Source organism: Chloroflexota bacterium, assembly GCA_018648225.1.
Lineage (GTDB): Bacteria > Chloroflexota > Anaerolineae > Anaerolineales > UBA11858 > NIOZ-UU35.
Map to the genome: position 1 here is coordinate 1 of JABGRQ010000128.1, position 46,143 is coordinate 46,143.

Annotated in this window: 40 protein-coding genes and 1 pseudogene; 25 read left to right on the top strand and 16 right to left on the bottom strand. The window is 51.8% G+C overall.

Features of this window, described 5'->3' with window-relative positions; genetic code table 11:
• Positions 1 to 133 precede the first annotated feature (133 nt).
• Both HN413_12795 and HN413_12800 read right to left on the bottom strand, forming a co-directional pair.
• Positions 134 to 616: a YbaK/EbsC family protein gene (locus tag HN413_12795; GenBank protein MBT3391275.1), complete on the bottom strand. Its 483-nt coding sequence runs from the start codon at positions 614 to 616 to the stop codon at positions 134 to 136.
• Positions 600 to 956, bottom strand: coding sequence for a hypothetical protein (locus HN413_12800; GenBank protein MBT3391276.1), 357 nt, complete (start codon positions 954 to 956; stop codon positions 600 to 602). Before HN413_12800 ends, HN413_12795 begins: the two co-directional genes overlap by 17 nt.
• A gap of 167 nt (positions 957 to 1,123) precedes the next feature.
• Between HN413_12800 and HN413_12805 the strand changes: the two genes are divergently transcribed.
• The gene (locus HN413_12805) at positions 1,124 to 1,657 is read left to right on the top strand and encodes a hypothetical protein (protein MBT3391277.1); all 534 of its coding nucleotides are present in this window, start codon (positions 1,124 to 1,126) and stop codon (positions 1,655 to 1,657) included.
• A gap of 4 nt (positions 1,658 to 1,661) precedes the next feature.
• Positions 1,662 to 2,660 (top strand): DNA polymerase III subunit delta, encoded by a 999-nt coding sequence (holA, locus tag HN413_12810; GenBank protein ID MBT3391278.1) that lies wholly within the window; start codon positions 1,662 to 1,664, stop codon positions 2,658 to 2,660.
• A 144-nt stretch (positions 2,661 to 2,804) separates the two neighbouring features.
• On the opposite strand, the gene HN413_12815 is transcribed toward holA, so the two are convergent.
• From HN413_12815 to holB, 11 genes and pseudogenes are all read right to left on the bottom strand, one after another.
• A complete protein-coding gene (locus tag HN413_12815; protein MBT3391279.1) occupies positions 2,805 to 3,038 on the bottom strand; it encodes a hypothetical protein in 234 nt (77 codons plus the stop codon).
• A gap of 183 nt (positions 3,039 to 3,221) precedes the next feature.
• Positions 3,222 to 4,466 (bottom strand): class I SAM-dependent RNA methyltransferase, encoded by a 1,245-nt coding sequence (locus HN413_12820; protein ID MBT3391280.1) that lies wholly within the window; start codon positions 4,464 to 4,466, stop codon positions 3,222 to 3,224.
• Positions 4,467 to 4,547: 81 nt separating this feature from the next.
• Positions 4,548 to 6,350, bottom strand: a complete 1,803-nt coding sequence (locus tag HN413_12825) for a GAF domain-containing protein (protein ID MBT3391281.1) — start codon at positions 6,348 to 6,350, stop codon at positions 4,548 to 4,550.
• A gap of 98 nt (positions 6,351 to 6,448) precedes the next feature.
• The gene (locus HN413_12830; GenBank protein ID MBT3391282.1) at positions 6,449 to 6,862 is read right to left on the bottom strand and encodes a hypothetical protein; all 414 of its coding nucleotides are present in this window, start codon (positions 6,860 to 6,862) and stop codon (positions 6,449 to 6,451) included.
• Positions 6,863 to 6,892: 30 nt separating this feature from the next.
• On the bottom strand, positions 6,893 to 8,404 hold the full coding sequence (locus HN413_12835; GenBank protein MBT3391283.1) for a hypothetical protein: 1,512 nt from the start codon (positions 8,402 to 8,404) through the stop codon (positions 6,893 to 6,895).
• Positions 8,401 to 9,057 (bottom strand): endonuclease III, encoded by a 657-nt coding sequence (locus HN413_12840; protein ID MBT3391284.1) that lies wholly within the window; start codon positions 9,055 to 9,057, stop codon positions 8,401 to 8,403. Before HN413_12840 ends, HN413_12835 begins: the two co-directional genes overlap by 4 nt.
• Positions 9,058 to 9,201: 144 nt before the next feature.
• On the bottom strand, positions 9,202 to 10,254 hold the full coding sequence (locus HN413_12845) for an asparaginase (GenBank protein MBT3391285.1): 1,053 nt from the start codon (positions 10,252 to 10,254) through the stop codon (positions 9,202 to 9,204).
• A gap of 7 nt (positions 10,255 to 10,261) precedes the next feature.
• A complete protein-coding gene (locus tag HN413_12850; protein MBT3391286.1) occupies positions 10,262 to 11,125 on the bottom strand; it encodes a hypothetical protein in 864 nt (287 codons plus the stop codon).
• Positions 11,126 to 11,134: 9 nt separating this feature from the next.
• Positions 11,135 to 13,225, bottom strand: a complete 2,091-nt coding sequence (locus HN413_12855) for a GAF domain-containing protein (protein MBT3391287.1) — start codon at positions 13,223 to 13,225, stop codon at positions 11,135 to 11,137.
• Positions 13,226 to 13,809: 584 nt separating this feature from the next.
• Positions 13,810 to 13,965: pseudogene (locus HN413_12860) on the bottom strand (galactose ABC transporter substrate-binding protein).
• Between the two features lie 222 nt (positions 13,966 to 14,187).
• Complete coding sequence (gene holB, locus HN413_12865; GenBank protein MBT3391288.1) at positions 14,188 to 15,255, bottom strand: DNA polymerase III subunit delta'; 1,068 nt, start codon at positions 15,253 to 15,255, stop codon at positions 14,188 to 14,190.
• Here holB and HN413_12870 point away from each other — a divergent pair.
• The 23 genes from HN413_12870 (at position 15,254) to HN413_12980 (ending at position 40,981) form a co-directional block, all read left to right on the top strand.
• Positions 15,254 to 17,413, top strand: a complete 2,160-nt coding sequence (locus HN413_12870; protein ID MBT3391289.1) for a UvrD-helicase domain-containing protein — start codon at positions 15,254 to 15,256, stop codon at positions 17,411 to 17,413. The two genes, holB and HN413_12870, sit on opposite strands and share 2 nt — an antisense overlap.
• Positions 17,414 to 17,487: 74 nt before the next feature.
• Positions 17,488 to 17,988: a tRNA (adenosine(37)-N6)-threonylcarbamoyltransferase complex ATPase subunit type 1 TsaE gene (gene tsaE / locus HN413_12875; protein ID MBT3391290.1), complete on the top strand. Its 501-nt coding sequence runs from the start codon at positions 17,488 to 17,490 to the stop codon at positions 17,986 to 17,988.
• A complete protein-coding gene (tsaB, locus tag HN413_12880; GenBank protein MBT3391291.1) occupies positions 17,988 to 18,656 on the top strand; it encodes a tRNA (adenosine(37)-N6)-threonylcarbamoyltransferase complex dimerization subunit type 1 TsaB in 669 nt (222 codons plus the stop codon). The genes tsaE and tsaB overlap by 1 nt, the downstream gene beginning before the upstream one ends.
• Positions 18,657 to 18,793: 137 nt before the next feature.
• The gene (locus HN413_12885; protein ID MBT3391292.1) at positions 18,794 to 20,110 is read left to right on the top strand and encodes a nucleotide sugar dehydrogenase; all 1,317 of its coding nucleotides are present in this window, start codon (positions 18,794 to 18,796) and stop codon (positions 20,108 to 20,110) included.
• 105 nt (positions 20,111 to 20,215) lie between these two features.
• Positions 20,216 to 21,199, top strand: a complete 984-nt coding sequence (locus HN413_12890) for an NAD-dependent epimerase/dehydratase family protein (GenBank protein MBT3391293.1) — start codon at positions 20,216 to 20,218, stop codon at positions 21,197 to 21,199.
• A 66-nt stretch (positions 21,200 to 21,265) separates the two neighbouring features.
• The gene (locus tag HN413_12895; GenBank protein ID MBT3391294.1) at positions 21,266 to 22,612 is read left to right on the top strand and encodes an oligosaccharide flippase family protein; all 1,347 of its coding nucleotides are present in this window, start codon (positions 21,266 to 21,268) and stop codon (positions 22,610 to 22,612) included.
• Positions 22,613 to 22,733: 121 nt separating this feature from the next.
• On the top strand, positions 22,734 to 23,861 hold the full coding sequence (locus tag HN413_12900; protein ID MBT3391295.1) for a glycosyltransferase: 1,128 nt from the start codon (positions 22,734 to 22,736) through the stop codon (positions 23,859 to 23,861).
• A gap of 22 nt (positions 23,862 to 23,883) precedes the next feature.
• Positions 23,884 to 25,293 carry a hypothetical protein gene (locus tag HN413_12905; protein ID MBT3391296.1) on the top strand — a complete coding sequence of 470 codons (1,410 nt, stop codon included), beginning with the start codon at positions 23,884 to 23,886 and terminating at the stop codon, positions 25,291 to 25,293.
• 109 nt (positions 25,294 to 25,402) lie between these two features.
• On the top strand, positions 25,403 to 26,371 hold the full coding sequence (gmd, locus tag HN413_12910) for a GDP-mannose 4,6-dehydratase (GenBank protein MBT3391297.1): 969 nt from the start codon (positions 25,403 to 25,405) through the stop codon (positions 26,369 to 26,371).
• Between the two features lies 1 nt (position 26,372).
• Entirely contained in the window at positions 26,373 to 28,271 is a 1,899-nt protein-coding gene (locus tag HN413_12915; protein MBT3391298.1) for a hypothetical protein, read from the top strand.
• Between the two features lie 121 nt (positions 28,272 to 28,392).
• Positions 28,393 to 28,917, top strand: coding sequence for a translation initiation factor IF-3 (locus HN413_12920; GenBank protein MBT3391299.1), 525 nt, complete (start codon positions 28,393 to 28,395; stop codon positions 28,915 to 28,917).
• Between the two features lie 114 nt (positions 28,918 to 29,031).
• Entirely contained in the window at positions 29,032 to 29,304 is a 273-nt protein-coding gene (locus HN413_12925; protein ID MBT3391300.1) for a 50S ribosomal protein L35, read from the top strand.
• A gap of 80 nt (positions 29,305 to 29,384) precedes the next feature.
• Positions 29,385 to 29,738 (top strand): 50S ribosomal protein L20, encoded by a 354-nt coding sequence (gene rplT / locus HN413_12930; protein MBT3391301.1) that lies wholly within the window; start codon positions 29,385 to 29,387, stop codon positions 29,736 to 29,738.
• Positions 29,739 to 29,826: 88 nt separating this feature from the next.
• Positions 29,827 to 30,600 (top strand): RNA methyltransferase, encoded by a 774-nt coding sequence (locus tag HN413_12935; GenBank protein ID MBT3391302.1) that lies wholly within the window; start codon positions 29,827 to 29,829, stop codon positions 30,598 to 30,600.
• Between the two features lie 15 nt (positions 30,601 to 30,615).
• Positions 30,616 to 31,851 carry a DUF711 family protein gene (locus HN413_12940; protein ID MBT3391303.1) on the top strand — a complete coding sequence of 412 codons (1,236 nt, stop codon included), beginning with the start codon at positions 30,616 to 30,618 and terminating at the stop codon, positions 31,849 to 31,851.
• 169 nt (positions 31,852 to 32,020) lie between these two features.
• Positions 32,021 to 33,448 (top strand): MFS transporter, encoded by a 1,428-nt coding sequence (locus tag HN413_12945; GenBank protein MBT3391304.1) that lies wholly within the window; start codon positions 32,021 to 32,023, stop codon positions 33,446 to 33,448.
• Between the two features lie 105 nt (positions 33,449 to 33,553).
• Positions 33,554 to 34,072, top strand: a complete 519-nt coding sequence (locus HN413_12950) for a helix-turn-helix transcriptional regulator (GenBank protein MBT3391305.1) — start codon at positions 33,554 to 33,556, stop codon at positions 34,070 to 34,072.
• A 4-nt stretch (positions 34,073 to 34,076) separates the two neighbouring features.
• Positions 34,077 to 34,817, top strand: coding sequence for an ABC transporter ATP-binding protein (locus HN413_12955; protein ID MBT3391306.1), 741 nt, complete (start codon positions 34,077 to 34,079; stop codon positions 34,815 to 34,817).
• 2 nt (positions 34,818 to 34,819) lie between these two features.
• On the top strand, positions 34,820 to 37,150 hold the full coding sequence (locus HN413_12960) for an FtsX-like permease family protein (GenBank protein ID MBT3391307.1): 2,331 nt from the start codon (positions 34,820 to 34,822) through the stop codon (positions 37,148 to 37,150).
• A gap of 191 nt (positions 37,151 to 37,341) precedes the next feature.
• Positions 37,342 to 38,151, top strand: a complete 810-nt coding sequence (locus HN413_12965; protein ID MBT3391308.1) for a mechanosensitive ion channel — start codon at positions 37,342 to 37,344, stop codon at positions 38,149 to 38,151.
• A 5-nt stretch (positions 38,152 to 38,156) separates the two neighbouring features.
• The gene (locus HN413_12970) at positions 38,157 to 39,149 is read left to right on the top strand and encodes a M23 family metallopeptidase (protein ID MBT3391309.1); all 993 of its coding nucleotides are present in this window, start codon (positions 38,157 to 38,159) and stop codon (positions 39,147 to 39,149) included.
• An 82-nt stretch (positions 39,150 to 39,231) separates the two neighbouring features.
• Positions 39,232 to 40,116 carry a DUF488 domain-containing protein gene (locus HN413_12975; GenBank protein MBT3391310.1) on the top strand — a complete coding sequence of 295 codons (885 nt, stop codon included), beginning with the start codon at positions 39,232 to 39,234 and terminating at the stop codon, positions 40,114 to 40,116.
• A gap of 22 nt (positions 40,117 to 40,138) precedes the next feature.
• Positions 40,139 to 40,981 carry a hypothetical protein gene (locus HN413_12980; GenBank protein ID MBT3391311.1) on the top strand — a complete coding sequence of 281 codons (843 nt, stop codon included), beginning with the start codon at positions 40,139 to 40,141 and terminating at the stop codon, positions 40,979 to 40,981.
• Positions 40,982 to 41,029: 48 nt separating this feature from the next.
• Here HN413_12980 and uvrA read toward each other — a convergent pair whose 3' ends face one another.
• From uvrA to HN413_12995, 3 genes are all read right to left on the bottom strand, one after another.
• Positions 41,030 to 43,966: an excinuclease ABC subunit UvrA gene (gene uvrA / locus HN413_12985; GenBank protein MBT3391312.1), complete on the bottom strand. Its 2,937-nt coding sequence runs from the start codon at positions 43,964 to 43,966 to the stop codon at positions 41,030 to 41,032.
• A 167-nt stretch (positions 43,967 to 44,133) separates the two neighbouring features.
• Positions 44,134 to 44,751: a helix-turn-helix domain-containing protein gene (locus HN413_12990; protein ID MBT3391313.1), complete on the bottom strand. Its 618-nt coding sequence runs from the start codon at positions 44,749 to 44,751 to the stop codon at positions 44,134 to 44,136.
• 23 nt (positions 44,752 to 44,774) lie between these two features.
• Positions 44,775 to 46,076, bottom strand: coding sequence for a BCD family MFS transporter (locus HN413_12995; protein MBT3391314.1), 1,302 nt, complete (start codon positions 46,074 to 46,076; stop codon positions 44,775 to 44,777).
• Positions 46,077 to 46,143 lie beyond the last annotated feature (67 nt).

Below are 46,143 nucleotides of genomic sequence, written 5' to 3' on the forward strand. Positions count from 1 at the left end.
GCCATTCTACTTCACCCCCACATCTGGGTATACCCCCTCAGTTCCCATAGAACCATAATTGTTATAACAAATCGCAGATAAACACAGATGCACGCGGATGAAGAAAAAAATCAGCGTTTATCTGTGTTTATTTTTATGCAGGGATGTCGTGCAGATTCAGAATTTCTGCACCGCTGACGCGTACAATGTCCTGTGAATTTTCCAGGCGCAGCATGGCGTTGTGTTCGCCGCCCCCGGCGTAGATTTGTGCGTGTTCCAGCACGCGCGGGTCGATGATTGTTCTGAGAGATTGGGGATGCCCAAATGGGGGTACTGTCCCAACGGGGTAGCCTGTCATTTGTAGCACCGTCTCCGGGTCAGCCAATTTTACTTTTTTGCGTCCCACCCCAAAAGTTGACGCGAGCGCCCGTTGCTCAATCAACAGAGTCCCACAGGTGATGGCTAAAACAACCCTATCTGGAAGAATGAACAGCACAGATTTTGCAATCTGGCCGGGTTCTGTGTTTAATGCCATCGCCGCAGCCTCCACTGTAGGGGTAGGTGCATCCAGGAAGAGAATCTCCCCGGCGATCGCGTTTTGCTCCATAAACTGAAGCAGGTCATTCGGTGTTAACATGAGAAGTATCCTTGCGGTAGCTGCGTAAATTTTCGATACTATCTTCTTTATGCTCGGCAATGAGCAGATTCATCTGCCCGTGAGTGATCTTTTGCAGCGTTTCCCCGGCGGCCTGGCCGTAGGGTGAAGCCAGCGCATGGTGTAGCGCTTCTGGAGTCTCAAAAAATAACTCGTGGATCATGGTAATCTCTGAATCGCCATATAGTGGAGTTTGAATTCGTACCGTGGCTTCGCGAAGCAATCCTGGCATGGATTCAACATTGTGCAAGAATTGAGGCCATTCATCACCGAAAGTGGGCGAGTTGGCTACCGGACCGATGAGAATAATCAGTTTGTACATAGGCTACCTCTGGCCTGCTATTATACCCGTTCGCCGCGTCAGGCGCGATTATGTTACTATTGCATGAGTGAATATCTAAAAACAAATTGGTTCAATCTGAAGATACTTTAAGCAGCAACTTTATTTAGAGAAGATTGAACCAATTTTGGAACGAAACGGAGCCAAAAATGTCTTTTCTTGAATCACCACTCGTTCAATCTATGCTTGAAACCCCCATGCTTTCGCGCATTCGCCGCAATCACGGCCTGGAGCACGCTACCCTGCACGTGCTGGCGAAAAAATATCCCCAGAAAGCAATGGGTGGGCACTCCAACCCCGCCGGATTTGTGTTAATAGGCGACTTATCCCTTGAAGATATTCACGCAGCTGCCGAAGAAGCCCTGGCGCGCATGAAAGCCGGTGAGCATCATTTGGCGGTGCATCCGGGGTGCGGCACCAATTTTGCCACGGCTGGCGTTATGGCTGGCCTGGCGGGGATGCTGGGGATGTGGGGCGCTGGCCCGCGCAAGCGCGATAAATTTGAACGCTTGCCATTTGTAGCGACCTTGGCAACACTGGCTCTTATGCTCGCCCAACCGCTGGGCATGCGCTTGCAAAAATATGTCACGACATCGGGCGTTCCTGATAATCTGGAAATTGTTGCCATCGATTGTGTCAACCGCGGGCGACTGACGGCGCACCGCATCACTACCCGGGGATAAAGGCATGGCTGAAAAACCGGTGATTTATCTTCTACACGGCGATGATGAATTTGCCATTGCCCAATTTGTCGCCGAAATGGAGCGCAAGCTGGGCGACCCAGCCACTGTGCAGATGAATACCATCCGGCTGGAGAAAGGTAAACTGGCGCTGGACGAACTGATTATGGCTGTTCAGTCAATGCCTTTTCTGGCTGAGCGCCGCCTGGTGATCGTGTATGACCCCCTGGGCAATTTGAAGAGTGCGCTCATGCGCGAGCGTTTCCAGCAAATTCTGACAAATATTCCCCCAACAACAGCTTTGGCGTTGGTGATTTCCAGGCCATTGCAATCTTATCAGGATAAAAAGAAAAATAAGCTGCACTGGTTACAAAAGTGGGCTGCCGATCAAGAAGAGGGGCGTGTGTACGAAAAAGTATTTCTGACGGCACGCGGCCCGGAGTTGGTGCGTTGGCTACAAAAATATACCAAATCCGAGGGGGGGGAACTTACTCCCGAGGGAGCTGCGGTACTCGCCAGCCTGGTTGGCGAAGACCCGCGTATTGCTGTTCAGGAGCTCAACAAGCTGTTGGCCTATGTCAATTACAACCGCCCTATCGAACCCGACGATGTGGAGTATTTGGTGGCTTCGGTGGGCAGTAGCGATGTTTTTGCCATGGTGGATGCACTTGGCAATCGTCAGGGGCGGCAAGCTCTGCGGATGCTGCATCAGTTGTTGGAGGAAGATGATCCCTTACGCTTGATGGGCATGGTCGTGCGCCAGTTTCGGCTGCTCCTTCAAACGCGCGAATTACTTGATGCAGGTTATCGGCAAGATGATATTGCCCGCGAGTTAAAAACTCACCGTTTTGTAATTGGCAAAATTATCAATCAGGTACGTAATTTTTCCCAGTCAACGTTGGAGACGATTTATCGGGAATTGCTGGAAATTGATCAGACGATAAAAACCGGCCAGATGGATGGCGATATTGCCCTGGATACATTTATTGTCCGGTTATCTGTTTAGTGTTGGTTGGTATTACAAAACAGGGTATATGGAAATGTTGTTTCCATATACCCTGTTTTTGTTAATCAAAAACCCTGCCGGATATGAGAGCCTGTGAGGAGGAAACCCGGCTGGGCTTTTGTCAAAATGGTGGGCTTGGGCAAATTATTGTGAGTAGATACCCAGCCAAAAATGATTCGGCAGCAGCGATTGGGATGTGCGCAATTCGATTGCAGCGGCTTTGCGCTGTTTTTCGCTGACCGAAATCATCGAGGGGTGTACAAAACAAATATTGGGAGATTGCCCGTATTTTCTTTGATAATACGCGGCTGCCCGCTCTACTTTTGTATTCAGTTCAGAATTCTTGTCGTTATCAAACCAGAGCATTCCAATGTCCATTTCAGCCTCCATTAGATAAGTTCTTTAGTTCAACCCTGAGGGGTATACCATCCCGATTTTTATGAGAATTGTTTTCGTATGTCGAGGCGATACGCCGTAATTACGATTGGGGGCAACCCTCAGGGTTATTGAACTTATGTTCTAATTATAGCTCGAATGTTCTGGTTTTGCAAGAGCAGTTTCTTAAATTTTTCCCCAGAAACTGATGCTTTCGATATGGTAGGTCTGTGGAGAGCGGTCAAAGGGAGTGATTTGTTGAAGCTGGTATCCCCCGGTAGTGAGACGTTTGGCGTCACGCGCCAGTGTGGCCGGGTCGGATGAGATATAGGCCAGCACATCTGGCCCCAGGGCCAGGATCGCATCCAGGGTTTGGCGCGCCAACCCCGAGCGGGGCGGGTCTACCACGATAATCTCCGGGTTTGGATCAAGCTCCGGGAGTACGTCCTCCACCGGGGCTTCGTATAATGCCACGTGGTCGTATTCATCCAGATTAATTTCGAAATCTTCACAGGCGCTGGAAGAACTATCGATGCCGATTAGCCTGCCAACGTGCGGAGCGAGAAAGGCGCTAAACAGGCCAGTGCCGCAGTAGGCATCGATGAGCGTGGTTTGGGGCGTGAGCGGTAAATTCTCGATCAGGTGTACGGCCATTTTTTCAGTTATGTGGGTATTGGTATGGCAGTATGACTCCGCAGAAACGCGAAACAGGCGCTGTTGAACTTCGATGATAATATGATCGTCTCCAGCCAGCACTAGCAGGCCCCCTGGCCCGATGTGTACCACGGAGAGTGGCAAGTCGAGTTCGAGCTCAACAGGTTGCGGATCGCTGCTTTGAAGGATCAACAGGTCGTCGTTGAGCCCGCTGCGCAAGGTGATGCGATCCAGCCCGGGGATGGATTCCATATCGAGCAAAGGCCAGATTTCGTTGATGGTCTCTGTGGGCAGGTGGCACTCATGGATGGGGAACACAGCGCTTGATCCGCTGACCAGATAGCCGGGTTGCCCCTCGGGGGAGAGATGAAACTGAACCTGGTTGCGGTAATTCCAGGGCGGTGAAGCTACAATGGGGTGGATTGGCGGGTCGCTGAGTTTTCCGATGCGCTCGAGTTGGTCGCGCAAAACATCGGTTTTGATCTGCAATTGGGTTTGGTAGGGAATATGCTGGTAATGGCAGCCACCACAGACCCCATCTTTCGTTTCGGTAGGTGAGTGCGCATGTGGGCAGCGCGGTTGGATGCGCTCCGGCGCTGAATGGATGACTTTGATAAGTTCGCCGCGGGCATAACGGGGTTTGTCTTCTGTCAGACGGATGTTGACGGTTTCGCCGGGTAAAGTATAGGGTACGAAGACGGCGCGCTTATCCGATAAGCGCCCCAAACATTCGCCGCCGTAGATGTGTTTTTCGAGCGTAACAGTTTCAGTGGGCATGTTTTATGTTGATGAGACCTCGAAAAAAATAAGGGTGGCTGAGGTACAAAGCACCTCAGCCACCCTTATTTTTTCGTTATTCTATGCCTGAGTGGGGAGCGTAAACCAGAAGGTGCTGCCTGCCCCAAGTTGACTATAAAAGCCAATTTTCCCGTGCATAATTTCCACCAGACGTTGGGTTACACTTAGCCCCAACCCCCAGCCGATTTGTTCGCGCACTTCTGGCGATTCTGAGCGAAAGAATTGCGTAAAAAGTTTTTCCTGATCTTCTTCGCTGATACCTAAACCCGTATCGTGAATTTCTACGCGTACCCGTTCGTCCTGCGCTTTTGCGTTGATGGTGATTTCCCCGCCCTCGGGCGTGTATTTCCAGGCGTTGCTGACTAAATTGGTAAGAATCTGTATCACGCGGCTGGGGTCGGCGTAAACCTGTGGCAGATCGTCGGGAATATGGGTGTGTAGTTTGTGTCTCTTTTCGGCCAGTTTATGGCTCAGGCTGGTCAACGTTTCTGCCATGCGCTCGCGCAGTTCAAATTGTGAGAAATCCAGATGAATTTTGCCGCGCTCAATGCGCGAAATATCGGAAAGATCCGAAATCAGCGTAGACATGCGCTCAACGTTATTGCTGATGATATTCAAAAAACTTAATTGCTGCTCATTGATTTCGCCCACAACACCCTGCCGCACCAGATCGTTATAGCCTTTGATCGAAGTCAGCGGAATGCGCAGTTCGTGCGTCACAATGGAGATAAATTGCGATTTGGCTTCGTTGGCATATTCCACAGCCTGATACAGGCGCGCATTTTCCACGGCAACAGCCGCGCGGCCCGCCAGACGCTGGATAAATTCCTGTGAAGATTGGCTAAATCCCTGGGGATGGAGGACGGCTAGCGCGCCGATGATTTTTTCGGCGTGGATTAGCGGGACGATATATTGAGCGGGTTGCCCGTCTTGGGGGGAAATCTGTATGGGGGCAGGATTCTCCCTCAGTGTGGCTAACAACTGCTGGTCTTTTGTGATGTGCGTCTCCCCTGGAGGGGCAGAAATCAGGCTCAGGGTTTCAGTATCATCTCCACACAAGGCTGCCCATCCGCTTTGCGCGCTGCTTTCCTCCACGGCCCAATGACGAGCGATTTCCAACACGCGTTCAACATCTAAACGGGCATTGAGTTGCTGGTCAATATGGCTGAGGGTTTCAAGTTCAGCCACGCGGGCAGTCAGCGCCTGATCGGTTTGGGTGTAGAGTTGGGCGTTTTCGATGGCAACAGCCGCTTGCCCGGCGAAGGTGCTGAGCAAGTCGAGATCATCCGGGCCAAAGATGCCTGATTGAGCGCGATTATCGACATAGATCACACCGATAACGCGGTTGCGGGCGCGTAGCGGCGCACAGAGAATGGAACGCAGCGCATAGAAGATGACCGAATTTTGCTGTGCAAAACGCGGATCATCCTGCGCGTCGGTGGTGATAATACCTTCGCCGCTATCGATAACCGATTGGATGACGGTGCGGCTGGCTTGCAGTTTTTCTTTTTCCAGGGTTTCTTGTTGAATATTGCGAGCGGCACGGATGTCGAGTTCGCCGTTTTCGGGGTTCACCAATGTGATAAAGCCGCGTTCTGCTCCGGTGAGCTGGATAACTGCATCCATCACCTGAGTGAGGACTTCATCGAGATTGAGGGAGACTCCCAAACTCTGTGAGACGCGATACAACGCCGCCAGCCGCCCCTGATCGGATTCAATCTGGCGAGATTGGGTGAATTGCCCCAACTGTTTTTTTGCATTGTGCAATGCAGAACGAGTTTGAATCGGCAGGGTTTGTTTTTCGAGATGATCCAATGCATCCTGAAGTTCTTTGAGCGTGCCAGCCTGAAGGTCTTTTTTCATAGTTGATCCGGTTTCATTGCGAGCGCGGTTTAGCGGGCGCGGTTTAACGAGCGCGGTTTAGCGAGCGCGGTTTAACGGAGGGCCATTATACAGTATTTTTAAAGATAATCGCTGTCCAGCTCTTGGGCGCAGCGCACAAAATCGAGCACTACGGGGACATTGCGCATCATATAGCTCATACTGCCCTGCACGCGCAATTTACGGGTAATCATAGCTTGCATGGGGTCAAGCTGGTTGTCCAGAATACGGGTGAAGTTGTCATACGGGGCGCTAAGGACATAAGCCGGGTTGAGTTCGGTGTCTTTGGCAGGATCAACGACAAAGACTGCGCGGCAAGTTCCATGCCAGAGATCAATATAAAGTTGCAGCGATTCTTCGAATCCGCCCCCGGGTTCAATATTGAACATAATATCGCCTTCCCAATTTTGAGCGACGCGGGCGTATTTTTCATCGCTGTTTAGTTTATCTTTGAGTGCTTCCAGCCATTCGGCGCTGGGGAAGATGTAGGTCATTTGGATACCTCGTTATTTACAGTGCAGTCTTTAATAGAATTCTTGCGGTGCAGAATTGGTTGTCGAAACTTCTCGATAAAATGTTTCACCAACCACTAGCGGCAACAGTGGAATCACCCAGGCCATATAGTGGCGGAATAATACCGAGTGAAAGTCTACAAAAATTAGCATGATGAGCAAGCCAGCCGCAAAGGGGCGTGGTTTTCTTTTCCAGGTCAATACATAAATGAGCAGCACCATCGTCAGCAGAGGGATTTTTGCAGGCAAGCCCACCCACCCCATCAACGCATCCAACGAGAGTACGCCCATGTGGGTTTCGGGGAAGCGTGTGAGCGAAATCAGCAGCGATTTTATAAAACCAAGCGGGCTGGGTGCGAATAATGGCAGCGATGCCAGGAAGGGGACACTGGCAATCGCCAAACCGGCGATAACGACATTTTTTATGCGCTGTTCGGATGCTTCATGCCAGGCCCAGATCAGGAAAATGGGCAAAAAGAAAATGGCATTGTGTTTTACGCCCAGGGATATGCCAAAGAGAATATAGGCCGCAATTTTATGCCGCGGATACAGGATCAACGCCAGCAGGAAGAAGAAAATCGGGATGAAATTGAAATGATAAATCATTGTGACGTGCAATGTCCAACGATTGAAAAGCCAAAACAAAGCCCCGAAAACGGCCAGCGTGGTGCTGTTGAAACGATGATGTCCCAAGTGAAAGAGAGTATACGCAATTAGCAGGTTGACTCCCAGGAAAATTCCTCGCCAAATATTGAGCCATTGATCTAGCTCTTGCAACCCGGCGCGGTGCGTCAGCCATGAGCCGTAATAGATGATGGGCAAATATGTGGGCAGTTCGCTGTTCCAGCGGGTCTGGGTCAGGTCTTCGGCGCGTGCATAGGGATTATTCCCTTGCAGCAGGTTTAAACCCTCTTTATAGACCAAAAAAATATCCTGCTCTTCAATGTCAAATTCGAGATTATCTACGGGAGAGTAGTAGGCGCTTGCCGGACGCTCAGGATTGCCCAAGTTGTTGTGGACGACAAAACCGACGCTCAGAATAGCGAGCAACAGAATGATCGCCAATCCATGTTTTTTGCGGTATGCAATCCAGGCGGTTGGCTCTTGCTGACGCAAGAAAACCAGAATTTGTAGCGAGAAACTTCCCAACCAAAATATCAGCGGTGCAAGTCGCAGCAGATACCCTTGTGTGTGCAAATTGGTTGTGGCGAGCGCAGTATAGATTATGTAGCCGCTGCCGAGGGTTCCGATGAGTGATAAAAAGAAGATATTCGTGCAATTGCCATCTTCACGGAGCAGCGCAGCCATCTTTTGGGTGGATTGCTGGTTCCATCCGGGGTTTTTATTCGCCTTCACGGTGAATAATGCGGTGACAGCCAGGGGGAGGAACACGGCAGCAATCAGCATTAGTCGTGTTCCCGTCATCCCGCCCTCGCTGGGGATCAGTAATAGCCAGATGAACGCCACGATCCCTTCGATGAGCGCCGCATGCAAAAATGTACGTATCGTAAAGTGATTTTTCATAACACGTTTTCTGCGTAATACGGACATAAATCTTGCAAAGGGCATTCTGCGCACAAGGGTTTACGCGCTTTGCAGATTTCGCGTCCTAAACGGATGATATTAAGATGCACCGTGTAATACGTTTCCGGGGGGAATTGTGCCGCGAGATGATCGTGGGCCTTATCGGCGTTCATTTTTTCGGGGCGCAATCCCAGGCGGCCCGAAAGCCGGTAGACATGCGTATCCACCGGGAAGGCTGGCTTGCCGAGTGAAAACAGTAATACTATCGAGGCTGTTTTTGGGCCAACGCCCTTGAACTGTACCAGCCAATCCAGCGCTTTTTCCGGAGAATAGTCTTTAAGAAAATCCAAACTTAGTTCGCCGCGCATTTGGGTGATTTTGCGGAGTACATTCTGGATGCGCGGCCCCTTTTGATTGGCTAATCCAGCCGGGCGGATGGCTTCAATAACTTCGCTTTCCTCGGCGTCGCGCACAACTTCCCAGGTGGGAAAGCGCGCGCACAGCGCATCGAAGGCTTTGTCGCGGTTGTTATCATTGGTACTTTGCGAGAGTATCGTCGAGATGAGTTCATCCAGCGGCGGCAGCGGGTTGCGCCAGATGGGTTGACCGTATTTTTTGAGCAAGCGTTCGTGAATTTGAAGGGCTTTGTTCATAATAGTACTTTAGCATTTGATAGAAGAGAATCTGGTCATCTAGTGCAAGTGTACAGAAACGCTGACAGTCACCCTGAGCGATAGCGAAGGGTCTAGCATAGCGTCTGCGCCTGACAGTTCACATTTTGCACGTTTTTTTACATTTTAAGGCTTGTTAATTATAAAAACCGGGCGCGCCGCGCCAACATGAATCTTGCGCCAGTTATATAGATCAAAGTTGGGGCCAAATTTGGTCAGTTCTGCCAATTCGTCGACAGAAATTGCTCCAAGCTGGCGCAGGATTTCCAGCGATACCGCCGGACGGGCGCGCCCCTTCAGGTCGCCATCGCTGATTTTCAGGGCAATTCCTATACCCGGCGAGCCGGGCCGGATAGCGCCGGGCATGAGGCCAATACATTGATAGCCCTCCGCACCTCCCTTTACGACCAGTTTACCGCCGGTGACTTCCATCAGGCGCGTATCAAAACGCCCTGGGCCGGAGATCATTTCTGGGTAGTGGGTCATGGCCTGGGTGATGGTTTGGCAGGCTTCTGCTCGTTTTTCGGGGAGATCATGTGGATCGCAGAGCCGCGCAAACCCCAGGGCAGCGTTCTTCAAGGGGATGGCAAAATTCGGGGCGGAACAACCATCGGTGCCCAGAATCACCTGCGAGGGGGTCACGTCACACATCTCACTGAAGGTTTGGAAAATCTGCTTCTGGATGGGATGATCGCGGTCGAGATAATTTTCCAGCGGCAAATCCCAAAAACGCGCCTGTGCCAACATGCCGGTGTGCTTGCCCGAACAATTGTGTCGATTGGCGGTTGGGTTTTCATCTCTGCGGATGAGCGTGCGGCGGGTTTCCCCATCCATAGGGGGATGTGTGCCACACAGGAGATTGGCTTCGCTGGCGTTGATTTTAGCCAGGATGCTTTGCACGGTGGTTGCATGCGCGTCGGTTCCGGCGTGAGAGGCGCAGGTGATGGCGATTTCTTGTTCGGTAAGTTTCCAGTGAATATGGGCCTGGTTCTCGATGAGGGGCAGCGTTTGAAAAGGTTTGGCTGAAGAACGCAGAAACGTGATTGTGTTGGGATCGCCTTGGGCAGCAAGCAAATTGCCACGGCTATCTACAACCGCAAACGCGCCGAAGTGCAATGACTCGGCGATTGGCCCGCGAACGAGTTCCAAGAGTGGCTGGTAGTTTTGAGAAACCGTCATGGCAGGATTATTCTTCGTCTTCGAAAAGGGTGTTGTCGTGAAGGTAATTGCGGGTGAAGTATTCTTGCAGACCGTGGAGAAGCCGCTGGCTATAGAATTCGTCCAATTTGGCAGGGTAGTTTATTTTTTCAAGCAGGGCTGGCACCATTTTTTCAATTTCTTCGGCGGGATTCTTGCGCTTGTTGGCAGTATCCAAACGTCCGCTAATAGATTTTAGAAATTTGCGCTGTTCTCGGACATCTTCCACGCTTACAAAGCCGCTGCGCCCGCTGATAATGGTATAGTCCGCAAAGGTGCGGGAAGCCAGTAAATTGAGTGTTTCATGCCAGGCATCCAGATCGGCATTGGCGATAAAAGGCGGCTGATCGTTGCAAACGGCATCGCCAATAAATACAATTTTATGGTCCGGAATATGTACCCAGGTTGCCCCGGGGGTAGGCCCTTGATGTGATTCTATGCAGATTTCAGGCCCACCCCAGTGTAAAGAGAGTGCTGTACTAAAAGTAATGTTGGGCCGCTCCCAACGTGTGCCGCTAACTTCGGGGTGATGCTCCCATTCTGCGCCGGTTTTTATATTCTGCCCTTTAAAAATGGTTGTTCTTTGGCCGAAAGCTTTTGCAGTATTTGCATGTGCGATAATCGGGTATTCAATAGCCCGGTTGCCCAAAGTGCGATCAGCATGAATATCTAATATGACAATCATACGATGTGTGCCGCGGCTTTGGGTGAGCAGGGCAGCTTTCCAGGTGCGGGCATCATCTGCGCGTAACGGCGTATCGATCAGTAGTGTGCCGCCGGGGAATAAAATAGCCCCAAGTACCACGCCAGAATAAGAATCTTCGTAGTAGATATTCTCTGCGAGAGCTTTCATAGCAGTTCCTTATGTTTCGTCGGCGATGGGGAGTGTAAATGCAAAACGCGCCCCACCTTGATTGGTTACATCTACCCAGATGCGCCCACCGTGGCCTTCAACGGCCAATTTACAATAGGCCAACCCCAAACCAATGCCTTTTGGGCCGCCTTTGCCATGCAGACGGGTATATTTATCAAATATGGTGGCTCTTTTTTCACTTGGAATGCCCGGGCCGGTATCTTCAACCCAGAAGTAGAGTTCGTGCCCGGCTTTGGCAGCGCCAACAGTGATATGGCTTTCTGGGGGAGTATATTTTACAGCATTTTCCATCAGGTTAATCAATACCCGCTGGATCATATTTTCGTCAACTTCTGCCAAAGGGATGTTTTCTTGAATCCGGACGAAAATTTGCTGCTCTTTATTATGCGCAATGGGTTCAACCGCCTCAACCGCAGCCTGAATGATGCTGCTGGGATGTGTCGGATTTGTATTGGTTACCGCTTGCCCGGATTCGAGACGGTTGAAATCCAGCAGGGAGTTAGTGAGGCGTTCAATCCGTTTTGTAGAGCGTACAGCGATGTTAAATAATGAATGAATAGTAGGGTCTTCATCGAAAGACTGGATGCTGTCTAATACGTCCAGGCTGGAAACGACATTGGCCAAAGGGGAGCGCAAATCGTGGTAGACCATCGAGATGAGATCATCGCGCAATTGGTCGAGTTCTTTGCGTTCGGTAATATCGCGGAAAGTCCATTGCAGGTGTTTTTCTCCCGCAATGTGGACAACATGCACATGTACCTGAATGGGAACGACGCGTTCGTCGCTGGTTTGAAGTTCGGATTCGTACGAAAATGTTTCTTCTGGGGTGATTTTTTCGAGATTCTTGCCTACAATTTCGGGTTCAATCGTATGACAGCCCTGAATCATCCCTTGCAATAGTTCTTTTTGGACATACCCAGTATATTCTATGGCTTGCTCATTGACCTCGGTGATATATCCCGCTTGATTTGTGATAAATATCGCATCAATGCTACTGTTGTAAAGGTCACGATAGCGACGATGCGCGGATTGAAGTTCTTCAAAGAGTTGCGCGTGGCGGATGGCTGTCCCGGCGAGGCTGCCGATACCGCTAATGAAGGTCAGGGCTTCTGGGGGGAAACTTCCCTCGAGAGGGTTGGCAGCCTGGAGCACGCCGATCAACTCAACTTCGGAGATGATCGGGGCACAGATCACTGCCCGGAGTGTGGATTCGGCTTCTTCATCAACTAAGTGCGCAAAGCGAGGGTCTGCTGCAACATCGGAGACAATGATTCCCTGTTGGCTTTGAGCCACCCACCCGGCAATTTCTTCTCCAAATTTTATTTTCTTGCCAATAATTTTGGTATTCAGTTGAGTGGTTGCCCGAAATACCAATGTATTACCCTCGGGGCCTACCAGCGCCAGCGAGACAACTTCGACCTTGAGCGCCTGATGGATTTGATTGAGAATATCATGCAGTACACTGTCGAGGTTGAGCGAAGCGGTGATGCTTGCCGCACTATTGGCAAGCGCGCCCATAACTACTACTTGTTGCTGGCTGGATGCGTACAGGCGGGCGTTCAGAATAGCGATTGCTGTCTGATCGGCGATAGCTTGTACCAAGTTGAGGTGATCGCTGGTGAAGAAAAACGGCACAGGATGTGAGAGCGTGATCACGCCAACGAGTTGATCGCGGGCAATGATAGGCACGCTGACAACCGATTTAGCTTTGCTGTTTTTCTGGGCGGGGTGGCTGCTTTTGATCCAGCGTTCATCTTTTTTTGTGTTTAAAATCAGGGCTGGCTGCCGATTCTTTACGACCCAACCGGCTAACCCCTGTGTGAGCAACGCTTTAATGCTGGTTGGCGTGTGTTCTAATAGTTCATCTGCGTAGATGATAGCCGCGTTGAGTGGTTGTTCGTCTTCATCAATGACGATGATGCTGCTGCTGACTGCCCCGATTGTGCGCATGGATAGCCCCAATACGCGTTGCAATACCGTCGAAAGATCAAGCGTTGATGCGATCTCGCGGCTGATGTGGTATAGCAGTTCCAGCGACTCTTGCGTGGATGAGAAATCGTTTTTCTGGGATATTGTCATGGGGCAAATTACTTTCTGAGCCAAGTATAGCATAGCGCAGTATCTCGCCGCAATTTTAATGAGGACTTTCGCTGCCGCACCAATCTCCCTGTTTTGCGACATTTTCTCACTTTCCGGAAAGCTCTTTCGGGAAGAATTATATAAAAAAGTGCGCCGCGATAAAATGCTTGCGGCACACTTTTGAGTTTTTCGTTGCGTAGCGTGTGGATGCTTCTAATTTACAGGTCTTCAGGATCGAGAATATAGACCTGGACATTACGCGAAATATCTGAAAGCCGTCCGATTTTCACACGGATTGCTTTGCCATTGGGATAACCGCCATAGATCAACGTCGCGCCGAAATCGGTCTGTTTGCCAAGTTCTTCGATTTCGATCAATCCCAGCGCCGGGAAGGTATCTCGATAAAACTGAGCGCATTCTTCAATACTTAAGGATGTGACAAAATCCATTCGGCTGTTATCTTCCATCGAAACCGTGCCGTCCTCAGGAACAGGAATCCCATCGAGGAAGGTCTTTACATCCGTTGTTACACCAGCCATGGCGGCCTGGAAAATGCCGCCAGGTGTATCAGCATCAAGTTGGGCTGCGGGAGCGGCTTCTGCTGCGGGTGCTTCGGCGGGAGCGGCTTCTTCGGCCGTAGATTGCTCGGCAGTGGTTTCTTCTGTGGCAGGTGAACCACAGGCGGTCAGGACCAATGCCAGACTAACGACAAGCAAGGTAATCCAATAGATTTTTTTCATACGTTCCTCCGGGAAAAATGGGATGGGCGGCTTTGGGATATAATGCTTGCCGCACAAGACTATGACTCAACCCGTAATGTCGGCCATCAAGAAGATGGCTGTTTAGAATGCACTTATGAAAAAGTGGTGAACGCTATAAAAATGGCGTTGTGTTGGTGGGGGAAGAGTTTTCAAAAACCAATTTTCACATTATAACCGCTAAAAATCAGTTCCGATGCGATTTTATGCAATTTTTGGCAAATCGAGCATAAATACTTCGATCGTCAGACGGGTATTGGTATTTTGTTCCAGTCTCAAAAAAGTCTGGTTGAAGAGTTTCAGCATAAATTGTGCCGTTTCTGGTTGAATATTGGCGGCGATATGCGCGATCTCGCTTTCCCGGTCGATATTGGTGTGTGGCGCACTGGCCCCGTTAGCGTGCAGGAGAATATCGCGCCACAACGACATCCAGATGGTGAGGGTTTCTTTGAGAATGGTTTTATCCTGAGCCAGTTGCTCGGCATAGCGGAAACGCTCCACGCGTGAGGCTGAGAGCAAGCGTTGGTGATCGTCCAACCATTGTTGGCGATTTGCCAGGGCATCGGGGTTGTTGTGCAGGTTCAGGGCATGGCCTGGCCGTCCATTGGAAATATGTGCCAGCAGGCGCGCCTGTTCGATGGGCAGTTCCCATTTTTGATGTAACCCCTCGCTGACCACATCCAGCGCCAGAGGGCGCAGGCGAATGGTCTCGCAGCGTGAGACAATGGTAGGCAGCAGCGCTTCGGTATCTTGCGCGGTGACGAAAAGGATCACCTGGCGCGGCGGTTCTTCCAACGTCTTGAGTAGGGCGTTGGCGGCGTTAGGGTTGGCTTCTTCGAAGCGTAGCAGTAACGCAATTTTGTAGGGCGCTTCGTAGGGAGCCAGAGCCAGACCGCTCTGCAGGGCGCGAATTTGGTCAACCTTGAGAGTAGTACTGCCCTCATCGGCCTGCACCACCACCAGATCGGGGTGCTGCATACGCTCGATGCGCTGGCAGGTATGGCAACTTCCGCAGGGAAAGCCAGGGGCAGTGGGTTGAGGACAGTTTAATCCCTGGGCCACGCGCAACGCCAGGGTGCGCCGCCCCACTCCCTGAGGTCCGGTGAGCAGGTAGGCATGGCGCATCCGCCCATTTGCCAGATGGCCTTTGAGCAGATCAACCGCCCATTCGTGGCCGAGCATATTCCAGTTTTCATTCATCGGCATGCGTAGATTGTAGCGCAGGGACGTGGCTTTGACAACGATCAGACACGGCGATACAATCCCCCACATGGATATGCTTCGTGAGCTAAACCCACAACAACAACAGGCCGTGACGGCGGGAACCGGTGCAATTTTAGTGCTGGCTGGCCCTGGTTCGGGAAAAACGCGTGTGCTTACGCAACGCATTGCTTATCTAATCGGGTATCTGGGCGTGCGCCCATACCATATTTTAGCTGTGACTTTTACGAATAAAGCCGCCCGCGAAATGGACGAACGCATCGGTAATTTGCTGGGCGAGCGCAATCGCGGGCTAACTCTGGGAACCTTTCACTCCATCTGTGGGCGAATTTTACGGCGTGAGGCGCAGTACCTGCCCTTTGACCAGAATTATGTCATTTTCGATGCTGACGATCAGATCCGCGTTGTCAAACAAATCGTAAAAGACCTGAACCTGAACGACAAACTTTATCGTCCGCACGGTATTCACGGCTCGATTTCGCGCGCGAAAAACGAATTGCTTTTCCCCGATGATTTTCCCGTGCAGACGTATCGTGATGAAGTTGTTAAACGAGTTTACGAGCGTTACCAAAAGGTATTGCTTGCTAGCAACGCCCTTGATTTTGACGATATGCTCCTGTGGACAGCATACCTGCTCGACCAGATGCCCGCGGTGCGCGAGCGTTACGCCCGCCGTTATGAGCATATTTTGGTGGATGAGTTTCAAGATACGAATATGGTGCAATATACCCTATTGAAACAGCTGGCCTCCTTTCATCAGAATATTTTTGTCGTTGGCGATGCTGACCAATCCATATATCGCTGGCGCGGCGCCGATTATCGCAACGTGCTGCGCTTTGAAGAAGATTACCCCGACTCGCAAGTCATTTTGCTGGAGCAAAATTACCGCTCGACACAGACCATCCTCGACACAGCGATGGCGGTGATTGACCAGAATCCAAAACGCACGCCGAAGAAATTATTTACCGAGCGTGGCGACGGGCGCAAGATCACCCTGCGCGAACTTTATGATGACCGCGAGATGGCTGCATTTCTTGTAGGGCAAATTGCCAAAGATGTTGCCGCCCAGAAAAATCAGCCCGGCGATTTCGCGGTGATGTACCGTACCAACGCTCAATCGCGTATTCTTGAAGAAGCCTTTCTAGCGGCTGCCCTTCCTTATAAATTGGTCGGCGCGCAGCGTTTCTACGGACGCCGCGAAGTTAAGGATGTGATTGCTTACCTGCGCCTGGTTTACAACCCGCGCGATGAGATCGGCCTGATGCGCGTTATCAATACGCCGCGCCGCGGTATTGGGGATAAAAGCATCCTTACACTGCGCACCTACGCTGGGCAGCAGAATCTCTCGCCGGGGGAAATTGTCTTGCAGATGGGGTTGCATCCTGACTCCGGGCATAGTGAGGCGCTCCCCAACCGGGTGGCAACTTCCCTGGCCGGGTTTGGCAGACTCTTTTCGAGTTGGCACACGCAAAAGGATGATTTAACCCCGATGGGGTTGATGGACCTGATCCTCGGCGATATTGACTATCGCACCTACCTCGAAGATGGCACCGAAGAAGGCAAAGAACGCTGGGAAAATGTGATGGAATTGCGCCGTCTGGCCTCGGAGTACGAGAATCGCAGCCTGGAAGCGTTTCTTGAAAATATTGCCCTGGTGTCCGATCAGGATACCCTTGATGACAATAGCAATGTGCCCACTTTATTGACTCTGCACGCCGCCAAAGGGCTGGAATTTCCGGTGGTTTTCATCGTTGGTCTGAATGATGGCACGTTGCCGCACATCCGCTCTTTTGAAGACCCCGAAGCGATGCATGAGGAACGCCGTTTGTTGTATGTGGGTATCACTCGCGCCGAAGACCAATTGTATTTGCTCTACGCCCTCAACCGTTTTAACTACGGCTATATGGAATCAGCCGACCCTTCCCGTTATCTGGAAGATATTCCTCTGGAGCTGGTCAGCGGCGCCCCCTCCCGTCAGAACTCAAACTATGGCGCGATATTTCGACCGGAGCGATGGGACGATACCGAAGAGATGGAAAGCGTTGAGCAACAATATCATCCAGGCATGAACGTGAATCATGCCGCCTGGGGTGATGGCATGGTGCTCAACAGCAAGATCGAAGATCATGAAGAAATTGTAGATATTTTCTTCGAGAATGTTGGTCTGAAACGCGTGGTCGCGTCGCTGGCAAAGTTGGACATTAAATAACGTTTGACCGTCAGGACGTTTAGACGTCTTGACGTCCTGACGCAATCTCGAAATCCGTTTATAATCAAAACGCCATGCCCCCTGTCTTTTCTCCACACTCTTTTGAACTCATCAGCCGCAGCCCCGAGCAGACGCGGCGCGTAGGTATGCGTTTGGGCGCATTATTGCAGCCCGGCGACGTTGTTGGACTGGTCGGCGACTTGGGTGCCGGGAAAACCACCATGATGCAGGGCATCGCCTCCGGGTGGGGTTCATCAGACCCGGTTTCCAGCCCGACTTTTGTATTGGTAAATATGTACCGCCGCCCGGATGAGCTGCGCTTCTACCATCTTGATGCTTATCGGCTGCGCGGCGCGTCGGATGCGGTTGACCTGGATTTAGAGAGTATGTTCGAAGAAGGTCCGCTGGTGATTGAATGGGCCGACCGTATCGAAGCAGTGCTGCCTGAAGAGCGTATTTGGGTAGAGCTTGAGTGGCTGGATGAAACTCGACGGCAATTGGTCTTTTCGGCGCACGGTGAGCATTGCCAGAAATTGCTGCGCCGTTTTCGCAATCAAGTTTTTGGAGTGGCCTGATGTTATTGGCAATCGATACTTCTACGCGCATGGTGGGAATTGCGCTTTATGATGGCGCCAGCGTAATCGGCGAAATAGCCTGGGTCAGCCGAAGTTATCACACGGTAGAACTTGCTCCCGCAGTGCTGGATTTGCTCTCGAAGACCAAAACAAACCGCCAGGATTTGCAAGCCGTAGGTGTGGCGCTGGGGCCAGGGTCTTTTACTGCCTTGCGTATTGGTCTGGCTTTTGCCAAAGGGCTGGCACTCAGCCTGCATATCCCGGTGACTGGTGTGCCTTCTTTCGACGTTATGGCTGCCGCTCAGCCAGTGGTAGAGTCGGAGTTTGCCGCTGTGATCGAAGCTGGACGCAAGCGCATGGCTGTGGGTTGGTATCAGGCCGAGGCTGGGAAGTATCAACCTACAGGCCGGCTGGAGAATTTGACCATTGATGAGTTTGTGGCGATATTTGACCAGCCCACGCGCGTGGCCGGTGAGTTAAGCGCCGATTTACGGGGGCGTTTCCCCCTCGAGAATGAGAATGCCCGGTTGGCCTCCCCCGCGCAATCTATGCGCCGACCGGCTGTATTAGCAGAACTTGCCTGGGGGCGCTTGCAATCCGCCGCAGCGGACGATCTCGCCATGCTATCCCCCATCTATCTCCATCACGGCGAACCGCTCCCCGGATGATGCACTGTGTGGTTTAATTGGGCTTCAAAAAAATCTAAACCACGAAGGACACTAAGATGCGCGAAGATTTATGTGTGTCTTAGTGTTCTTCGTGGTAAAAAACGTTTGTTCCGGCATTGCCGGGCTAGGAAAGACAAATGGATACCAAAAACCAACTGATTGAAAAACTTGAGAACAAAACCGCAAAAATTGCTGTATTAGGTTTGGGCTATGTTGGCCTGCCTTTTGCCACCGTGTTTGCGGAAGCCGGATTCAATGTGATTGGTATTGATCCCGATGAGCGCAAAATTGAGAAGCTCAAACAAGGCGAGAGCTATATTCAAGATGTGCCCACTGAATTGGTTGCTCAACTCGTAAAAATGGGCAGGCTTGAAGCCACCACCGATTTCGCCGCGCTCACCGAAGCCGATGCCGTCAGCATATGTGTGCCCACGCCATTGCGCAAAACCGGTGACCCTGATCTCTCGTTTATTCTCTCCGTGACTACGGAGCTTGCCAAATACATGCACCCTGGCATGGTTGTGGTACTCGAATCGACCACCTACCCTGGCACCACGCGTGAAATTCTGTTGCCACAGTTGGGAGATGATACCGATTTGGTCGTTGGGGAAGACTTCTTCCTGGCATTTTCGCCCGAACGAGTGGACCCTGGTCGAGAAGACTGGACGACCATCAACACCCCTAAGGTGATCGGTGGTATCACCGAGGCTTGTTCCGAAGTTTCGGCCACCTGGTACCGCGGCGCGCTGGAGACCGTTGTCTCCGTCACATCCTCCGAAGTTGCCGAGATGGCGAAGCTGCTCGAAAACACCTTCCGCATGATTAACATCGGCCTGGTCAACGAAATGGCCGTGATGTGTGATCGTCTTGGCATTGATGTCTGGGAAGTGATTGACGCTGCGGCGACCAAGCCCTTTGGTTTTATGAAATTCACCCCCGGGCCGGGTCTGGGCGGCCACTGCATTCCCATTGATCCACTCTATCTCTCTTGGAAGTTGCGCTCATTGAACTACACTGCCCGTTTCATCGAACTGGCCTCCGAGATCAACCTGGGGATGCCGCGTTATGTGACACGCAAGGTTCAAGATGCCCTCAACGAGCAGAGAAAATCGTTAAATGGCAGCAAAATCCTGGTTCTGGGTGTGGCCTACAAGCCCGATATTGACGATCTGCGTGAATCTCCGGCGCTGGATGTGATCGGCCTGTTAGAGCAGAGCGGCGCTGAAGTCAGTTTCCACGATCCATATATCCCGTCCATCAAAGAAGAAGAGTTTGAACTTCAAAGTGTCCCCGATTTGATGTCCGCAGTGAAAGCGGCCGATTGTGTCGTGATTATCACCAATCACAGCGACTACGTATATGCTGAGATTTTGGAAACCGCCAAATGTATTGTCGATACTCGCAACGCTCTGGGCAGTGCGGCGCGTGGTAATCCTAAAGTTTTTCGTTTGTAGATTATATAGACGGATGACGGGGACGGAAGACTGCCTCTATCCTGAGCGTGTCGAAGGATGCCCGGTTTTCTGTCTCCCGTCCTTTGTCTTAACATAGGAACCTGTATGCCAAATAACTATCTCATCACCGGAGTTGCCGGTTTTATTGCCTCCCGCGTTGCCGAAATGCTGCTCGATGCCGGGCATACCGTCGTCGGTGTGGACAATTTGAACGACGCCTACGATGTGCGTATGAAGGATTATCGACTAGAGTGTCTTCAGGGCAAAAAAAGTTTTCAGTTTATTCATCTTGATATTTCCGACAAGCAAATTCTGGAAACGCTCACTCGTCCCAATATTCCAACGTTTGATGCGGTGATTAACCTGGCTGCCCGCGCCGGTGTGCGCGCTAGCGTCGAAGATCCCTGGGTGTATGTTGATACGAATATGACCGGCACGCTCAACTTGCTGGAATTGTGCAATCGCACCGGAGTGCCCAAATTTATTTTGGCATCTACATCCAGTATCTATGGCGGTGAAGCACCCCTGCCCACCCCGGAAACCGCTTCTAGCGACCTCCCCTTACAGGCCTATGCCGCCAGTAAAAAAGGCGCCGAAGCGATGGCACACGCCTACCATTACCTCAATGGGTTGGATGTCTCCATCGTGCGCTATTTCACCGTCTATGGTCCGGCAGGCCGCCCGGATATGTCTATGTTTCGTTTTGCCAAGTGGATCAGCGAGGGCATTCCTTTGCGCGTCAACGGCGATGGCGAACAATCGCGCGGTTTCACTTATGTAGATGATATCGCCCGCGGCACGATCCAGGCGCTCAAACCGGTGGGCTACGAGATTATCAACCTGGGCGGACATGAGAATATCACTATCAACGCCCTGATTGCCATTATGGAAGAAATGATTGGCCGCGAAGCGCAGATTACTTATCACCCCCTGCACCCCGCCGATGCGCTGGCGAATCGGGCAGATGTCAGCAAGGCCGGTCAATTGCTCGGTTGGGAGCCGCAGGTTTCATTGCGCGAGGGCATTGCTCGCCTGATCGAATGGTACAACGAAAATCGCGAGTGGGCGCGCGAAATCGATACTGATTGACGGAAGACGGACGACGGGTGACCGAGTTTTAACTCGCCCAGTCTTCCGTCCTTCGTCTTTATTCCCATGCCCACCAAAATCTCCAACATCACCTCCCGTTTGCTCGAAAACGAACTTCTCAGCCGGATTATTAAAAATGCCGGCTATTTGCTCAGTGCTACCGGACTTTCTGCCGGAATGAGCGTTTTTCAGAGCATCTTTGCCGCCCGCTTGCTGGGTCCGGCGAATTTCGGTATTCTGGGGGCTATCACGCAATTTACCAGTGTAGCCAACCGCTTTGCGTCCTTCCGTATGAACGAGTTGGTTGTGCGCTATGTGGGGAAGTATCAGGAAGATGGCGACCTCCCTCGGGCGGCGGCAGTCTTCAAAATGGCAACCCTCCTCGAGATCAGCGGTTCGCTGATTGCGCTGGCGCTCATCTGGGGGTTGGCACCCCTCGGGGCGCAGTATTTCGCCCAGGATGCCAATCTGGCGCGCTGGTTTCAACTCTATGGCCTAATCATCTTTGCCAATTTTATCTTCGAGACCGCCAGCGGGTTACTGCAAATCTTCGATCGTTTTCGTATCATTGCCGCCGCTACCGTTGCCCAAAGCGCTATAACGCTGGTTTTGATTCTTGGCATCTTCATTGCCAAAGGTGATCTTGCTGCGGTAATTATTGCCTATATGATCGGTAAGATCGCTTACTCGCTTTCTATCAGTACCGCCGCGTTGTTTGAAGCTAGCCGTAATTGGGGTTCGGCGTGGTGGCGCACGCCATTGGGTATACTTAAATCCGAGCGGCGTAGTTTACTGACCTTTGCCTTCAGCACCAATCTGAGCAGCACCGTCAGTCTGATCGCCAAAGATAGCGAAGTGCTGTGGGTTTCGGCCTTTTTAGGCCCGACGCAGGCAGGATTTTATAAAACTGCTCTGGCAATCACCAATCTGCTCCAACTCCCCGTCAGTCCGTTACCCAAAGCCACTTACCCGGAACTGGCGCGTGAGATTGCCCGTCGCAATTGGGAAAATGTGCGCTACGTACTGCGCCAGGGATCGCGTCTGGCTGCGATTTACTCGATCCCGGTGACACTGGGTTTGATCGTTTTTGGTAAGTGGATTCTTGAAATTAGCTACGGCGCGCAATACCTGCCCGCCTATCCGGCGCTGGTGGTGCTGGCATTGGGCTTCACATTTGTTAATATTTTCTATTGGAACCGTGTCGCGCTGCTTTCGTTGTCTCGCCCGGTTTTTCCCACGGTGATTAATACTATTGGCATGATCTTAAAAGTGACCACCATTTTCTGGCTGGCTGAACGCTTTGGCGCCCTGGCCTTCGCCGGTTTGCTGATTGCCTACTATGTGTTCACCAACGGGGCGGCGGTGCTGCGCGTCTTCGCCGATTTGCGCACGCGCCCTCAAAGGGCGGCATGATGAGTTGTTGGCGGCCCTCACCCCCTCTCCCAATTTGGGGAGAGGGGAGCCGGTTATGTATGCAACGAGCATCCTCCCCCTCTCCTGTTTTTGGGAGAGGGGGCCAGGGGGTGAGGGCTTCATGAAAATCGTACTCATCGCCCCCACCTATTTACCATCTCGTCGCGCCAATACCATTCAGACGATGAAAATGGCGCAAGCATTCACCGCCTTAGGGCATACCGTGCAGGTGGTTGTGCCGCAGAACCGTGCCGACCATCAACCTGCATCATGGGATGATCTGGCGCAGCACTACGGTTTGCAGCAGCGTTTCGCCGTGGATTGGTTGCCCGTCAATCCACGCTTTCGCAGCTATGATTACGGCTTCAAGGCTGTGCAGTACGCCCGACGTCAGAAAGCTGATTTAATTTTCACGCGTTTGCCACAGGCCGCGGCTATCGCCAGTTCATTGGGGATGGATACCATCTTCGAGATTCACGATCTACCGCGTGGGACGCTTGCCCCGTGGCTTTTGCGCCGGTTCCTGAGCGGAAATGGCGCGCGCCGCCTGGTGGTGATCACTGAATCCCTGAGAGAAGCCATAACCCAGGCAATCGTAACGCTGCCCGAGGCTCCCTTCACGCTCATCGCTCCCGATGGCGTAGACCTGGCTCGTTACGCCGATCTGCTCGACCCCCCCGATGCTCGCGCTCAACTCTCACTTCCACAGCGCTTTACAGTGGGTTATACCGGGCATCTCTACGCCGGACGCGGCGGAGAGATGCTCCTCAAGCTGGCTAAACAACTGCCTGAGATTAATTTCCTGTTGGTTGGCGGCATTCAAGATGACGTGACTCGTCTGCGTGATGCTGCCGCTGAACTTGGCAATCTCACCCTGACCGGTTTCGTCCCCAACGCAGAATTGCCGCTTTATCAGGCGGCTTGTGATGCCCTGCTGATGCCCTATCAACGGCGTGTGGCGGCCTCTTCTGGCGGCGATATTGCTCGTTACCTTAGCCCGATGAAACTTTTCGAATATCTGGCCTGTGGACGCGTCATCCTTTCCAGCGATTTGCCAGTATTACGTGAAATTCTCAACGAGAACAACGCCCTGCTGCTCCCCCCGGATGATGTGAATGTCTGGGCTGAAGCCCTGCGCGCACTTGCTGCCGATCCTGCTCTCAGGGATAAATTGGCTACACAATCTCGCCGCGATGCCCAACAATATGACTGGAACATCCGCGCCGCCCTCATTCTGGCAAACCTTTAACCTGCAAACCTGTCCACCCTGTATGAAATTTTCCACCTTCCCCTCCTGGCTCATCCGTCTGACGATTCTTAGCATCCTCCTGCGCTTCGGGTTGGGTATTTTTTGGCAACAAGCATTACCTGCCTGGGGCTATGGCGGCGATTCGGAAGTCGCCGGTTATATCATGGCCGATGCCTACGAGCGCGATACCACTGCCTGGGAATTGGCCCAATCCGATGAGTCGTTGGGTGATGCTTTCACAGAGCGTTATGACGCCGTAGACCAATACGGCGGCTTGCTTTTTTTGAGCGCGGTGGTGTATCGCTATCTGGGTGGGGATGCGCATCAGCCCTTGATGATGGTGGCGCTGGCAGCGCTGGTGTCATCGCTCTCATTGATCTTCGTGTGGGCCTTTGCTCATCGCCTGTGGGGTGAGCGCGTGGCAAAGTGGGCCGCCTGGATGCTGGCCTTCTACCCTGAAGCCATGCTCCTCGGCAGTTCGCAGATGCGCGAGGCCTTTACCATTACCCTCGCCGCCGCGACAATGTATAGTCTGACGCGCATGCGCCAGGAACACAATTGGCGCAATAGTTTATGGGTGGTCGGCGCGCTGCTGCTCAGTATTCCGCTGTCTCCGGCATTTACGATGATGTTGACACTTAGCTTGTTGCTGCTGGCGGTGGCTTTGTGGCGCGGCCAATGGCTGCGCGATCGGCGCTTGTGGATTGCGCTGGGGGCGCTGCTGATTTTGGGCGTTGCCGGAGTAGGGTTCTTTGGCGCGCGTCTGGCAGATGCCTCGTTTGAAAATCCGTTGGCCTATATACAATACTGGATTGAACGCACAAGCCTGTGGCAGAAAATTGCCAGCACGCAGGTTTCGGGTTGGATGACGAAACTTTTTGAAAATGTGCCTTACGAGTTTTACACTTGGGTGATTTTGGTCTATGGGGTGGTGCAGCCCTTCTTGCCCGCCGCTCTGATTGCAGGTGGCAACCCTCTGTGGCGCGGGATTGCTATCTGGCGCGCCCTCGGCTGGACTCTGCTCTTGCCGCTGCTGATTTACGCCCCATTGCGTGCTCTGCGCCAGCCCCGCCGCTGGCTGATTCTATCCCTGAGTCTGGCCTCATGGATGGTGATTCTCTCGGCATCCTTTCGTAGCGGTGGCGACCAGTGGGATAATCCCCGTTACCGGGCTGCTTTCGCCGGAATGCAGATTGTTCTGGCGGCCTGGCTGCTGGTGGAGCAGCGCCAGAACCCTGACCCCTGGTTTCGCCGTGTGCTGGTTGGCGTTGGATTGGTGCTGGCCTGGTTCCTGCCCTGGTATCTGCACCGCTATCTCCTCCTCGAATGGGTGGTACTCGATGTTTTTAAAACCTTTGGATTGGGAATTGCCAGTGCGGTCTTATACTGGATTTGGGATTGGGCGCGCTTGCATCGTTCAGTAGTACCTTGACCTTGTGTCTGACGCCATCTATAATTCAATGGTTGAATTATAAAATAACGTTACTGCTCAGGTTCGCGCCTTCGCAGAATAATCGCCTTATTCTTGAGAGAGGTATTGTATGCCAACTGCATTAGTTTCCGGAATTACCGGCCAGGATGGTTCCTATCTGGCAGAGTTTTTGCTCAAAAAAGGTTACCGTGTTTTAGGGATGGTGCGCCGCTCCAGCACAGTTACGTTTGGACGCATTGAGCATATTCAGGATCAAATTGAGATCATTCAGGGCGATTTGCACGACCAGGGTTCGCTGGTCTCGATCATGGAAGAATATCGTCCCGATGAAGTCTACAATCTAGCTGCGCAATCCTTTGTGCCGACCTCCTGGAATCAGCCCGTGCTCACCGGTGAAGTCACCGCCCTGGGTGTAGCACGCATGTTGGAGGCTATCCGTCTGGCGCACCCACAAGCGCGTTTCTATCAAGCCTCTTCCAGCGAGATGTTTGGCAAGGTGCGCGAAGTTCCTCAAAAAGAATCAACGCCCTTCTATCCGCGCAGCCCCTATGGGGTAGCCAAAGTTTATGGGCACTGGATCACCGTCAACTATCGCGAGTCGCATGACCTGTATGCCTGCTCGGGGATCCTCTTCAATCACGAAAGCCCGCGGCGCGGCCTGGAATTTGTCACCCGAAAAATTACCCACGGAGTTGCGCGTATCAAACTGGGCTTGGCCGATGAACTGCGCCTGGGTAATCTCGACTCGCGCCGCGACTGGGGCTTCGCCGGGGATTATGTCGAAGCGATGTGGCTGATGCTGCAACAAGACACTCCCGACGATTACGTAGTTTGCACTGGCGAGACGCATGAAGTGCGCGAATTCTGCGATGCCGCTTTTTCGCATGTCGGGCTGGATTACCGCGATTATGTCGTGCAAGACCCGCGCTTCTATCGCCCTGCCGAAGTGGATTTGTTGGTGGGCGATCCGGCTTACGCCAAAAATAATCTTGGCTGGGAACCGAGGGTTGGCTTGGCCGAGTTGGTGCAAATGATGGTCGATGCCGATTTGCAATATTTGGGCCGCGAGGTACTCTAAGATGAGTCTGTCAGCGCGCTTGAAGTATTTGGCATCCAGACCCAGGCTGGCTGAAACGCTGGCAGGGTTGGAGGCCGCGCTTTTCGCGCTGCAAATTTGGGTTTATGCCCATACCCAGGCATCGATTCTTGATGAAGGTGCGTATTTGCTTAAAGGCTATTTTTTCGCCATCGGACGCTATACGCCTTATCAGGATTACGGTTTTTGGACCAACCACATGCCGTTTTCGTTTCTCATTCCGGGAATCGTGCAGCATATTTTCGGGCCGGGCTTGCGTACTGGGCGTTATTTTGCTGTCGTTTTGGGCCTGTTGATGCTGCTAGGCGTGTGGCTATTGGCGCGGCGCATTGGCGGGCGCTGGTGGGCGGCGAGTGCAGTGGGGTTATTTGCGCTCAATGTGCAGTTGATTAAAGTTTACAGTGTGATGGCTTCGCAAGGTCTGGTGGCTTGTATGCTGGTTTGGGTGCTGGCGTTGACCTTGGGCAATGAGCGCCGTTTGTGGCAATTGCTTTTGGGGACAGCGTTGGCTGTGTTGGTGGTGCTGACACGCATCAATATGGCTCCGCTGTTGCCGCTGCTAACTCTCTATATTCTGTGGGAAAACGGTTGGCAGGTTGGCCTGTGGAGTTTTGTCGTCGGGATGCTGACCTTTGTGGGTGGACACGCCTTCTTTTGGCCGGGGATTCTACACATGTGGGCCTCCTGGCTACCTGTGGGGTTGTTCCCGTTTCTCGAACCGTGGGCGCGCCCCGAAGCGATTCCCAATTGGCAGCCTGAGACGAGTTTTAGCGATCGTATTTTGAGTTTCTCCCAAGCTATGCGACTGCACTACTTTGCTACCGCAGGCGCATTGACTGCTTTGGTTTTGTGGCCGCGCAAGGGTCAGTGGAAATCTGAATGGCGGATGCGGGCGGCGGTTTTCCTCGCGACGTTGTTTATGATCTTGTGGGCCTTCCATGTTTGGGCTTCGTTAGGTAAAAATTACTGCGTCTATTGCCTGGATGCCTATATGTCGTTTTTTGCCATTTTGGGCGTATTGCTGGTCATTGTGGCCGCATCTTCGTGGCGCGGCGCACGGATGCGCTGGCTCCCCGCGGGGTTGATCTTTTGCCTCTCGGCAGGGATCAGCTACGGGCTGCTCCCGATATTTGGCAGCAAATTGATCTCGAATCGCTTTGTCAATCGTCTCATGCATGTGGATGTGCCGCGCATCAAATCCTTCCGCATCCAGACCGGGACGACCGAATTGTGGAGCTATTTTGCCAACAAATTTGCTTTGAGCGAAACTCAGGTTGTGGAATATGCGACTGATATTTTGCGGGCGGCTGGCTTTGTCGCAATTGGATTGCTATTTGGCTGGCTGATTTTACGTTACAGTGAAAAATTGGGGCGAATGGTTTGGAAAAATGAAGTAGTTTCTCCGGCTGCGACAAGCATGATAGCGTTTCTGTTTGTGGGCACACTTATAACTCTGTTGGTTGGCCTGACACCCTATGATCGTGATTGCGGTGGCGATGTGATTGCTTCTTATGAAGCGGGTGGAGCACGCCTGGCCGAAGCTGTGCCTGCGGGTGCAAAAGTTTACTGGTGGGGTGGATTATCAGCGGTGCCATTGCTCTATATCCCTGAAGCGCAGATTTACCCCGCGCAGATCAACGATGGTTATTCCTACCGCTTGTCCGGCGATGCCGATGAGTTGGAACGTTTCGGCTGGTGGAGCGAGGAACTGGCTGAAACATGGCTCCAAGAAGCCGATGTGATCCTGATTGAAGCGCGGCAATATGGCGGCTTCGCAACAAGTTTCGCGGAAAGCGAAGCCTTTGATGAAACTTCACCTACACCGCCGATGATTCCTTGCCGTGCAAATTCTCCCATACATATTTTTGTGCGCACAGAATGAGTTGCAATTTCCGAGAGACGTCGAATGGAATGTTGACGATTTACCGTTCTTTTGGTATGATGCAGCCCGTCTTATCACAGTTTACAATTCTCGAAATGCCGAGAAGAGGAGAAAGTAAGCAATAAGCGATCCAGATTATCGTGCCAATCATAGAATTCGCTCCCGCGAAGTCCGTTTGATCGGAGCAGATGGCGAGAACCATGGTGTAGTATCCCTGAGTGAGGCCCAGCGTTTGGCTGAGGAAGCGCAACTCGATTTGGTTGAGGTGGCGCCCAATGCCACACCGCCCGTGTGCCGAATTATGGACCTGGGTAAGTTCATCTATCAGCGAAAGAAAAAAGAGCGGGATGCACGCAAGGCTCAGGCAAAGATTGAAGTCAAAGAAATTCGCTTGCGCCCCAAGACAAGTGAGCATCACTTGCAATTTAAGGTTCGCGATGCTCGCCGCTGGTTAGAAAAAGGTAATAAAGTTAAGGTGCGCATACAGTTCCGAGGCCGTGAAATTCATTACCCCGAAATTGCAATGGAATCCTTGAAAGAAGTTGCTGAAGAGTTATCGGACGTGAGCATCGTTGAGTACCAACCTTCGCGTGAAGGACGCTCGATGCTTATGATTTTGGCTCCTGAGAAGAGCGACAAGAAATAAAACGATACGCAATAATTAGCAAGAACGAAATTATTTTACAAATTATCCGCGGTTAACTGCCGGGTAGCTCGAAATTACCTTGCGCCGCGGTGTTTTTGTGAGAGGAGTGTAATTGTGGCTAGAAAACCCAAAAAAGGGAAATACAAGCTGAAGACCCATAAAGCAACCTCAAAACGCTTCCGGGTCACTGGTTCTGGTAAACTCGTGCGCACCAAAGGTGGCAAGAGCCATTTGCGTCGGCGAAAGTCGAAACGCACCAAAGCACAATTTACCCGCATGCAGCCTGTAAAAGGCAAAAAACTTGCACAGCGCGTTCGCCGCTTGGCCCCTTATCTGAGTAAATATAAGGCTAACCCGAATGCTCGCACCGGTCAAACCAATAAATAATCGATAAACGCGGCTGTTGAGTGTTATAACGGGCAGCAAGAAAAAGCTGCCGACGCTCTGGAGTACGCAGGAGAATTAACATGGCTCGTGTAAAAACTGGATATACCCGTCGAAGACGACATAAAAAAGTCATCAAACAGACCAAAGGCCAATTTGGGACTCGCAGCCGCCTTTTCCGGCGCGCTAATGAAGCCCGGCTAAAAAGCCTTTGGTATTCTTACCGCGACCGCCGCAATCGCAAACGCGATCTACGCCGTCTGTGGATTGCGCGTATTAACGCCGCTTCGCGCCTGAATGGCCTTTCGTACAGCCGTCTGATCCACGGTATGAAAAAAGCCAATATCACCATCAACCGTAAAATGTTGGCCGACCTCGCTGTGCGCGACCCCCAGGCTTTTGCCGCGGTTATCGAGCAGGTCAAAGCCGCACTATAGTCCCCCTTCACAGATATTTTGAACCCCGGTGTCTCCTTGAGCGCCGGGGTTCTTGTATTAACCGTTTCGGGATGCTACAATCTCCTCCATGCTCACTTCAACCACGAATCCCAAAATCAAACAAATTCGAGCCTTACAAGCGCGGGCGCGCAGTCGCCGCGAAGCGGGCGCCTTCGTTATTGAAGGTGTGCGCCTCGTGGAAGAGGCAATTGCAGCAGAGTGGCAGACCCAATACGTACTCTATACTCCCGGATTAGATGAGCGCGGTGATGACATTATTACCACCTATCAGCAGCGCGGCGTGGAAATAATTCCGGTTAGCCCTGGAGTTATGCAGCACGCCAGCGATACACAGACTCCCCAGGGAATTTTGGCCGTTTTGTCGCTGAAATCTCTGCCTGCCCCTATCGATGCTGATTTTATTTTGATTCTGGATGGTGTGCGCGACCCTGGCAATATGGGAACCTTGCTGCGCACGGCGCTGGCAGCCGGAACCGATGCCGTGTGGCTGCACCCAGGGGTTGTGGACGCCTACTCGCCAAAAGTAGTACGCGCGGCAATGGGTGCACATTTTCGTCTGCCAATCGAAACCGTGTCCTGGGAAGATGTCCAAAAACGCGCTGCTTCGTTAGACCTCACCTTGTTTCTAGCCGACTCCGCGGAGGGACAGCCCTACACTGGGGCCGCGTTTGAGCGTCCACTGGGGCTGATTTTGGGAGGCGAGGCGCACGGGGCCAGCGATCAGGCCTGGGCGGTGAACCCGCAGCCGGTACACATCCCCATGCCGGGCCGCGTCGAGTCGCTCAATGCCGCCATCGCCGGAGCGATCCTGCTCTTCGAAGTTGCCCGTCAACGCGCTTGACGAATCCCAGTCAAAATGAAAATCCGCTCGATTACATTTTTTTGCAATCCCCACTGGCCGCTGGATGATAATTCAATAACTCAGGCAGGAAATTTTGTTGGCGCCGCGCGGCAGGCTTTCGCCAATGCCGGCTACGAAGTGCAAACCGCACGTCTGGCAACGGTACCCTTTCCCGAATTGGTGCCCTCACTGGTTGTGGATAAAGTGGTTGAATTTGCACAGCAATTGGAGCGCGCCGCCGTGCTCCTGGGTTTTGACTATATCGCCATTGGCCCGGCGCAGCCTGATGATTTGCGTGCCTACGCCCTGATCCCTGAAGTGTTGGCAGCCACCGAGAATATTTTCGCGTCGGCGTTGATGAGTTCGCCGCAAGTTGGCGTTTCGCTGCCTGCTGTGCGCGCCTGCGCCGAGATTATCGAGCGCCTGGCTCCCCAAGACCCCAACGGATTTGCGAATTTGTACTTTGCCGCTCTGGCAAATGTGCCGCCCGGCGCGCCCTTCTTCCCGGCGGCCTATCATGTCGGTGACGCGCCTGCCTTCGCTCTGGCCCTCGAATCTGCCGATCTGGCTGTCGAAGCTTTCTCCCAGGCTGCCAATCTCGCCGATGCCCGCCAAAACCTGATCTCTGCTATTGAAATCCACGCTCAAAACCTCACACAAGTTGCTAAAAATCTGGCAATTTTCCAACCTGCCAACATTCCAACGCCAGTATTTGGCGGCATTGATTTTTCCCTTGCCCCTTACCCCGAAGAAGCCCTCTCCTTGGGGACAGCCTTCGAGCGTCTGGGGGTCCCGGCGGTAGGGTTGCATGGTTCACTGGCCGCCGCAGCGATTATTGCCGATACCATCGACAAAGCGAAGTTCGCGCGCGCCGGGTTCAGCGGCCTGATGCTGCCCGTGCTGGAAGACTTTACCCTGGCGGCCCGCGCCGAACAGGGCGTGCTGACGCTGAAAGATATGCTGCTTTACTCGGCAGTTTGCGGCACCGGCCTGGATACGATCCCTTTGCCCGGCGACACCACAGCCGCTCAACTTGCCCCGGTGCTGCTCGATTTGGCGGCACTGGCCCAACGCCTGAACAAACCCCTCACCGCCCGCCTGATGCCCATTCCGGGGAAACACGCTGGCGATGTCACTAGTTTCGATTTTCCTTTCTTTGCCAATAGTCGCGTTATGGCGCTGGATGCTGCGCCGTTAGAAAGCCATTTAGCGGGGGACGATGCTTTTTTTCTGAACGCAAGGAAAGCATAACTACGTAAGACCAGTTGGGGGCTTGTCGCTAAACGAATAGCTTTGTGTTGGTGAGCGCCTTGTTGAAAGCATCATCCGTCACCCTGAGGCGCAGCCGAGTGTGGCTCTTTGGGAATATCCCGTCAGTTCCTTAATGAACCCATAGTGTCTTGTTATTGAGGAGTTTGTAATGAATCGCCCTATCCGTTGGCACGACTACATCACCATCAATATTTATTGGCTCGGCATTATGGCTGTATCCCAGGCCAACGGTCTGATCCAGCCTTTGCTGGTGCAGCGCTTTATCAGCCAGGAGCAGCAGGGAACCTACTATGGCAATATGCGCCTTTATTCCCTGATGACAGCCTTATTGGTGCAGGCTCTCGCCGGAATGCTCTCGGATCGCAATATGTCCAAATGGGGTCGGCGGCGACCCTATATTCTCGCTGGCGCATTGCTCAACGTGATTTTCCTCTTTGCTATGAGTGCCTCGCCAGGCTATTGGTTCCTGTTTACAGCAGTGGTGCTGGTGCAACTCGCTTCCAATCTCTCGCATGGCGCGCAACAGGGCCTTATCCCCGATCTGGTTCCCGAAGACCGTCGCGGCCGCTTTTCCGGGATCAAAGCCGTGCTGGAATTGCTGCCCGTGATTATCATTGCACTGACGATTGGCCCCATGATTGCCGTTGGCAATATGCTCGGCGGTATCGCAGTTGTGGTTCTAATTTTATTGCTCACCGCGGGCATCACCATGTTTGTGCGTGAACAACCTTTGGCAGAAAAACCGGCACAGCTAGAGTGGAAATCCTTTGGACGGTTAGCTGCCATGACCCTGTTGTTTCTGGTCATAATCTTGTTGTCGGGTGAAACTGTGCAGTATATTGGTAAACTGTTTGATCCCGCCGCCGCGCTTTCCACGCAAGTGTTTGTGATGGGGCTGGTTGGCCTGGTCGGGATGTTGATTGCGGTTTTTTTTGGCGTATACGGGAGCATCCAGGTCAGCATTGGGCGGCAAGCGGCGAGTACAAATCCGGCATTTACCTGGTGGGTTATTAATCGACTGGCGTTTTTGGTGGGCGCCAATAATCTGGCTGCATTTGCGGTTTATTTTCTTCAGGGACGCTTGGGTCTCGAGGGGGATGCTGCTGCCGGACCGGCCTCCACACTTAAACTGGTGGTGGGGGTGCTGATATTGGTTTTCGCGCTCCCCAGCGGCTGGCTGGCCGATAAGGTCGGCAGAAAAAGATTGGTGGCCCTCAGTGGGATTCTGGCAACCGCAGGTACAGTGATTTTGCTGCTTTCCCCGACGCTGAACGTCATTATGATCGGTGGCAGCATTGTTGGCGCGGGCATTGGGATGTTCTTTGCAACGAGTTGGGCATTGGGAACCGACATCGTCCCCAAGAGAGCTGCTGGCAAATTCCTGGGTATCTCCAATCTGGCCGGTGCGGGCGCAGGCGCAGTTGGCGCCTATATCGGCGGCCCCATCGCCGATTATTTCACCATCCATTTCCCCCAACTGCCAGGGCTTGGCTATATGGTGATTTTTGGAATCTACGCGGCTTTATTCTTGATTTCTACTATTGTGCTTATCAAAGTGCCTGAGCCGCGCATCTAGCGAACTTGTCTGCCGCGCAGCCAAATATTCGTTGATTGGGGTCTGGTACTTGACAATTTTCACCCATACTTATATACTCGTTATCTAGATAACGAGTATATAAGTATGAAATATTTTTTTCTCTCTCTGCTTTCCCGCCAACCCACTCATGGCTATGATATTTTGCAAACCTACCATAATCTGTTTGCAGATGTTTTGCCGCCCCTGAATGCCGGGCAAATCTATACCACCCTCTCGCGCCTGGAGCGCGATGGGTTGGTGGAAAAATTCTCCGTAGAACAAGATAATAAACCCAATAAACAGGTATACGAATTGACCGACGCGGGTCATCAGGTATTGCTGGCCTGGTTTGCCGAGCCGCTCAGCGGTCCGCGCCTCCGCGATAATTTCTATCTTAAGTTGGTTAGCGCCGGGATGACCGATTTCATGCCTACACACCAGCTAATCGCCGACCAGCGCCGCCAATACCTTCAATCGTTGCACGATCTCAATCTGCTCGCGCTCCAGCCCGATATTTCTGCTGACGCGTCCAAGTTGCTGCTTATCCAGGGGGCGGTACTACACCTCAAGGCCGACCTGGAATGGCTGGATTTATGTGAAGATGTATATCTGAATCAGGAGTAGCCCGATGTCAACGTTCTTCTTGCAAACCAAAAAAATTTCAAAAATCTATAAGCATAACGGCGGCGAAGTCCAGGCCCTGCGAGATGTCGATTTAGATATCCGCGTCGGGGAGTTGGTGGCGGTGATGGGGCCAAGTGGCAGCGGTAAATCCACCCTATTGCATATCCTGGGCGGCCTGGATAACCCGACCTCCGGGGAAGTCTGGGTGGCCGGGCAGCAAATTGACAATATGAGCGAAGCCCGACGCGCCATTTTGCGCCGCAAGCAGATTGGCTTTGTCTTCCAGGCCTTTAACCTGATTGGCAATATGAGTGTGGGTGACAATATCGAACTACCTGCGATGGTGGCCGGATCACCGGCGAGTCAGGCACGCCAGCGCCGAGATGGACTTTTGCATGATTTGGGGATGAAAGACAGAGCGCGTCATATCCCCGCGCAACTCTCCGGCGGTGAGCGTCAGCGGGTTGCACTGGCACGCGCCCTGGTCAATCAGCCCGCCGTGCTGCTGGCCGATGAACCCACTGGCAACCTGGATAGCAGAACCGCCTTCGATGTACTGCGCCTGCTGCGCCAGACTCACCAGCAAGGGCAGACCATCCTCATCGTTACGCATGATCCCAATGTCGCCAGCATTGCCCAGCGGGTGATCTTTATGAAAGACGGGCAAATTACCAGCGAGACAATTCTCCGGGAGCAGCACGATGCCCGGGCTTTGCTCACCGAGATGCTCGATATGGAGGCCTGACCATGTTTACTGCTATGTGGCGCAAACTGAGCGCTGACATCCGCACGAACAAGCTTCAATTCTTGCTTATCGGAGGCGTGCTGACCCTCTCGGCGATGTTGTTGACCGTCTCCCTTTTGGTGATGGGCAGCGCCGATGAGCCGTGGGATCGTACCTTTGAAGCCACCAACGGCCCCCATGTATGGGTGGTCAGCCACCAGAATGATTTGGATTTCAGCCCATTGACGCAAAACCCGGCAGTCAGCGAGACCAGTGGGGTGATTCTGGCACTGGCGGAAAACCCCCTGGTGTTGGGCGACGAGAAAGTTCCGCTTTTTCTGTATGCAATGAATGAACCGCCTCCTGTGGCGCATCCCCTGTTGGCTGATGGCCGCTGGCTGGAGCCTGCCAACCCCGACGAAATCGTGCTGGATTTCAGCCTGGCGAAGTTCCACGCTTTTCAAGTGGGCGATGTGGTCACGATTTTAGGTGCAGATGGCAATCGGGCGTTGAAGGTGGTTGGACTGGCGGTAACGGCTCACTGGTTCCCGTATAACGAGATTACCAAAGACACATCCCCAGGCGTTGGTTATACCAGCCAGTCCACGCTGGAAAATTTACAACCCGACTCGAATTCTTGGTATTCGGTGGTTGGCCTGCGTTTGAATGACCCCGAAGCCAGCAAAGAAATTGCTGATTTGGCCTTTGATGTGTTACCCGGCAAACTGCAATCAGTGATCGAATGGCAATATGTCAAAGAGAATGCTGCTTTGGCCAATACGCTCAACGCTATGTTTATGGGGTTGTTCAGCGTTTTGGGATTGGTCGCGGTGGGCATGATTATCTTCAACACCATCGGCGGGCAGGTACTCAGCCAGTACCGCGAGATCGGTCTGCTCAAGGCGGTAGGTTTTACCCCGCGGCAGGTTACGCTGCTCTTTTTGGGCGAGCATCTGACTCTTGGGTTGGCCGCTGCGCCTTTGGGAGTTGTTTTTGGTTTAGCCCTCGCACCGGGTTTGGTAGGCACGATGGCAGAAAATCTGAACACCACGCCGCCCGATATCTACACCCCCGGTCCGCTGATTGGTGTGCTGATCCTGGTGGAAGTGGCGGTTGCCCTGGCAACACTCTTGCCCGCCTTGCAAGGCGGACGCATCAACGCAGTGCAGGCGATTACGGTGGGGTACCGCAGCCGCCATCCGCGCGCTTCTTTGTTGGGGCGGTTAGCCGGATGGCTGCGTTTTCCGTCGGTGATTGTGCTGGGCGTCAAAGATACTTTTTCGCGACCTCTACGGGCAACGCTGGCGATTTCCAGTTTGCTGTTGACGGTGCTGATAGCCATTACAGCGGTTGGCGCGCAGGGCACTACGGATTCTTTGGCCGACAATCGCTACTACTTCAACGGGACCACCGCCGATATGAAGATCGCGCGCAACTTTGTGCCTCATGCCATCATTGCCGATGGAATTCTGTCCAACCCTGAAGTGGTCGATTTTTACGAAGAATCATTTGTCTACGGACAGGTTCCAGGGCATGGCGATCAGCCTTTGGCGGTGCGCTTATTGCAGGGCAATTATCAGAATTTCGATTTCCCGATGAATGAAGGCCGTATGATCGCCGCTCCGGGCGAAGCTGTGGCGGGTTACGCGGTTATTGAATTGATGGGCGCTCAGATTGGAGATACTGTTGAGATTCTAGTAGATGGCGAACCGATTCAAGTGACTCTTGTAGGGCGGAATATGGAAAACTTCAACCTGAATAAAGTGATTATTACCAGTTTGGAGACGTATCGAGAGCAGGCGGTTTCCGATGCTCAACCCACGAATTACTACCTGCGTTTGAACGATATTACATTGGCGGAGGAACTTCGCCGAGAGTGGTTGGATGTTTCTCATGGATTGATCAATGTCAATGTCACGACCAGGGAACCCATGACATCTGTGGTTCAGTTGACGAATTTGATCGCCAGTTTAGCAGTGATTCTGATGGTTGTGGCGGCTGCCAACTTGATGAGTACCAGTCTTTTGAGTATTCGCGAACGGGTGCGCGATTTTGGAATCCAGAAAACGATAGGACTGACCCCCGCCCAAATTGCGGGAAGTGTAGTGATTGGTGCTGTAACTATCGCGCTAATTGCCTTGCTGCTTGGTGTTACTCTAGGGATGATTGTGCTGGTCCGATTTATCGGGCAGGTGGGTATCGCCATCGGCGCCGGGCCAGATTTATACGTGATTGATTGGGGTTGGATCAGCCTGTTGCTGCCCATCTTGGTGCTATTGGCAATCGTCAGTAGCTTGCTGCCCGCTTACCGCGCTGCCCGCCTGCAAGTTACCGAAGCGCTGCGCTACGAGTAAAAATTCTACGCGATTGCAATAGAACTAGCTAAAAAAGAACAGTGGCCGGAGTATCGTTCTCCAGCCACTGTTCTTTTTTGACAACCTCCCTTGACAGACAGATTCATGTAATATATAGTAATGCGACCGTCTAAGTCATATTTGTAAGAATATACTTACTTTTACGCTTCTCATTTGGAAAAAAGGTATCTATGGAAACTACACTATCTTCAACTGTTTTTGAGTTTTTTCGCATGGCAGGTCTGGCAGTTGTGATCGCGGCTGCCGGTTATATAATTTCTGAATTAGCATTGATCCGCGTGGTACGAAATTTACTTGCACGCTTTATGAATGGCACCTGGGTAGATTTTATCTCTGGGCTGGTACGCTTGAGTCTTTTCCTGCTGACGGGCAAGATCATCATAGAGATGACAGGCACAGCCGGAGCGCTGGTTGTAATCGTCACAGCCGTAACGGGCGCGTTTGCCATTGGCTCTGAACGTTTGGCTTCAGATATTGTTTCGGGCGTTAAGCTGATGTTTTTGCGTTATTATGATGTTGATGAATATGTCACATTGGGAAATTACTTTGGCAAAGTCATCGAAATTAATATGAGCGCAACCAGCCTGCTGACCATTGATAAAGACAAAATCATTATCCCAAACTCAGAAGCCGTCAATGGAACGCTGATCAATCATTCGCGAGTTTCCGGTTATCGGATTAAAATACGAATCCCCGTACGCGGTATACATGACCGTGTGGTTGTTTTGCGTGTGCTTGAAGAAACGGCTTCTCAATTTGAAGGTCGTTTGGATGGCGATAGTTACCGGCCAGTGGTGATTTTCGATGGTATCGGCGCGGATACAAATTTCTATGAAGTTTGGACCTATGTCGCTAAATGGCCTGATACAGTTTATAAAGCCAGCGATTTGCGTTTGAAACTGGTGCAAGCTTTGGAGGCTAAAGGTATTACAGTTGGTTTGGCGCCGGTCTATGCTCTGAACCCGGGCACGAAGGTATAGGCTCCGTGGAATACTCCAATCGCAAGAGAAAATCGAATTTGATTCGCTCGTTGGTCGTGGCCTCGGCGACAACCACGATTATTGCCACCGGGGGTTTTGGCACACTGCCCGAAAATAATCTCACGGCCGATTTTCAGCAGGTCGTGATGGATGTTATACCCTATGACCTTACGCAGTATTTAGAGCCATACCTGTATGTGACGCCAACGCCTCGGGCGCAGGAACCAGCATTGAGTGAGTCCGATTTTCCCATCTCCTTGCCGATTGGCCCCTCGGGGCGTGATACGATTGATCCAAATGAACGTTTTGGACAGCCGCAAAATCAACAACTGGCCCAAAATGGTGTCGATTTTGTCAACTCGGCGGGTACGCCGGTTTTGGCTGCCGCATCGGGGCGCGTACTGCATGCCGGGGCAGATGCAGAAGGTCAGTTTAGCCCCTTCCCGGAGTTGTATGGGTTGGCTGTTGTGATGGAACATTCGTTGCCTGGGTACGCCCAGCCGGTGTATACGCTGTATGCCCATCTTTCGCAGGTTGATGTGGAGTCTGGGCAACAGCTTGATGTGGGCGAGACGCTGGGGCTGGTAGGATCAACCGGGCATACCACTGGCAGCGAATTACACTTTGAAGTCCGCTACGGTGAGAATAAGCATAGTAATGCTCGTAACCCGGAGTTATGGTTGATTCAGTTCGACGATGATGGGGAGACAGAGAACGGCGCACTGGCCGGACGCATTCTGGACGAAAATGGTGATCTGGTAGATGTAAATGTGGTGGTTCAGCCCTTGGGGGAGGTGGATGTGAACCCGATGGATTTGCACACGTATGTGGATAAACGCTTGCGGTTACAACCCCCGTGGGGAGAGGCTTTCGCGGTTGGCAACCTGCCCCCGGGAGAATACAAGCTCAGCTTCGTCCTGCCCGGTGTGGGCTATCAGAGCCATGTTGTAGAAATCGTTTCGGGCCGTGTGACGGAATGGGAGTGGGTGAAACCTTAAGTCTGTGAACAAATGTTCTTTCTTGTTTGGTATAATATCTGCTGAATGGAAACTCCGAATTTTGTGAAAGTTGAGCAGATATATGTTTTATCGTCAGAAAGTGCTACTCTCTTTGCTTGAGGTGTTTGGTGGAACACTGCCTAATACAGATTTCGAAAAACTGCTCTTTTTGTATTGTAAAAGAACAAAATCGACGCATTATGATTTTTTTCCATACAAATATGGAGGATTTAGTTTCATCTCTTATTATGACAAAAGAAAACTTACTGAAAAAGGCTATCTTGTGGCCGTCGATAAATTTCAGATATCCCAACAGACGAAGTCGTGTCTTAGCCAATTAAAACCTTCAGATAGACGTGCTATAAAAATATTTGCAGCCACAACGAGAAATTTGCGTGGAAAAGAACTTGTGCGAACGGCTTATCGAGAATATCCTGAATATACGCGGAAAAGCGAAATTGCTTCACAGATCCTCGATAACGAAGAATATGAACGTGTAACAGAAGTCTGGCAAATTGGAATTGAGCCAGTCTTAATGACAATAGGCTACGAGGGAATGTCTATTGATGCTTATCTTAATAAGCTAATTGAAAACAATGTAACTGCACTTGTTGATGTTCGTAAAAACCCAATTTCAAGAAAATTTGGTTTTTCAAAAAGAATTTTGAATAATTATGTTAATAAAGCAGGGTTGGAGTATTACCATTTGCCAGATTTAGGCATCGCATCTCATTTGCGAAAGGATTTGAATGGGCCTGCATCCTACCAAACGCTTTTTGAGTTGTATGAGAAGCAAATACTGCCAGAGCAAAAAAGTGCTTTGAAGATGCTTAAAACTATTACCCAAGTGCAAAAAAGAATTGCTTTAACTTGTTTTGAAGCAGACCACACGATGTGTCATCGTCAAAAACTTGTTGAAGTTTTACAACAAGATTTAGTATCTTTTTATCCTATAAACCACTTATAAAGATATTTTTCAGGGAGGAAATATGTATCTTCCAGAGATATTACCTAATGTGCGTGTTTTGGTAGCTGTGAAAACGTATCCAGTTCCGTCCGCAAAATACGATGAGTTGGTATGTAATGCTGGTTTTCTCGAAAATGGTAACTGGATTCGAATTTACCCAATCCAGTTCCGCGCGCTTCCTTATGCGCAGCAATATAAAAAATACGATTGGATTCAATTAGGTCTTGAACGTAACCGTTCTGATTTCCGACAAGAAAGTTACCGTCCCATAAAAGGGGTTGATGAACCAATTCAAACTCTGGGGAATATATCGACAGGGAAAAACAGGGATTGGGCTGAAAGAAAGAGATTTGCGCTCAATGAAGTATTTGTTTCCATGAACGAACTGATAAATCTTGCAAAAACGTCAGGTGTCTGGAAATCGCTTGCAACAGTTAAACCTAAAGAAATAGTTGACTTTGTAATTGAACCGGATGATCGAGAGTGGAAAGCGAGTATGAGAAACAGTTTGCGGCAATTAAAGTTGTTTGAACAAACAACAGTTCAACGAGAAGCCCAAATAGTTCGCAAATTACCTTATCGTTACTATTACCGTTTTTTGACAGAAGGTGATGATACACCCCGAAAAATGATGATAGAAGATTGGGAAATAGGTGCTCTTTATTGGAATTGTTTGGCTCAAACAGAAGGTGATGAAGTTGTTGCAAACGAACTTGTTCAGAAGAAATATTGTGATGAATTCCTCAACAAGGACTTATATTTATTTGTTGGAACTACAAAAGCAAATCATATGCGCGGCCCAAATCCATTTGTGATTATTGGTGTTTTTTATCCTCCTAAGTCATTGCAGATGCCGTTATTATAACAGGGTGGGATAGGCCAGTAGTTAGTAAGCTCATCCCATACTTCCAAATCACACACAATCTCGGTCGTGCGTCGAGCGCACATACTTTTGTAAAAATTGCCCCGTATACGAAGCCGGATTGCCACAAATATCTTCTGGCGTTCCTTCGGCAATGATCTCGCCACCGGCATCGCCGCCCTCCGGCCCTAAATCAATAATATGATCGGCGATTTTGATAATATCGGCATTGTGCTCAATAATCAGCACCGTATTGCCGGCTTCTACCAATCGCTGCAACACTTGAATGAGCTTGTGCACATCGGCTGCGTGCAACCCTACGGAGGGTTCATCCAGTACGTAGAGCGTGCGCCCGGTGGAAATTTTGGAAAGCTCGCGCGAAAGCTTCACTCGTTGTGCTTCGCCCCCCGATAACGTCGGCGACGATTGCCCAATGCGAATATATCCCAACCCGACATCTTGTAGCGTTTTTAGCCGTCGCAGCATATTGGGATGATTTTCAAAAACTTCCGCGGCGGTATCTACCGTCATTGCCAGCACGTCGGCGATGGAGTGTCCTTTGAAGCGCACCTGCAAGGTTTCGCGATTGTAGCGTGAACCGTGACAAATATCGCAAGGCACGTACACATCGGGCAAAAATTGCATCTCAATGCGAATTTGACCCTGACCCTGACAGGCCTCGCAGCGCCCGCCGTGGACATTAAATGAGAAACGTCCTTTGGCATAGCCGCGGATTTTACTCTCAGGTAGTTCGGCAAATAGATCGCGAATATGATCGAAAATGCCAGTGTACGTCCCCGGGTTGGAGCGCGGCGTGCGCCCGATGGGGGATTGGTCGATGTTGATGACCTTATCAATATGTTCCAGCCCCTCGATAGAATCATGCGCTGCAGGTTGGGAGCGCGCCCCGTGCAAATGGCGCGCCAACGCGGCGTAGAGTACGTCCACCATCAGCGTCGATTTTCCAGACCCCGAAACCCCCGTGATGCACACTAATTTTCCAAGTGGAACATCTACGCTGATATTCTTCAGGTTATGCGCCTGTGCTCCGATCACCCGAATCATCTCGCCGTTCCCCGGCCTGCGTTCTACAGGGATGGGTACTTGCTTACGCCCGGAGAGATAGGCCCCGGTAAGCGATGTGGGATGATTGAGTACATCTTTAGATGGCCCGTTAAAGATCACTTCACCGCCGTGTTCGCCTGCCCCGGGGCCGAGGTCAACAACCCAGTCGGCGGTTTCAATTGTTTCTGAATCGTGCTCGACAACCAGCACCGTGTTGCCCAGATCGCGCATGCCTTCCAGGGTTTTCAGCAAGCGGGCATTATCACGCGGGTGCAGGCCGATGGAGGGTTCATCGAGTACATAAAGCACGCCCATCAGGCGCGAGCCAATCTGTGTTGCCAGGCGGATGCGCTGGGCCTCGCCGCCCGAAAGCGTGGCAGCCTTGCGGCTGAGCGTCAGGTAGTCCAGCCCCACCGCGACCAAAAATCCCAGCCGGTCTTCGAGTTCGCGCAGCACGCGCGAGGCAATAATCTTTTGCCGTTGGTTCAGGATCGTATCTTGCTCTTTGAGTTCTAGCACCCAATCCAGCGCACGCCGTACCGGCCATTCGGTGACATCGAGAATATTGATCTCGGCCAGGGTTACGGCCAGCGCTTCCGGGCGAAGCCGCGCTCCGTTGCAGGTGGAGCAGGGGCGGTCGTTCATATATTCCATGATGCGCTCGCGCATTGCCTCGGAGGTTGTTTCGCGGAAACGCCGCTCCAGGTTGGGGATCACGCCCTCGTATTCGCGCTGGAAGGTGAATACCTTGCCGTCGCGCTGGCGTTTGTAATTCACGGTTATCTCTTCACCGCGTGTGCCGTAAAGTATAATGCCGAGTTGCTCGTCCGCGAGTGAACTGACGGGCGCATCGAGATCAATCCCGTTGGCTTCTGCCGCGCCTACCAGTGTAGACCAATAATAACCGCCGACTTCGCGCTCACCGCGCCATTCACCTGCATGGATCGCGCCGTGATTTATCGAACGCGATTTATCTGTGATGAGCAAATCGGGGTCAATATTCATGCGCGTGCCAATGCCCTGACAATCGGGACATGCTCCGTGGGGGGTATTGAACGAGAAGGTGCGCGGCTCGATAGCGGGCAGGCTGATGCCGCAATGCGCGCAGGCCAAATGTTCAGAGTAGCGTAAATCACGCCCCTCACCCCCCACCCCTCTCCCACTGGGTGAGGGGTGAGGGGTTGTATCCTGCACAATTAAATGACCATCTCCAAATTGCAGGGCTGTCTCCACCGAGTCGGTTAACCGCGAGCGGAAATTCTGCATTTCTTCATCGTCTTCATAGTGTCGAATTACTACGCGGTCTACCACGGCTTCAATGTGATGGATTTTGTAGCGGTCCATCTGGATGTCTTCATCCAGGCTGTGAACCTGCCCATTCACGCGCACGCGCACGAAGCCAGATTTTTGAATCTCATCTAAAACGGCCTGATGCGTCCCTTTGCGTCCACTTACCATTGGGGCAAGGATGAGCAGCCGACTCCCCTCCGGGAGTTGTTCCACCGCCTCGACGATTTCCTGCGCCGATTGGCGGGCGACTTCCCGTCCACACTGCGGACAATGGGGGATACCGGCGCGGGCGAAAAGCAATCGCAGATAATCGTAAATCTCGGTGACGGTCCCCACTGTGGAGCGCGGATTGTGCGAAGTGGCGCGTTGGTCAATTGAAACCGCGGGGGATAGCCCTTCGATATAATCTACATCGGGTTTATCCATCTGCCCGAGGAATTGTCTGGCATACGAAGAAAGCGATTCGACATAGCGGCGCTGCCCCTCGGCGAAGATGGTATCAAAAGCCAGTGATGATTTACCAGACCCCGACAAACCGGTAATGACAACCAGTTTGTCGCGGGGAATATCCAAGCTGATATTTTTAAGATTGTGAACGCGTGCGCCCACAACGCGGATTACAGATAATGTCATAGTATTTGGGTTGGTAATGCGGGGTAGTTATTTCGGATTTTCAACGAGTTGTGCAGGTATATCTCGCCTGTGGTAGTAAAAAATGTTCTTGTTAAACACAAACGCGTCCATTTTAGCACAATCGAGCTAAAAACAGGCGCGCAGTTTGAAAAATCCCTGAGAACTTTTTAGCGGTCGAAGGCGGTAAAAGTCTCCATGATGGTGAGCATCACGCTGTCGGTAAAAGCCGTAATGCGGCGAAAGAGATTGCTCCACACAAGTGGAGACTGCACCGAGGCCGCTTCGTAGACACCGTACATAGCATCCAGTAATGTTGAACGAAAAAACAAGAAGGCTTGCGTAGCTTCCATAATATTGAGGTTGTAGCGGCGGGCGCGGATTGCGTATTCATAGCCCAGAGCGCGGGCTTCGGCATCGGCGCTGCTGCCACTCTCGGAGGAAAGATACGCATTCAGGGCTTGTAGTAGCGAACGCCCGCTCTGACGGTATTGCTGACGAGCGTCAATGTCGAGTTTTTTGTACCAGGATTGATTGGTAAGCGCGCCCTCACTGATCTGAAAACGAGTGCGTGTGAGCGCATTTTTAATCACCAATTGGGCTTCTGATGCCGTACTTGCCTGATCGGCCTGCTGCCAAAGCATCACTTCATCACGGCGAAAGCGGCGGTGTCCGCCAGGGGTGCGATGCACAGGGATGCGCCCATGATCAGCCCAATTGCGGATCGTACTGGGATGCACGCCTAATTCTTCGGCCATCTCACTTAAACTCAACCACTCAGATGACATAGTATCTTCTCCAAAACGAAACTTTATGCGTCCCCAGCCAAGACCGCTCTTTCGATAACAGGTAATGATTGAGCTTGTTTTTGAAAATCCGCTACATTGATGCGCGTGAGCATCATTAGCGTTACCAGCACCATCAGCGCCATCAGGCCAAAGACCAGCAAATACCCTAAAACAGGCTGGTTTGTGAGCAGGCGTGTTACATCCCGCAACGCCCCGCCCAATAGCGAGCCGGTCAGCCGCGAGATGGCATTCGCCATACCCCATGCGCCAATAAATAATCCCACCTGTCCCTCCACGGTCATATCCAGCATCAGGGAAAGATTCGAAACCGTTGAAATGCCGGTCCCTGCGCCAAGCAATATTAATCCGATATAAAAAACACTACTCTGTAATAAAATCCCGCTGATTGTGATCAGAACGAACCCCGTCAGGATGATCCAGCCTCCGAAAGCGGCGATTGTTTTTTTTGGCAGGCGAGATTCCAGCCAGCCAGTGAGCAACAGGGCGATAAGTGCAAACACGCCCCAGATCGAAGTGATACGGGTGGTTTCCGTGACGCTCATTCCGAAAGCCTCCCCGGCGAAGGGTTCCAATAAAATATCTTGCCCGAGGATGGCTGTTAGCAAGAGGATGAGATACCAGAAAAAACGGCTGGCCTGGGGATTGCTGAGGATCGTGCGTGTCATTAGACCCCAGGAATAACGTTCTTCATTCGATGCCCGGTAGTGATCCCGCTGCTCGAGGCGGATCAACCCGACCAGGCCAATCAACAGGGCTACAAATCCCACCCAACGAAATGCGCGCACCAATGCCTGGGGGGTGTAAGGATCAACCATATTACTTAGAATGATGGAGGTCAGGATAATGCTCACGATCATCATGAACCACATAATCGCAATGGTTTTTCCGCGGCCTTTCTCTCCGGAAAGTTCGGATGCCAAAGAAAGATACGAAACCGCGGCCAGATTGTAGCCCATCCCCCAGGCCCCGAAGGATAGAATCCCCATGAGAATGCCTTGGCCGAGATTTTCTGCCATTGAAAACGCGGTCGCTGGCGAGAGTACCACCCCCAGCACACATAATATTAGCCCCAGGAGGATGGCTGGAGTCCGGCGAAAGCCAAAGAGATGTTTTTTGTCAGAATACGCACCAATATAAACTTGAATTGGGGAGATGATATAAGGTAACGATGCCAATATGGCTACCAAGGTTGCCGAAATAGCTAGTTCCTTAATCATAACCCGGTTTAGCGTACTGTTGATAGGCAACAATGTGATTGTAACGGCTACATGCAGCAGGCCAAGCTGGATTTGTTTTCGTAACATACCTTTCCTTCTTGTGGAATAATTTCTCCGCGAAATCGTATTATCGAGGCACAACATATATTTGGTA

Excerpts from the sequence above, each read along its gene's own strand:
- HN413_12795 (MBT3391275.1), bottom strand. The coding sequence starts at position 616 with ATGTTAACACCGAATGACCTGCTTCAGTTTATGGAGCAAAACGCGATC.
- HN413_12800 (MBT3391276.1), bottom strand. The coding sequence starts at position 956 with ATGTACAAACTGATTATTCTCATCGGTCCGGTAGCCAACTCGCCCACT.
- HN413_12805 (MBT3391277.1), top strand. The coding sequence starts at position 1,124 with ATGTCTTTTCTTGAATCACCACTCGTTCAATCTATGCTTGAAACCCCC.
- holA (MBT3391278.1), top strand. The coding sequence starts at position 1,662 with ATGGCTGAAAAACCGGTGATTTATCTTCTACACGGCGATGATGAATTT.
- HN413_12815 (MBT3391279.1), bottom strand. The coding sequence starts at position 3,038 with ATGGACATTGGAATGCTCTGGTTTGATAACGACAAGAATTCTGAACTG.
- HN413_12820 (MBT3391280.1), bottom strand. The coding sequence starts at position 4,466 with ATGCCCACTGAAACTGTTACGCTCGAAAAACACATCTACGGCGGCGAA.
- HN413_12825 (MBT3391281.1), bottom strand. The coding sequence starts at position 6,350 with ATGAAAAAAGACCTTCAGGCTGGCACGCTCAAAGAACTTCAGGATGCA.
- HN413_12830 (MBT3391282.1), bottom strand. The coding sequence starts at position 6,862 with ATGACCTACATCTTCCCCAGCGCCGAATGGCTGGAAGCACTCAAAGAT.
- HN413_12835 (MBT3391283.1), bottom strand. The coding sequence starts at position 8,404 with ATGAAAAATCACTTTACGATACGTACATTTTTGCATGCGGCGCTCATC.
- HN413_12840 (MBT3391284.1), bottom strand. The coding sequence starts at position 9,057 with ATGAACAAAGCCCTTCAAATTCACGAACGCTTGCTCAAAAAATACGGT.
- HN413_12845 (MBT3391285.1), bottom strand. The coding sequence starts at position 10,254 with ATGACGGTTTCTCAAAACTACCAGCCACTCTTGGAACTCGTTCGCGGG.
- HN413_12850 (MBT3391286.1), bottom strand. The coding sequence starts at position 11,125 with ATGAAAGCTCTCGCAGAGAATATCTACTACGAAGATTCTTATTCTGGC.
- HN413_12855 (MBT3391287.1), bottom strand. The coding sequence starts at position 13,225 with ATGACAATATCCCAGAAAAACGATTTCTCATCCACGCAAGAGTCGCTG.
- HN413_12870 (MBT3391289.1), top strand. The coding sequence starts at position 15,254 with ATGGATATGCTTCGTGAGCTAAACCCACAACAACAACAGGCCGTGACG.
- holB (MBT3391288.1), bottom strand. The coding sequence starts at position 15,255 with ATGTGGGGGATTGTATCGCCGTGTCTGATCGTTGTCAAAGCCACGTCC.
- tsaE (MBT3391290.1), top strand. The coding sequence starts at position 17,488 with ATGCCCCCTGTCTTTTCTCCACACTCTTTTGAACTCATCAGCCGCAGC.
- tsaB (MBT3391291.1), top strand. The coding sequence starts at position 17,988 with ATGTTATTGGCAATCGATACTTCTACGCGCATGGTGGGAATTGCGCTT.
- HN413_12885 (MBT3391292.1), top strand. The coding sequence starts at position 18,794 with ATGGATACCAAAAACCAACTGATTGAAAAACTTGAGAACAAAACCGCA.
- HN413_12890 (MBT3391293.1), top strand. The coding sequence starts at position 20,216 with ATGCCAAATAACTATCTCATCACCGGAGTTGCCGGTTTTATTGCCTCC.
- HN413_12895 (MBT3391294.1), top strand. The coding sequence starts at position 21,266 with ATGCCCACCAAAATCTCCAACATCACCTCCCGTTTGCTCGAAAACGAA.
- HN413_12900 (MBT3391295.1), top strand. The coding sequence starts at position 22,734 with ATGAAAATCGTACTCATCGCCCCCACCTATTTACCATCTCGTCGCGCC.
- HN413_12905 (MBT3391296.1), top strand. The coding sequence starts at position 23,884 with ATGAAATTTTCCACCTTCCCCTCCTGGCTCATCCGTCTGACGATTCTT.
- gmd (MBT3391297.1), top strand. The coding sequence starts at position 25,403 with ATGCCAACTGCATTAGTTTCCGGAATTACCGGCCAGGATGGTTCCTAT.
- HN413_12915 (MBT3391298.1), top strand. The coding sequence starts at position 26,373 with ATGAGTCTGTCAGCGCGCTTGAAGTATTTGGCATCCAGACCCAGGCTG.
- rplT (MBT3391301.1), top strand. The coding sequence starts at position 29,385 with ATGGCTCGTGTAAAAACTGGATATACCCGTCGAAGACGACATAAAAAA.
- HN413_12935 (MBT3391302.1), top strand. The coding sequence starts at position 29,827 with ATGCTCACTTCAACCACGAATCCCAAAATCAAACAAATTCGAGCCTTA.
- HN413_12940 (MBT3391303.1), top strand. The coding sequence starts at position 30,616 with ATGAAAATCCGCTCGATTACATTTTTTTGCAATCCCCACTGGCCGCTG.
- HN413_12945 (MBT3391304.1), top strand. The coding sequence starts at position 32,021 with ATGAATCGCCCTATCCGTTGGCACGACTACATCACCATCAATATTTAT.
- HN413_12950 (MBT3391305.1), top strand. The coding sequence starts at position 33,554 with ATGAAATATTTTTTTCTCTCTCTGCTTTCCCGCCAACCCACTCATGGC.
- HN413_12955 (MBT3391306.1), top strand. The coding sequence starts at position 34,077 with ATGTCAACGTTCTTCTTGCAAACCAAAAAAATTTCAAAAATCTATAAG.
- HN413_12960 (MBT3391307.1), top strand. The coding sequence starts at position 34,820 with ATGTTTACTGCTATGTGGCGCAAACTGAGCGCTGACATCCGCACGAAC.
- HN413_12965 (MBT3391308.1), top strand. The coding sequence starts at position 37,342 with ATGGAAACTACACTATCTTCAACTGTTTTTGAGTTTTTTCGCATGGCA.
- HN413_12975 (MBT3391310.1), top strand. The coding sequence starts at position 39,232 with ATGTTTTATCGTCAGAAAGTGCTACTCTCTTTGCTTGAGGTGTTTGGT.
- HN413_12980 (MBT3391311.1), top strand. The coding sequence starts at position 40,139 with ATGTATCTTCCAGAGATATTACCTAATGTGCGTGTTTTGGTAGCTGTG.
- uvrA (MBT3391312.1), bottom strand. The coding sequence starts at position 43,966 with ATGACATTATCTGTAATCCGCGTTGTGGGCGCACGCGTTCACAATCTT.
- HN413_12990 (MBT3391313.1), bottom strand. The coding sequence starts at position 44,751 with ATGTCATCTGAGTGGTTGAGTTTAAGTGAGATGGCCGAAGAATTAGGC.
- HN413_12995 (MBT3391314.1), bottom strand. The coding sequence starts at position 46,076 with ATGTTACGAAAACAAATCCAGCTTGGCCTGCTGCATGTAGCCGTTACA.